We start from the raw sequence: 57,671 nt of genomic DNA, 5'->3' as shown, positions 1-57,671 counted from the left end.
GGTGCGGGTGTCGGTCGTCGCCACGGGGTTCCCCTGTCTTCAAAGGCTGTTCGCTCAGATCAGTGGCAGGCCGGGCACCGGCAGCAGCTCCGCGTAGGCCCGCACGTAGTCGTTCTCGGCGATGGGCGCGCGCAGAACCTCGTTGGTGAACCCGAAGGCCGCCACCACGGTTTCCGCCTCCGGGACCAGCAGCGCGTCGAGCCGGGTGATGGCGGCCGGGATGCCCCGCGTCTGGGCGGACGTCAGGCTGCCTTCTTCCAGGTGCCACGCCGCGTCCCTGCCCAGCTCCGCGAGCCCGAACCTCAGCAGCAGGGCGGTGAGGACCGTCCGGGCCTCGGGCGAGGTGGCTCGGAGTGAGACGGCGTGGAACTCCTCGAGTGTGCGCCGGACGCCGTGCACCCTGCCGAGCTCCGCCGAGAGCAGCGCGGCGGAGTTGGCTCGCTCGAACGGGTCGGCACCGTCGCCGCGGGCGGCCCTGGCCTTCTCGAAGATCCGCCGCTCGCGGTGTGAGAAGAGCCGCAGCAGGTGCTCGGGGTCGTCGATCGAACCGTCCCCCGTCACCGCGGGAGGCGGCGTGTAGTCACGGCCGAGCAGCATCTCGTTCGCGGCGTCGAGCAGGACGACCTGGTTGTCGCCCTCTGCCGTGACCGAACCCTGGACGAGTGCGACGTGGGGCGAGATCCGGTTGTGGGTGAACATGCCGCGCGCACCGCAGCGCTCGATGCAGGTGGTCACCACGTCCTGCGCCGTCCAGGTGACGAGCGCCTTGGTGATCGCGAGCGCGCGCTTGACCCCGACGGAGGCGAATGGGCCCTCTGCCGCCTGCCTCCTCGTGCTGTTGAGCAGCACGCTGACTGCGCACGTGCGGGCCAGCGCGTCGAGGAGCTGGGCCTGGTGGGTGCGGAACGTCATCACCGGGACCGAGCGGCCACCGGACACGGTGACGTGCCGGGCGAACGCGTGCCGCACCGCGATGAACAGGCTCGCGCGAGCGGCCGCGGCGGTGGCCGAGGTCAGACACAGCTTGCCCGTCTGCACCCGCGTCATCGCGCGGTTGAACCTGCGGCGCAACGACTTCGCCGCACCTGTCCGCGCACCGTCCTGGCCGATCACCGGCTCCTGGGCGTCGAGCAGCAGTGCGCGGGGCACCCGCACGCCGCGGAAGGTGGTGACGGCGTTGTCGAGCGCCAGGCCCGGTTTGTCGCCCAGGGACTGGATGTCCACGCCGGGCAGGGGACCGTTCTCGTCCCGGATCCGCACCACGAAGGGGAAGACACCCTCGTCCTGGCCGTCGAGCTCCAGCCTGGCCAGGACCACGGCGATCTTCGGTACGCCGTCGAGGCCGGTGTTCGGCATGAACTTGCGCGCCTCGTGGCTCGGAGTGGTGAGCACGAACTCGTCGGTGGCACGGTCGTACACCGCCCGCGTGCGCATCTCCGCGACGTTGTTGCCGTAGCCCAGCTCGGTGGCGAGGAACACGCCGACCGAGTCCATCCGGGACAGTTCGCCGACGACCGCGGCGAGCTCCGGCCGTTCGCCGCCGCCCAGCTCGAGGATCGCGCCGAGACAGAGGTTGTAGTGGATGGTGAGCACCGACACGAGAGTCGGGTCGAGCACGCCCGCCCACTCGTGCAGCACGAGGAAGCGTTCGAGGTCACCGGTGACGAGCTCGGCTGCCGGACCGAGCTCGGCGTTGACGTGCCGCAGGCGCCGGTAGGCGAGTGCCGCGTTCTCGGCGGGAGAGCGACCCTCGACGTGGTCGAACACCTCCGCGGAGAAGAGCTTGGCGAACCTGTCGTGCTGGTCGTCGGTGCCGTACCTCAACAGGTCGCGCAGCTCGGACGTCGCTGGGCTGGTCTCGTGCGGAACCACTCGCGTACTCCTGGAAGTCGTGGGGGAGAAGATCAGGGTGCGCCGATCAGCAGGGCGGCGTTCTGGCCGCCGAAGCCGAACGAGGTGCTCATCGCGACCTGGATCGACTGCCTCCTCGGCACCGCGGCGAGGTTCAGGCCGATCTCGGGGTCCACGGTGTCGAGGTTGGCGGTGGGGGGCACCAGCCCGTGCTCGATGCTGAGCGAGGCGTACACGGTCTCGGCGGCCCCGGCGGCGGCCAGGAGGTGGCCGGTGACGCCCTTGGTGGACGCGACGGGGACCTGGTCCCCGAGCACCGCGCGCACCGCTTTCGCCTCCGCCTGGTCGTTGAGCCTGGTGGACGTGCCGTGCGCGTTGAGGTGGCCGACATCGGCGGCGCTGAGCCCGGCGTCGGCGAGAGCGGCCGTCATCGCCGCTCGTGCCCCGGTTCCCTCCGGATGGGGGCTGGTGACGTGGTGGGCGTCCGAAGTCGCGCCGTAGCCGAGGATCCTGCCGCGGACGGAGGCACCGCGGGCACGGGCGTCGTCTTCGCGTTCCAGGACGACGATGGCCGCGCCTTCCGCGGCCACGAACCCGTCCCGGTCGCGGTCGAACGGGCGGGAGGCGCGCGCGGGATCGGCGGAACGCTTGGTGAGAGCGCCCATCCTGGCGAAGGCCGAGAGCACCAGCGGCACGAGCGAAGCGTCGGACGCGCCGGCGATGGCGATGTCGCAGGCGTTCGCCCGCAGCAGCTGCATGGCCGTTCCGATCGCGGTCGCACCGGACGCGCAGGCGGTCGACACGGTCAGGTTGGGACCGGTGGCCGACAGCCTGATGGCGAGCTGCCCCGCGACCATGTTGACCAGCGACATCGGCATGGTGAGCGGGGAGATCGCGGCCGGTCCGCGTTCGAGCAGGGCGACGTGTTGCGCTGTCAGCGTTTCCACACCGCCGACGGACACGCCCAGCACGATCGCGACGCGCGCACCGTCCCACTCGCCGGTTCGCAGCCCCGCGTCCGCGACGGCCTCGTCCGCGGCGACGGCACAGAGCTGGCTGTAGCGGTCGAGGCGGCGCGCCCCCGGCCCGAGGTGCAGGCTCGCGTCGAAATCCGTGACAGGACAGACGACCTGGGTGCCGAGCACCCCGAGGTCGGGGCCCAGCACGGCGGTGGGTTCCCCGGCGCTGACGCGCTTCCAGTTCTCGTCGACACCGGAACCGGCCGGTGTCACCATCCCCCTGCCGGTGATGACGATGCCGGAACGGGCGGTCATGCGGCGACCTTGCTGCCCATCAGCGCGGCCACGTCGGCGATCGTGGTGACCGTCTCGAGCTCCTCGTCGGAGATCAGGACGTTGTAGTGCTCACCGACGACGACACCGAACTCGACCACGTCGAGCGAGTCGGTGAGCACGTCCTCGAGCGCCGTGTCCTCCGCGATCGCCTGTGCCGGGACGGCGAACTTGGTCGTGAGGATCTCGGTGATGGTCTCGTACACGCTGGGCAAGGCGGTTCCTCCTGCGGTGAGTGGATTCCGGTGCGCCGCGAGGGCGGCGACGACCACTGTGCGGGAGGAGACGTGACCGGACACTGTGGAGAACCGCAGCGTCGGCCTCACGACCCGGAATTCACGTCACGTCTTCGGTTCCAGCCCCGCGAGAGCGGCCGACAACTGGGTCCTGCGACGCAGGCCGAGCTTGCGGTAGATGCTCGTGAGGTGGAACTCGATCGTGCGCCGCGACACGCTCAGCCTCTGCGCGATCTCGTTGTTGGAGTTGCCCTCCAGCACCAGTCTGGCCACCCGGTACTCGTGCGGGGTGAGGGTCTGCGGGGTCATCCGGGGACCGGCGGGAACGACCTCGGGCATCACCGGAGCCGTGGCGCGCCGGGGTGCGAGGAGGACGTTGCGCTGCTCGCCGATCTTCCGCGCCTCGGCCAGATGAGACTGCGCGGTCGCGGCACGTCCCGATTTCTCTTCCATCGCGGCGATTTCGACCATCACCTGCGCGTACAGCAACCGCGCCGGCGAATCCCTGAGCAGCGACTCCGCCTCCCGCAGCCACGGTCCCGCGTTGCCGCCGCTCACGCTCGCCACGGTCAGCAGCGCGAGACCGGCGGCGGTCGGTGCGCCCCATTCACGGGCGAGCTCCAGTTCCTGCAGCGCGAGCTCGAGAGCCTGCTGCCGCCGGCCGAGGCGGAACATCGCGCGTGCCGCGTGCGAACGCCAAGGACGGACCGCCGGGCTCCCCAAGCCCCACGACTTGAACCGTCCACCGCATTCGAGCTGGTCCGCCAACGCTCCTACGGGATCACCGAGTTCCATCCGCACGGCGCCGCGTGCGTGCAGAAGCGCCGTGTGCTGCCAGGTCCGTGGCATCGGAGCGGACAAGCCGTACGGTTCCAGGACTTCGCGCGCGGTGTCGACGTCCCCGAGGAGAAGCAGAGCGCGGACGTGCGCGTCGGCGGCGTAGATGCACCCGAAGTGGTCAGCCGGCAGCGCCGCGCTGCGTGCCGCGGACAGCGCGAGCTTGGAGTCCGCTGCCGCCTCGACGGCCGCGCCGCGGTGGTAGTGCGTGCGGGAGCGGAGCGTGTGCCCGAACAGTTCGAGCAGGACCAGTCCTTCGCGCTGGGCCTCGAGCAGGGTCTCGTCGCAGTACCGCAGCGCGAGGTCCAGCTCGTCCGCGCGGATGAGGGCGTTGAGCGAGGCGAGAAGTCGTTGCGGGTGGCCCAGGAGCTCGGCCGGGCCGCGGGACAACGCGGCGAGAGCCGCGTCCCGGCCCAGCGACAGCTCGGTCCCCGCGCTGCTCGCCGACTCCGCGATCATCGCCGCGATCAACCGGCTCCTCGCGTCGTCCCCTGTCCAGTCCTCCCTGTCGATCTGACGGAGGTCCACCCGCTCCTGCGCGGTCCTGGGCGCCGGCACGGTGAGCTGGTGCACCAAGCGCAGCACGTCGACCGCTGAGGGGATCTTCGGCTTGATCTCGTCCATGGTCCGGCGCAGCATCTTGCTCGCCCTGTCGTACTCGCCTTCGACGTAGAACACCTGGGCGAGCAGATAAGCCGCCGAGAGGATCTGCTCGGGGTCCTCGAGCTCCCTCATGGCTTCCTCGAGGTGGCCCACCGCGTCCCGCGGAGCGAAGTAGGTCTCGGCGAGCCCCAGGCGCAGCAGGAGATCACGGCGCAGGTCCGGGGTGACCTCCTCCTGGAGTGCCCTGCGCAGGAACTTGGCCGCGCTCCGGGGGTCGCCCTCGGCGATCAGGGCGTTGGCGGAGCGTTGCAGCGACTCGGCCGCCCACCGCCCGAGAGGCGCGGCCGACCGCTGCGCGTGGCGCGCCACCATGACGCTGGACGCACCGCTGCCGTGCAGCAGACGCGCGGTCGTGGCGTGCAACCGCTGCTTCTCCTCCTCGCAGGTCGCGTTCTCGACGGCGTTCTTGATGACCGAGTGGGCGAACGCGAGCTTGTCGGCGGGGGCGAGCACGCCCATGCCCCTGAGCTCTCGCACGTGACTGCGGATCGTGGCCAGGTCCACGCCGGTGATCGCGGCCAGGAGGTCGGCGTCGGCCGGTTCGACGACCGCGATCGCCGTCGCGGTCCTGACGAGGCCGGGGGACTGGCGGTTGAGCCGGGCGAGCACCGACTCGCCCAGCACCTCGGGCCCCCACTTGCCGAGGTGGTGCACGCCGGTGCGGTCCGGAGGCACCGACTGGCCCCGCATCGAGGTCAGGAGTTGGCGCACCACCAGCGGATTGCCCCCGGTGGCGGTGAGCAGCGCCGTGACGAACACCTCGTCGGGCGGCTGCCCGAGCACCTGTTCGGTGAGAGCGACCACGTCCTCGGCCGAGATCCCCGGTAGCTCCAGCCGTTCCCCGTTCATCCTGAGCTCCGCGACCAGCAGCGGATCCGTGGCGCGCAGGCCGGAGGTGCGGGTGACCAGCACCACGACCGGGAGATCGGTCATCCGGTGCAGGAAGTAGTTGAGCCAGCGCAGCGACGGCACGTCGACCCACTGGACGTCGTCGATCACGAGGCACAGCGGTCCGTGCCGCGTGAGCTCGGCCGCCACGCGGTAGACGCCCCGGATCGCCCGGTGCACGTGCAGGTCGCCGAAGTCGGTCTGCGCTTCCCCGAGGGTACCGCCGATGACGTCGCGGCCGTGCTTGGCGACCTGGTCGGCGTCGTCGGGCGGCAACCGCTCGCTCAGGTGCTCGAACAACTGCTGGACCACGGCGAACGGCATCTCGCGCTCCATCGGGGAGGCCGCGGCGCGTCCGATCAGGAACCCGCGTTCCCGTGCTGCCCCGCAGGCCGCCTTCAGCAGCGTGGTCTTCCCGATCCCGGTCGGACCCGCCAGCAGCAACGCCGACGGCGTGCCCGCACTCGCCGCCGCGAGGGCCTCCGAGATCCGCGTCAGCTCGGCGGTGCGGCCGACGAGAGTGGTTCCGGACTGGCATCGGCTCGCTTCGTCGGCCATGGAGTGCGCTCCGTGAGGTCGGACTGGTCCGTTCGGGTCGTGTTCGGCGCTCATGTGTTTGTTCTGTTGCGGCCTTTCGCTTCCAGCACGGATACCCGCGCGTCCCGATTGTGAACGATTCGGTGGCCGATACGTCGCTGCGGAGTTCCACAGGGCGGCACAACTCGGTGGTCATTAGCTTCGACCGCGTCGTGCGGGGACGAGATCGGCGGCGCGCCACGTCGTCCGGCGAGCGCCGTTCCGGTTGTCCCGAACGGAGGAGCGGAGCCGTTCCGCTCGTATGAACCGCCTGATCTTGTGAACGGACTGAGGAGACCTATGGCAGGGCATCATCGCCGCGCCGCGGTGCTGTGCGGAATCGGTACCTGGCTGCCCCCGAGGGTGGTGACGAACGCGGACCTCGCCCGGCAGCTCGACACGTCGGACGAGTGGATCAGGACGCGGACCGGGATCCGGGAACGCCGGGTGATCGACCGGGGCATGTCGACGTCGGTGCTGGCGGTGGAGGCGGGCGCCCGCGCCCTGAAGTCGTCGGGCAGCTCCGAGGTCGACCTCGTCGTGGTGGCCACGACCACACCCGACCACCCCTGCCCGTCGACGGCCCCCGAGGTGGCTCACCGTCTCGGGCTCACCGGTGTGGCCGCCTTCGACCTCAACGCCGTCTGCGCCGGCTTCGTGTACGCGCTGGCGACGGCCGCGGGGCACATCGCGGCCGGGAGCGCCGAGCGGGTGCTGGTGATCGGCGCGGACACGTTCACGACGGTGCTGAACCCGCTGGACCGCACCACGCTGGCGATCTTCGGCGATGGCGCCGGTGCCGTCGTGCTGCGCGCGGGAACACCGGACGAACCGGGTGCCCTCGGACCGTTCGACCTGGGCGCGGACGGTTCCAACGCGGACCTGCTGATCGTGCCCGCCGGAGGTTCCGAGCAACGCGGGTCGGGGGAGCCGCTCGACCCGGCCGACGTCCACTTCCGGATGGACGGCCAGCCGGTGTTCCGCAACGCCGTGACGAGGATGAGCGAGTCGGCCGTGAAGGTGCTCGACCGGGCCGGGTGGCGCGTCGAGGACGTGGACAGGTTCGCCTGCCACCAGGCGAACGCCCGCATCATCTCCGCCGTGGCCCGCGACCTGGCGGTCCCGCAGGAGCGGTTCGTCCTGAACGTCGACCGCGTCGGCAACACCGTGGCCGCCTCCATCCCGCTGGTCCTCGCGGACGCCGCGGCCGCCGGTGACATCGAGCCCGGGCACCGCGTCCTCGTCACGTCGTTCGGCGCCGGCCTCGGGTGGGGCTCGACGGTGCTGACGTGGCCGGAGCTCGACCTGGGCTGACCGGGTGTGTCGATGGCAGGACATTCGAACGAGTGGTGGGAGATGTGGTCGTGGGTGCTGGTGTGACTGTGGATCGGTTGGCGGAGTTGCTGGTGTCGCATTTCGGTGCGCCTGCTGATCGGGTGGCGGGTGGTGTGACGTTCGAGGAGCTGGAGTTCGACTCGTTGGCGTTGGTGGAGCTGGCGATGGTGGCGCAGAAGGAGTTCGGGGTGGAGGTGGACGAGCAGGAGTTCACCCCGGAGCAGTCCGTGGCCGGTGCGGCGCGGCTCATCGACAGCAGGCGGGCGGCGAGCTGATGCCGCAGGCGATGCCGGGGTTCGGGGTGGCGGTGACCGGACTCGGCCTGGTCACCCCCGCGGGTATCGGGGTGGACGAGGTGTGGCGGCGGGTTCTCTCCGGGGAACCCACGGCGGCTCCGGACCCGGCGCTCGAGGGCATGCCCGTCGACTTCTCCTGCCGGGTGCCCGGGTTCGACCCCGATCGGGAACTGGGCAGGAGAGCGGCCTGGCGGCTCGACCGGTCGTCCCAGCTCGCCGTCGTCGCTCTGAGGGAAGCGCTGCGCGACTCGGGTCTCGATCCGTCCACCTGGGACGGTGCGAGGGTGGGCGTCGTGATCGGCACCGCGCTCGGCGGTGTGCAGACCTACGAGGCGCAGCAACGGGAGCTCGACTCCTCCGGTGTCGGCGCGGTCTCGCCGCTCCTCGTGCCGATGTCCGCACCGAACATGGTCGCGGGCTACCTCGCCATGGAATGTGGTGCGAGCGGCCCGAACCTGGTGACCGCCACCGCGTGCGCCTCGGGCGCCACCGCCATCGGCACCGCGCGTGAGCTGCTCCGCGGTGGCCGGTGCGATGTCGTGATCACCGGTGGCGTGGACGCACCGATCACGCGCACGATGATCGCCGGGTTCACGAGGATGGGCGCGCTGTCCCGCCGCACCTCGGACCCGCGGGCGGCGTCACGGCCGTTCGACACCGCCCGCGACGGCTTCGTCGCGGGCGAGGGAGCCGCCGTGCTCGTGCTGGAGCGCAACCACGACGCACGTGTGCGAGGTGCGCGTGTCCACGGCCTGATCAGCGGGTACGGCGCGTCCGCGGACGCCCACCACGCCACCACGCCGGACCCGTCCGGCGCCGCGGCGGAACGAGCGGTGCGCTCTGCCTTGGAAGACGCCGGGCTGTCCGCCCACGACGTGGACCACGTCAACGCGCACGGGACCTCGACCAAGCTGAACGACGTCACCGAGGCCCGGCTGGTCCGGGGCGTGTTCGGCGACGGCGTCGCGGTGACCTCGACCAAGGGCGTCACGGGTCACGCCCTGGGCGCCGCCGGAGCGATCGAGGCCGTGTGCACCCTGCTCGCGTTGCGGGACGACGTCGTGCCGCCGACGGCCAACCTCGACTCGCTCGACCCCGAGGTGGAGGTGGACGTGGTCGCGAAGGAGCCCCGCCCGGGCCGGTTGCGCGCCGCGGTCAGCAACTCGTTCGGATTCGGCGGTCAGAACGCCGTCCTGGTGGTGACGCGGTCGTGACGGTCAGGGTGTTCGCCTCACCCGCCGCCCTGGTGGACGCGGTCGGCGAGGAGCTGGGAACCAGCGGCTGGGTCACCGTCGGTCAGTCCACAGTGGACGGATTCGCCGAGGTCACGGGTGACCACCAGTGGATCCACCAGGCGGGAAGCGCCGCCGAAGACGGGCCGTTCGGCGGCCCCGTCGCACACGGGTTCCTGACGCTGTCATTGCTCATCCCCATGCTCGACGACATCTTCCGCGTCGAGCAGGCGTCCGCGGTGATCAACAAGGGCGTCGACCGGCTGCGGTTCACCACGCCGGTGCCGGCGGGCGGGCGCGTCCGTGCCACCGCGACCCTCTCCTCGGCCAGGGCGCGCGTGCGGGGGTTCACGGAAGTCGTCCTGTCGGTCGTGGCCGAGGTCGAGGGCAAGGCCCGGCCCGCGTACACCGTGGACGTTCTGATGCTGTACCAGGGCGGGGAACAGCGGCCTCCGGTGCCCGAGCCGGAACCTGTGGAGTTCCACAGGGCGGGGCCTCGCCGAACTGCCTAGCGTGCAACCAGTTCCTCAGGTGACGGCCGCCCGGCGGGAGACCTCCGGCCGGGTTTCGCCGGTTCGATCGAGTGGTGGGAGATGTGGTCGTGGGTGCTGGTGTGACTGTGGATCGGTTGGCGGAGTTGCTGGTGTCGCATTTCGGTGCGCCTGCTGATCGGGTGGCGGGTGGTGTGACGTTCGAGGAGCTGGAGTTCGACTCGTTGGCGTTGGTGGAGCTGGCGATGGTGGCGCAGAAGGAGTTCGGGGTGGAGGTGGACGAGCAGGAGTTCACCCCGGAGCAGTCCGTGGCCGGTGCCGCGGAGCTCATCGACAGCAGGCTGCCGACCGCCTGACATGCGGCTGACTCGTCCACGGGCACCTGCGTGCAGTGGACCGACGCTCCACAGAGGACGGATGCGATGACAGCCGGAGCGACGATGCCGGATTCGTCGACGGCGGACGCGGGAGACGCGCCGCCGGGCCACGCTGTGCTGAGTGCCGAGCTGCGGGACGCGGATCGCGTCGTCTGGTGCGGTGCCGGAGCGCTGCTGCGCGGATCACTGAGCCGCCGAGGCGTGCCGGTGGTCGTGCGGAGCCGGATGGAGGTGCGCGCGGGTCCGGTCGTGGTGTTCAGTGTTCCGGTGGCGGGCTGCGAGGGGACCGAGCTGTTCGCGGGTGCCTCGCGCGACGTGTGGGAAGCGGTGCGGCAAAGCGTCATGGAGTGGGCGTCTGTCATGGGCCCCCGCACCGTGCTGCTCGCCGCGCCGCGCCCGTGCCCGGCGGGGACCAGGCGCGCGGACGAGATCACGCAGTGCGTGTCGGACGCGGTGTACGTGCACGGGGTGGCAGGACAGGAGACCTGTCTCGTGGACGAGCTCGCTCAGCGCGGCGCGTTCGTCGTGGACGGGTTCGACGCGGTACCGCGCGGTGCGACCGTCGTGTTCGCGGTGAACGGTCTGCCGGCTTACGCGCGTGGCGAGGCTTTGCGGCGCGGTCTGGTCGTCGTGGACAGCAGCATGTGTCAGGAGACGACCGGAACCGCGCCGTCACCGCGACACGACGCGGCCGTGGTGCACGGGGACAAGCCCTGCGGCGCTGGCGCGAGCCGCCGGAGGTTCCTGCGCACCGTCATCGAGGACGCGGATCTGCTCCTCGTCGTGGACCGGGTGACCTCGCCGGCGTCGGCCCGGCTGGTCGAGCTCGTCCGGCGGCGGGGCACTCCGGCGCACCTGGTCGACAGCGCGGACGGCATCCTGCCCGACTGGATCCGCGGTGCCCGCACCATCGGACTGACGGCCGGTTCGCCCGCGGCTCTGGTCGTGGTGAACGAGGTCGTCAGCGCCATCAGCGGCCTCGGTCCCACCGAGGTGCTGGAGTGCGCGGTGCCGAGCACGACGGTGTGAGCTTCCTGCGGAACGGTCACTGCGGAGTACGGCGACGACTGCGGTACTCCACAGTCATTAGCCCGGCAAACGAACTTAGCCTCGTCACGACGGCAAAAACCGGTGGTCGACGAGGTGAGGTGACGAGATGGCCGCTGAGCGCGGTCTCCCGCGAGCGGGAAACCAGGTCTCGACGGGTTCCGTGAGGCGGAACGCCTTCTTGGTCCGATTGGCGGCCGTCCATAGCCTGACTGGCGGTACGGCCCTGCCGCCGCGGCTGCGTCCAGACCTCCGAAACCCGGCTTCGGGTGACGGCCTGCTCGGACACCGCCGGCACTCCGGTGGGGCAGGCGAGGGACAGGCCGGGCCTGTCTCCGCAGAGCGAGCACCGATCGAGTGCCAGTCGAGAGCGGGGAACGAATGCGAAACGGCCGAGCGACCAGCACCAGCGGGCAGGACCCGGTGACCGGGGGACAGGCGGCTCCGGTCTTGCTCTTCCCCGGACAGGGCGGTTACCTCCCGGGAGGACTCCGGGAGCTCACGGACGACTTCGCCGGTCTTCCGGCGGTCCTGGAGCGGATCACCGCCGCCTCCTCGGCCGCGGGCGGGCCGCCCGTGGCCGACCTGCTGACCGACCGGGCCGCTCCGACGCTGCGCAGCCTCGCGGCCACCGATCCGGGCAGGCTCCACCTGGCGATCTTCGCGACCGAGATGTGCCTGCACGAGATCCACACCCGCTGCTGGGGCGTCACACCAGCCGCACTGGTGGGGCACAGCCTGGGGGAGTTCGCGGCGCTCGTCGCCGCCGGGAGCATCTCGCTGGAGACGGGCGTCCACCTGGTCGTCGCCAGGGACGAGGCCCTGCGCTCGGCCGGTCCGCCGGTGGGCGGGGGAATGGTGGCCCTGCGCACGGACCGGCGAAGTGCGGACCGCCTGCTGGAACGCCTGTCGAGCGCCGGCACCGTTCTCGCCGTCGACAACGGCGCCGACCAGGTGGTCGTCTCGGGCCCGGCCGGGCAGTTGCTGGACCTCGCCGAGCTCGCCGCGGCCGAGTCCGTCGACAGCGTCCGCCTCGACGTGTCCTACCCGTTCCACAACGCGATGCTCCGCGACGCGGCGGAACGGTTCTCCGCCGTGGTCGGCACGATCGACTGCGCAGCGCCGTCCCTCCCGCTCCTCTCGCCCGTGCTCGGGCGGTGGGTCGAGCGGCCCGCTGACGTCCGCGAGCTGCTGACCAGCCACCTCGTGCGACCTGTCGGCTTCCTCGACGCCCTCCGGACGTTGCGCGCGGAGGGTCACCGGACCTTCGTGGAGTGCACCGCGAGAGCCGTTCTCACCACCCTGGTCCGGTCCACAGAGGACGATCCCGCGCTCGTGCCGGCGGCTGCCGCCGGATGAGACCACCCGCCGCCCGCTCACTCCTGCCCGCGTTCACCGCCACACCGGAAGAAGCAATGCCCCACATGAACACACCCGGACCCGAACTCGCCGCCCACCGGAACGCGGTCGCCGTCGTCGGCCTCTCCTGCCGCCTCCCGGGCGCGGCGGACCCGGACGCCTTCTGGGACCTGCTCGTCGGCGGCGGGAACGCGGTGACCGAGACCCCGTCCGGCAGGTGGGACGCCGAGGCGCTCTTCGCAGAGGACCTGTCGCTGCCGGGCAGGGCGAACTCCCGCTGGGGCGGCTACCTCGACGAGGTGGACCGCTTCGACGCCGCCTTCTTCGGCATCTCGCCGCGCGAGGCGACGGCCATGGACCCGCAGCAGCGGCTGGCGCTGGAGCTCGCATGGGAGGCGCTGGAGCACAGCGGCCTGGTTCCGGCGACCTTCCGCGACCGCCCGGCCGGCGTGTTCATGGGCGCCTTCGGCTCGGACTATGCCACGCTGACCCAGCGTCTCGGAGCGGAGGGAATCGGTCACCACACGGTCACCGGACTCAGCAGGGGCCTGATCGCCAACCGCGTCTCGTACGCGCTGGGACTGCGCGGGCCCAGCTTCACCGTCGACTCGGCGCAGTCATCGGCACTGGTGGCGGTGCACCTCGCCGCCCAGAGCATCCGCAACGGCGAGTGCGAGATCGCGCTGGCCGGAGGTGTGCACCTCAACCTCGCGCCGGAGAGCACCGTCGGTGCCGCGAAGTTCGGCGGACTCTCACCGGACGGGCGGTGCCACACGTTCGACCTCAGGGCGAACGGGTACGTGCGGGGCGAGGGCGGTGGCGTGGTCGTGCTCAAGCCGCTCGCCAGGGCGCTGGAGGACGGCGACGACGTCCTCTGCGTGATCCGCGGCAGCGCGGTGAACAACGACGGCGCGAGCGACGGCCTGACCACGCCGGACGCTCGTGCGCAGGCGGAGGTCCTGCGCGCGGCGTACCGCGCGGCGGACATCGACCCGCGCCAGGTCCAGTACGTCGAGCTGCACGGCACCGGCACCAAGGTCGGCGACCCCGTCGAAGCGGCGGCACTGGGCGAGGTGCTGGGTGCCGGCCGAACCGCCGCGGACGCGGTGCGGGTCGGCTCGGTCAAGACCAACATCGGCCACCTGGAAGGTGCGGCAGGCATCGCGGGCCTGCTCAAGACCGTTCTCTCGATCAGCAGGGGAACCATCCCGCCCAGCCTCCACTTCGCCGAGCCGAACCCGGCGATCGCGCTGGACGAGCTGGGCATCAGGGTGCAGGTCGCGGCGACCGGCTGGACCGCCGAGCCGCGGCTGGCCGGGGTCAGCTCCTTCGGGATGGGCGGTGCGAACTGCCACGTCGTCCTGTCGGGACCGCCGCGCCGCGACGGCGACGCCACCGAGCAGGAGACGGAGAAGTCCGTCCTGCCGTTCGTGCTCAGCGCCAAGACCCCGGAGGCTCTGCGCGCCCTGGCGGCCGGGCTGCGCGGCCGGGGCCTCGACCACGCCGGGCTCGCCGCCGCCCTGATCGAGCGGCGCACCCTGTTCGACCACCGCGCCGTCGTGGTCGCCGAGACCGCCGAGGAGCTCGATTCGGCGCTCGGCCGGCTTGAACGCGCGGACGCCGGTGCCGAGATCGTCCTCGGCCACGCCGTCGCGCAGGACACCGGTCCTGTCTTCGTCTTCCCTGGCCAGGGCGCGCAGTGGGCCGGCATGGGCCGCGACCTCCTGGGCACCTCGGCGGTGTTCGCCGAAGCGGTGGCGGACTGCGAGAAGGCGCTCGCACCACACGTGGACTGGTCGCTCAGCGAGGTCTTGCGCACCGGTGAAGGGCTCGACCGGGTCGACGTGGTGCAGCCGGCGTCGTGGGCCGTGATGGTGTCGCTCGCGCGGCTCTGGGAGTCGGTGGGTGTTCGCCCCGCCGCGGTGCTGGGTCATTCGCAGGGTGAGATCGCGGCTGCGGTGGTGTCCGGCAGGCTCGGCATCGAGGACGGCGCCGCCGTCGTGGCGTTGCGGAGCAGGGTCATCGCCGGCGAACTGGCCGGGCGCGGTGCGATGGCGTCGGTCGCGCTGCCGTCCGAGCAGGTGCGACGGCGGCTGGCCGGTGTTCCCGGCGTCGTGGTCGCCGCGGTCAACAGTCCTCATGCGACGGTTGTGTCCGGTGACCGCGAAGCCGTCGAGGAACTGGTGGTGCGCTGGGAGGAGGAAGGCGTCCGGGTCCGCCGGGTCGCCGTCGACTACGCGTCCCACAGCCCGCACGTCGACTCCATCCGCGAGCGACTGCTCGAAACCTTGAAGTCGATCCGGCCACGAGAAGGCCATGTCCCGTTCTTCTCCACTGTGGACGTCGACTGGGCCGAGCGGCTGGACGCCGCGTACTGGGCGCGCAACCTGCGGGCCCCCGTCCGCTTCCGCGAGGCCGCCGATGCTCTGCTGGGGCTGGGCTTCCGGCACTTCGTCGAGGTCAGCTCGCACCCCGTCCTGGCCGGTGCCGTGGAGGAGACCGTGTCCGCCCGCGAGGCCGAGGACACCGTCGTGACCGGCACGCTCCGCCGTGACGAGGGAGACCTCCGCCGCTTCCTCACCTCCGCCGCGCAGGCGTTCGTCGGCGGCGTCGCGGTCGACTTCTCCCGGCTGGTGCCGCGCACCGGCACCCGGGTGAGCGGCGCCGACCTGCCGACGTACCCGTTCCAGCGGCAGCGCTACTGGATCGGCACCGAGACCGAGGTGGTGCAGGAGACGGGACCGGTGCTGCACGGCGCCGACCTCGTGCGCACCCACACCGCCGCCGTGCTGGGAACCACGCCGGCCGCCGTCGCGATGCGCGAGCCGTTCAAACGCCAGGGCATGGACTCCGTCATGGCCGTCGAGCTGCGCAACCGGCTCAACGCCGCCGCGTCGGTCCGGCTCCCGGCCAGCGCCGTCTTCGACCACCCGACGCCCGCCGCGCTGGCCGCCGAGATCGACCGGCTGCTCCCCGCCGGTACCCGGCCGGAACCTGTCGTGCGGGACACCGGCGCGTCCCCGGAGAAGCCGGTGGAGGACGACGACCCGGTCGTCGTCGTGGGCATGGGATGCCGCCTCCCCGGCGGTGTCCGCTCGCCGGAGGACCTGTGGCGGTTCGTCACCGAGGAAGGTGACGCGATCGGGCCGTTCCCGGCCGACCGCGGCTGGGGTGAGCACCAGGGGCAGGGCGGCTTCCTGCACGACGCGGGGGACTTCGACGCCGAGTTCTTCGGCATCTCACCCCGCGAGGCACTCGCCATGGACCCGCAGCAGCGCCTGCTGCTCGAAGTGTCGTGGGAGGCGCTGGAGGACGCGGGCATCGACCCGGAACTGCTGCGCGGCACCGACTGCGGCGTCTTCGCCGGTGCGATGGCGGGCGACTACGGCACCAGGCTGCACGAGAGCCCCGAGTCCGTCGCCGGCCACCTGCTGACCGGGGTCGCCGGCAGCGTGGTCTCCGGCCGGATCGCCTACGTCCTGGGGCTGGAAGGCCCCGCCCTGTCGATCGACACGGCGTGCTCCTCGTCGCTGGTGGCGTTGCACCTCGCCGTCGAGTCACTGCGGCGCGGCGAGTGCTCGCTCGCTCTAGCCGGCGGCGTGACCGTGATGAGCACTCCGGGCATGTTCGCGGAGTTCGGTCGTCAGCGCGGCCTCGCGAGCGACGGCCGCTGCAAGGCATTCTCCGCGGCCGCGGACGGCACCGGCTGGTCCGAGGGTGCCGGTGTGCTCGTGGTGGAACGGCTGTCCGACGCGCTGCGCCGCGGCCACACCGTTCTCGCGGTCGTCAAGGGCAGCGCGGTCAACTCCGACGGCGCCTCCAACGGGCTCACCGCTCCGAACGGGCCGTCGCAGCAGCGGGTCATCCGCAAGGCACTCGCCGGCGCGGGCATCGAACCGTCCGATGTGGACGCGGTGGAGGCGCACGGCACCGGCACGGCGCTGGGCGACCCGATCGAGGCCCAGGCGATCATCGCCACCTACGGGCAGGACCGCGACCGGCCGCTGTGGCTCGGGTCGCTCAAGTCCAACCTCGGCCACACCCAGGCCGCCGCCGGTGTCGCGGGCGTGATCAAGATGGTCATGGCGATGCGGCACGGCGTCCTGCCGAAGACCCTGCACGCCGACGAGCCGTCCCCGCACGTGGACTGGTCGGCCGGTGAGGTCGAGCTGCTGACCTGTGCGCGACCGTGGCCGGAGGGAACGCGACGGGCGGCCGTGTCGTCGTTCGGCATCAGCGGCACGAACGCACACGTCGTCCTCGAACACAGTGCGGCGCGGCCGGATGGCGCTCGCCGCGAGCAGCAGGTCCCGTTCCTGCTGAGCGGCAAGACCCCGCAGGCGCTGACCGCGCAGGCCAGGAGGTTGCGCGAGCACCTCATCGCACATCCGGACCTCGTCCGGGCCGACGTCGCGCTGACCCTGGCCACCGGGCGTGGCCACTTCGACCACCGTGGCGCGGTTCTCGCCACCGACGCGGCCGGGCTGGACGCGCTGTGCGAAGGGCGTGGGCAGCGCGACCTGGCCCGCCGGGACGAGCCGCTGGCTTTCCTGTTCACCGGCCAGGGCGCCCAGCGTCTGGGCATGGGCCGCGAGCTGCACGCCGAGTTCCCCGTCTTCGCGCAGGCCCTCGACGAGGTCTTCGCCGAGCTCGACGCGCACCTGCCGGTGCCGTTGCGCGATGTCGTGTGGGGCGACGACCAGGAGAAGCTGGACCGCACGGAGTTCGCGCAGCCGGCCCTGTTCGCGATCGAGGTCGCGCTGTACCGGCTGGTGCGGTCGTGGGGCGTCGAACCGGACTTCGTGACCGGGCACTCCATCGGCGAGATCACCGCGGCCCACGTCAGCGGTGTGCTGTCGCTGCGCGACGCCGCGGAACTGGTCGCGGCCCGCGGCCGGCTGATGCAGGCACTGCCCGCGGGCGGTGCGATGGTCTCGGTGCGGGCCACCGCCGACGAGATGCGCCCGCACCTCACGGACCGGGTGGGTCTCGCCGCGGTCAACGGCCCGGAGGCGGTCGTGATCGCCGGCGACGAGCAGGAGGTGCTGGCGCTCGCCGCACAGTGGTCCGAGCGCGGACGCAGGACGCGGCGGCTCGCCGTGAGCCACGCCTTCCACTCCCCGCTCATGGAGCCGGTGCTGGCCGACTTCCGCGCGGTCGCCGGACGGATCACCTGCTCCGCACCGCGGATCCCGCTGGTCTCCAACCTGACCGGTGCGCTCGCGACCGCCGAGGAACTGCGGTCGCCGGAGCACTGGGTGCGGCACGTGCGCGACGCGGTCCTGTTCCACGACGGTGTGCTGGAACTGCGCGAGCAGGGCGTGACCCGGTTCCTGGAGCTCGGCCCGGACGGCGTGCTCGCGGCGATGGCGCGCGACTTCCTCGGCACCGGCGAGGTCGTCCTCCCGGCCCTGCGCAAGGGCCGGCCGGAAGCCGGTACGCTGGTGGCGGCACTGGCACGACTGCACACGGTGGGTGTCGCCGTCGACTGGTCCGAGTTCTTCGCGGGCACCGGCGCCCGCCGCACCACCCTGCCCACCTACGCGTTCCAGCACGAGCGGTTCTGGCTGAACACCGCCACCAAGACCGCGGACGTCTCGTCCGCCGGGCTCGACCCGATCACGCACCCCGTGCTCAAGGCGGCGCTGTCCGTCGACGGCACCGCGGTGCTGACCGGCAGGTTCGACGTCGCGGAGCAGCCGTGGCTCACCGACCACGAGGTCGGTGGCGCGGTGGTGGTGCCGGGGACCGCGCTGCTCGAACTGGCCGCCCGTGCCGGTGAGCACGTGGCCAGGCCGACCGTCTCCGAACTGGTCCTCGTCGCGCCGATGGTCGTCCCCGCCGGTGAGGCACTGGACGTCCGGATCGCGGTGACGCCGGACGCAACGGTGCGGATCACCTCCCGCGGTACCGCCCAGGGGGAGTGGACCACCCACGTCACGGGGCGGCTGGCAGCCGCGCAGGGCACCGCGCCCGCGCCGGTGCAGTGGCCCCCGGCAGACTCCGAACCTGTTGCCCTGGAGGGGTTCTACCCGCGTCTCGCGGAGCGGAACCTGCGGTACGGGCCGGCTTTCCGGACCGTGCGAGGGCTGTGGCGCGGTGACGGCGAGCTCTTCGTCGAGGTCGGCCTCACCGGCGCGGACGACGGCCACCTCGTGCACCCGGCGTTGCTCGACGGCCTCCTGCAGCCGCTGGCGGGCGGTGAGCTGCTGCCGGACTCCGGCACGGCGCGCCTGCCGTTCTCCTGGACGGACACCCGGATCCACGCGGCCGGGGCGACGTCGCTGCGGGCCCGGTTGAGCAGGACCGGCCAGGACTCCGTCCGGGTGGCCGCCTGGGACGCGGAGGGCACCCCGGTCGTCGACGCGGCCGCGGTGGCGCTGCGCCCGGTCGGCGACGACCGGCTGCGCGACGCCGTGGCGGCCGACTCGCTGCACCGCGTCGAGTGGCGGCCGGTGGAGATCGGCGGCTCCGCCGGAGGCACGAGCAGGAGGCTGCCCGATCCCGCGGACGGACCGTTGCCGCGGCGGGTGCGTGCGGGCCTGGCCTGGGCTTTGCGCACCGTGCAGGACTGGCTGGCGGCGGAACGCACCGGCTGCCTGACCGTCGTCACGGGTCCAGGCCCGGTCGGCGCGGCGGTGCGGGGGCTCGTGCGCTCGGCGCAGACCGAGCACCCCGGCCGGTTCCAGCTGGTCGAGGTGGACGGCACCGCCGCCTCGGAGAAGCGCCTGTCCGCGGTGATCGGCGCACCGGAACCGCAGGTCGCCATCCGTGACGGTGCGGTCCTCGTGCCTCGCCTCGTGCGCCACCACCCCACGGCCGGTGGCCAGGAACACAAGTGGGACAACGGGTCCCTGCTCGTGACCGGTGCGGGCGGTGTGGTCGGCTCCGCGCTGACGCTGCACGCGGTGAGCACGTACGGGATCAAGGACGTCGTGCTGGTGAGCCGTCGCGGCGAGCAGGCGCCTGGCGTCGCGAAGCTCGCCGCGCGGCTGCGTGCGGACGGGGTCTCCGTCGCCGCCGAGGCGTGCGACGTGGCCGACCGCGGTCAGGTCGCGAGGCTGCTGGACCGGGTCCCGAACCTGCGTGGCGTCGTCCACGCCGCCGGGGCGGTCGCCGACGCGGTGGTCGAAACGCTGACCGCGGACGGGATCGACGCGGTCCTCGCGGCCAAGGTGGACGCCGTCGCGCACCTGGACGAGCTGACCAGGGAACGCGACCTCGACTGGTTCGTCGTCTGCTCCTCGGTCGCCGGCAGCTGGGGCACCGCGGGCCAGGCCAACTACGCCGCGGCGAACGCCTGCCTCGACGCGATCGTCCGCGACCGCGCGGCGGCGGGGCTTCCCGCGCTGTCGCTGGCGTGGGGCCTGTGGGCCGAACGCGGCGAGCTGTCAGGACACCTCGGCGAGGCCGACCTCCTGCGCATGGCGAAGGTGGGCATCGGCCCACTGTCCACTTCGGACGCCGTGGCCGCGTTCGGCGCGGCGCTGCGCTCGGCGGAGCCGGTGCTGGTGCCCGTCCGGCTGGACCTCCGGTCCGTCGGCCGGCCGGTGCCGCCGTTGCTCGCCGACCTCGTCCGTCCCCGGACCGCCGTGCGGCCCGTGGCCGCCACGCCGGAGCCCCGGCGGGAAGTCACCCGTCTCGCCGGTGACGAGCTCAGGGCCGGACTGACGCGGCTCGTCCGCACCGCCGCCGCGACCGCGCTGGGTCACGCCAAGCTCCGCGACGACCAGGTCGACCAGTCCTTCGCCGCACTCGGCATGGACTCGCTGACCGCCCTGGAGCTGCGCAACCAGCTCGGCGAGGCGACCGGTCTCGTGCTGCCCCCGACCCTGCTGTTCGACCGGCCCAGCCCGAGGGACGTCATCGAGCACCTGGTCGAAGAACTTTCGAACGAAGAGGAAACCACTGTGGAAGACGCGGTCGGTCAGGCGAAGCCGGTCGAGGACGACCCGGTCGTCATCGTCGGCATGTCCTGCCGGTTCCCCGGCGGGGTCAGCACGCCGCAGGAGCTGTGGGACCTCGTCTTCACCGGGGCCGACGGCATCACCACGTTCCCCGACGACCGCGGGTGGGACCTCGAGAACCTGTTCCACGACGACCCGGACCACGCGGGCACCAGCTACACCAGGCACGGCGGCTTCCTGCACGACGCGGCCGGGTTCGACGCCGGGTTCTTCGGCATCGCGCCCCGCGAGGCGCTGGCCACCGACCCGCAGCAGCGGCTGCTGCTGGAGACGTCCTGGGAGGCGCTGGAGAGCGCGGGCATCGACCCGCACTCGCTGAAGGGCTCGCCGACCGGCGTCTTCACCGGCGTCATGTTCCACGACTACGCCTCCCGCTTCCCGGTGATCCCGGAGGGCATGGAGGGCCTGCTGGGACTCGGCAGCCACGGCAGCGTCGCCTCCGGCCGGATCGCCTACGTCCTCGGCCTGAACGGACCGACGATGTCGATCGACACCGCGTGCTCCTCCTCCCTGGTGGCACTGCACCTGGCGACGCAGGCGCTGCGCAACGGCGAGTGCTCGCTGGCGATGGTCGGCGGCGTTGCGGTGATGGCCACCCCGAACACCTTCGTCGAGTTCAGCAGGCAGCGCGCCCTCGCCGTGGACGGGCGGTGCCGGTCGTTCTCGTCGGACGCGAGCGGCACCACCTGGGCAGAGGGTGCCGGAATGCTCGTGGTGGAACGGCTTTCCGACGCCCGGCGCAACGGGCACCGCGTGCTCGCCGTCGTCCGCGGCAGCGCCGTCAACTCCGACGGCGCCTCCAACGGGCTGACGGCGCCCAGCGGCACCGCGCAGCGCAGGCTCATCGAGCAGGCGCTGGCGGACGCGGGACTGACCGGCGCCGACGTGGACGTCGTGGAGGCACACGGCACCGGTACGGCACTGGGCGACCCGATCGAGGCGAAGGCGGTGCTGGAGACCTACGGGCAGAACCGCGAGCGGCCGTTGTGGCTCGGGTCGCTCAAGTCCAACACCGGTCACACCCAGGCCGCGGCGGGCGTCGGCGGCATCATCAAGATGATCATGGCGATGCGGCACGGCGTCCTGCCCAAGACCCTGCACGTCGAGCGGCCCACCCCGCACGTCGACTGGACGTCGGGCAAGGTGGAGCTGCTGACCGAAGCCCAGGCGTGGCGCGGTGAGGTCCGCAGGGCGGCGGTGTCGTCCTTCGGCATCGGTGGCACCAACGCCCACGTCATCATCGAAAGCCCCGCCGAGACCCCGGCGGACGTCACCGCGCCGCGCCAGGGCTCGGTCACGCCGTGGGTGCTGAGCGCCAGGACCGCGGCGGCGCTGCGGGCGCAGGCGGCCAAGCTCGCCGGGTTTGTGGAGCAGGAACCAGGACACGCGGACGTGCACGTCGCGGCTGCCCTCGCGGCACGGACGCGGTTCGAGCAGCGCGCGGTCGTGCTCGGCACCGACCGGGACGCCCTGGTGGCGGGCCTCGCCGCCGCGGCGCGCGGTGAAGAGGCGCCGAACCTGTTCGTGACCGGCGAACGCCACGCGGGTGAGACGGCGTTCCTGTTCGCGGGACAGGGCAGTCAGCGCGCCGGGATGGGACGCGAGCTGTACGAGGCGTTCCCCGCGTTCGCGACGGCCTTCGACCAGGTGGCGGAGGTGCTGGACCCGCTGCTGGGCACGAGTCTGCGCGAGCTGGTCTTCACCGGCGACCGCCTGGACCGGACGGAGAACGCCCAGCCCGCGCTGTTCGCGCTGGAGGTGTCGTTGTTCCGCCTGGTCGAGGCGTGGGGCCTGCGGCCGGACCGGGTCGCCGGTCACTCCATCGGTGAGATCGCCGCCGCGCACGTGGCCGGCGTCCTCTCGCTGGAGGACGCCGCGACGCTGGTCGCCGCCCGCGGCCGGTTGATGGGCGCGCTGCCCGAGGACGGCGTCATGGTCGCCGTCGAGGCGGGTGCCGACGAGGTGGCCGGTCTGATCGCGGGCCACGAGCACGAGGCCGGCATCGCCGCGGTCAACGGGCCGAGGGCGACGGTGCTGTCCGGAGCCGCCGGTGCGGTCCGGGAGATCACCGAGACCCTGCGGCTGCGCGGGCACCGGACGCGTGAGCTCAGGGTCAGCCACGCGTTCCACTCGCCGCTGATGGGGCCGATGCTGGAGGAGTTCCGCGAGGTCGTGTCCGGCCTGGCGTTCTCGGCACCGCGCATCCCGCTGGTGTCCACGCTGACCGGTGTGGCCGCGGAACCCGGCGACTTCACGACGCCGGACTACTGGGTCCGCCACGTGCGCGAGTCGGTCCGCTTCCAGGCGGCCGTGCGGACGCTGGAAGAGGCGGGCGTGACCACGTTCGTCGAGCTCGGACCGGACGGGGTGCTGTCGGCGATGGCGTCGGCGAACCTGTCCGGGTCCGCCGCGCTGCTTCCCTTGCTGCGCAAGGACCGCCTCGAACCGCGCGCCCTGCTGGACACGGTCGCGAAGCTGTTCGTCCGCGGTCTCGCCGTCGACTGGCGGGCCGTGACCGGCGAGGCGCACCCGGCGGTGGAGCTGCCGACGTACGCCTTCCAGCGCCAGCGGTACTGGCTCGACGCGCGCCCCGTCACGGGGACCGTCGCCGGGACCGGGCTCGGCCGGGTGGAGCACCCGCTGCTCACCGCGTCGATGTCGCTGGCGGGCAGTGGCGCGACCGTCCTCACCGGACAGGTCGCGGCCACCCGGCCGGGCTGGGCCGGTGACCACCGCGTCGGCGGTGCCGCCGTGGTGCCGGGCACCGCGCTGCTGGAGATGGCGGCACGGGCCGGTCGCGAGGTCGGCTGCCCGCACGTCGCGGAGCTCGTGTTCCGCAGCGCCGTGGTGCTCCCGGCCGAAGGCACGCTGGACCTCCAGCTGGAGGTCTCCGGCCCCGACCGCGACGGCGCCCGAACCCTCGCGGTGCACTCGCGGCCCTCGGCCGACGCGCCGTGGACGGCGCACGCGACCGGTCGCCTGACCACCGGAACACCCGGTGCGGGGGAGAGGCTCGCCCAGTGGCCGCCGTCCGGAGCGGAACCGCTGGACCTCGACGGGCTCCACCCCCGTCTCGCCGAGGCGGGGCTCGCGTACGGGCCCGCCTTCCAGGGCGTGCGCAAGGCGTGGCGTCGTGGCGACGAGGTCTTCGCCGAGGTGGACCTGCCGTCGTCGTTGCGGGTCGAGGCGCGGGACTACCTCGTGCACCCCGCTCTGCTCGACGCGGCACTGCACCCGATGCTGCGCGACTCGCTGCGCCTGCCGTTCTCGTGGACGGGTGTGCGGGTCCACGGCCCCGGTGCCACGTCGCTGCGGGTCTGCCTGCGGGACAACGGGCAGGACGCGTTCGCCATCACCGCCTGGGACTCCGACGGTGAGCCGGTCCTGTCGGCGGACGAGCTGGTGGCCCGCCCGGTGGTGAGCGACCAGCTGAAGGCGATCTCGTCGCCGGCCGCGGAGACCCTGTTCCGCATCGACTGGACCGCACCCGCGCGGCCGCTCGGCCCGCAGGGCTCCGGTCACCGCACGGTGGTCGTCGACGGCGACACCGCGCAGCCGCTCGCGCGGCGAGTCAGGTCCGCCGTGAAGTCGGCGCTGGCCGAGGTGCGGTCGTGGGTCGCGGACGGCCACGACGCGAGCGCACGGCTCGTGTTCGTCACGACCGGCGCGGTCGACGGCGATCCCGTGGCGGCCGCGGTGTGGGGACTGGTGCGTTCCGCGCAGACCGAACACCCCGCGACCATCCAGCTGATCGACCTCGACGGCACGCAGGCGTCCGAGAAGGTGTGGCGCGACCTGCTCGGCTCGGAAGAGCCGCAGATCGCGGTCCGCAAGGGCCAGGCGCGGGTGCCGCGGCTCGCCGGCGCGGGCAAGACCGGGCCGTCCACCCGCACCGAGTGGCGCGGCGGCACCCTGCTGGTCACCGGTGCGGGCGGCGTCGTCGGCACCGCGCTGACCAAGCACGCCGTGCGCACCCACGGGGTTCGCGACGTCTTGCTGCTGAGCCGCCGCGGGACGAACGCTCCCGGCATGGCCCAGCTCTCCGGCGACCTGCGCGAGCTGGGTGCCGAGGTCACCGTGGAGGCGTGCGACGTGGCCGACCGGGAACAGCTGGCCGCCGTGCTGGCCCGCGTCCCGGCGGACCGGCCGCTGGCCGGCGTGATCCACGCTGCGGGCGCGTCCCGGGACGCGACGGTCCAGTCGATGACCGAGGAGGCGCTGGAAGCTGTCATGCCCGCCAAGGTCGACGCCGTGGCACACCTCGACGAGCTCACCAGGGACCTGGACCTCACGTGGTTCGTCGTCTGCTCCTCCGCCGCCGGCTGGTGGGGCACCGCGGGCCAGTCGAACTACGCCGCCGCCAACGCCTGCATCGACGCCATCGCGCGGAGCAGGCACGGCGCGGGACAGCACGCGCTGTCGCTGGCGTGGGGACTGTGGGCGGAGCGCAGTGAGCTCTCCGGCCACCTCGACGAGGCGGACCTGCGCAGGCTCGGCAGGCTGGGGATCACGCCACTGTCCACTGAGGACGCCGTGGCCGCGTTCGACACCGCTCTGCGGTCGAAGGAACCGATGTTGTCCCCGATCGGCCTGGACGTCCGGCAGCTCGACGTGGACGAGCCCGCGGCGGTGAGCCCGCTGCTGCACGAACACGTCAAGCAGGCTCCGGCGCCCTCGGCCGACCCGGCTCCGTCGCTCGGGGGCCGGTTGGCAGGGCTGGACGAGGGCGAGCAGGAAGCGGTACTGCGCGACCTGGTCCGGGAGATGGTCGCCCAGGTGCTCGGCTACGCCGGAGCGGACGAGGTCGAGGCCGACAGCGGCTTCTTCGACATCGGGTTCGACTCGCTGACGGCGCTGGAGCTGCGCAACCGCATCGAGAAGGCGACCGGGCAGCCGGTGGCGCCCACGGCGATCTTCGACCACCCGACCCCCGGTGCCCTCGCGAAGTACCTGCGCGTCCAGCTCGGTGAGGAACAGCAGGCCGAGCAGCCGCTGGACGTGGAACGGCCGTCGCTGGCCGGCACCACGGTCCTGCTGACCGGCGCCACCGGCGGTCTCGGCAAGGTGTTCGCCGAGAGCTTGTCCGCCGCCGGAGCCAACGTGGTGCTGACCGGACGCGACCAGGCCGCGCTCGACGACCTCGCGGGCACCCTGGGCGGCAGCTCGCTGGCGCTGGTCGCCGACGTGACCGACAGCGCGGCGCTGGCCCGTGCGGTCGCGCGGGCGGAGGAGGAGTTCGGCGCGGTCGACGTGCTGGTCAACAACGCCGGTGTCAGCGGACCGGCGGGCCCGCTGTGGGAGGTCGACGAGTCCGAGTGGTGGCAGGCGATGGAGGTCAACGTGCGCGGCACCGTGCGCGCCTGCCAGGCCGCCCTGCCCGGCATGGTCGAGCGCGGCAGGGGACGGGTGGTCAACATCGTCAGCTCGGCGGGCAAGCACCGCTGGCCGACCGTCTCCGGCTACTCGGTGTCCAAGGCCGCGGCCATCAAGCTGGGCGAGAACCTCGGGCCGGAGCTGGCAGGGACCGGTGTGTCGGTGTTCAGCTTCCACCCCGGCCTGGTCGACGTCGGCCTGACCCGCAGGCAGCTCCAGGACGGCGACACGGGAAACCGCTACGTCGACGGGATCGCGGCCTGGGTGGCGGACCAGCGCGAGGGCGGCCGGTTCACCACGCCGGAGGAGAGCACCGCGATGCTGCTGAGGCTCGTGTCGGGTGAGGCGGACGCACTGTCCGGCAGCTACCTGACACCCGAGGACGACCTGGGCCGTCTCCTCGGCGGCTGACGCCGCCCGCAGCGTGTGATCGCACACCCCACGAACCCGGAAGAGGGAGAACATGTCGAACGTCGCCACGGGCGGCCGTTGGCTGAAGACCTTCCACCCAGCGCCGGACGACGCCCCGAGGCTGGTGTGCTTCCCGCACGCCGGTGGCTCGGCGGGGTGGTTCAGCAGGCTCGGCGCCGAGCTCGCCGGTGAGGTGCGGCTGTCCGCGGTGCAGTACCCGGGCCGCCTGGACCGCCTGCGCGACGGGCTGGTCGACGACCTGTGCGTGCTGGCCGAACTGGTGTCCGGCGCGCTGGACGTCGAGGACGGCCGCCCGGTGTCGCTGTTCGGGCACAGCATGGGCGCGGTGGTGGCGTTCGAGGTGGCCAGGCGGCTGCGGGCGGCCTCGGTCCCCGTCGCTCACCTCTTCGTGTCGGGCAGGGTGGCACCGCACCTGCGCCGGGACCGGGACGTCCACCTCCTGACCGATGACGGCCTGGTCGAGACGATGGAGCACCTGGGCGGGGTCAGGCCCGGCAGCCTCCGCGACGCGGACCTGCGCGCGCTGGTGCTTCCGGTGGTGCGCAACGACTACCGCGCGATCGAGACGTACCGGTGCGAGCAGGCGCCCCCGCTCTCCTGCCCGATCACCGCCCTGACCGGCGACGACGACCCGATCACCGGGGTGGCCGACGCCCGGGAATGGGCTGTCCACACCGATGCGGGCTTCACGCTCGAGGTCTTCCCCGGCGGGCACTTCTTCCCCTTGCAGCGGTGGGGGAGTGTCGCGGAGGTCGTGCGGCGAGGGCTTCGCGGAACTGCGTGAATACCCGGACGATCGTAGAACAGGTATTTTCACCCCTTGCGGTAGCGGTATCCAGTCCGAGTGGGCGTGATGTGATGATCCCTACACGTGTGTGCGCCATTCATGTGGGCAACGACTCCGCTGTTGTTTTCGGATTCAAATGACCGCACTTCGTGACCATTTCTCCTGAGTGATCCCGGGTTTCGAGCGAGTGATTCCAATCGCTGAAGCGAACCTCGTCGCACGGCTACCTTCGGTCTGTCTGCCGCTCCCGCACCTGCTCCATTCGGGTGAATTTTGACCGTTTCGGGCGGATTGGTTAGTCCGGATGCGGCGATCTGTGTGGACGGGCAAAGTCCTGCGTTCTGCGGATCATCATCCTTCTGGCCGCCTTGAGAACGGCCTTCCGCTATGTATCGTGGTCTCGCTGTCATCGTTGTATGGCTATTCGGATATACGGGTTGCGGGACAGGAGCGGCGGTTCTTCCGAGTCATCTGTGAAAGTTCGGGAAGTTCCGCGGTTCCGGGGTGGGGCACGGTCGGGTAAACGGCTCTGGCGGTCGCGTTGATTTGTCGTCGTGGAGAGACACGTCACCGTGCGCTGCCCGGCCGCGCCATGCTCCGCCGCATTCCGCTCCGCATGGAATGCGTGCCTGGTCATGAGGAGTGGTGTGAACCTTCGTGCAGCGGACCTGACGAGCTTCGTCGGTCGTCGTCACGAGATCGAGCAGGCGGTCGCGTTGCTGGGCGACAACCGGATGGTGACTCTCGTCGGTCCCGGGGGCGCGGGGAAGACCCGGCTGGCGCTGCGGGTGGCCGCCGCGGTGAGCTCGTCGTTCCCCGACGGTGTGTACATGGTGGCGTTGGACGAGGTACCGGATCCCAACTTCGTGGTGCACGCGATCGCCGACGAGCTGGGTCTGCGGGACGTGTCCGGAGACCCCATCCACAGCGTGCTGGCGCACCTGCGGGAGAAGACCGCGCTGCTGCTGCTCGACAACTGCGAACACGTGGTCGGCGCCTGCGGCATGTTCGTGGGCAAGGTGCTCGCGGAGGCGCCCGGAGTGCGTGTCCTGGCGACGAGCCGGCACGTTTTGGGGGGCGAGGGCGAACGCCTGCTGCCGGTGCGCCCGTTGTCCGTGCCACGTCTGCGGGACGGTGTCCAGACCGGCGAAGGCGATGCGGTGGAGCTGTTCGTCGACCGGGCGGCGGCGGCCACCTCCGGCTTCAGGCTGACGGAGGAGAACCACGAGACCGTCGTCCGGATCTGCGAGCAGCTCGACGGAATGCCGCTGGCGATCGAGCTCGCCGCCGCGTGGCTGCGCGTGCTCTCCTTACCGGAGCTGCTGGGGCGCTTGGACGACAAGTTCGGGTTGCTGTCCAGGGGAGTGGCTTCGAAGCACTACCGCCAGCGCACGTTGCGCGGCACGGTCGAATGGAGCTACGAGCTCTGCTCGCCGGAGGAGCAGGCGTTGTGGGCGAGGCTGTCGGTGTTCAACGGTGGCTTCACGCTCGCCGACGCCGAGGCGGTGTGTCCCGGCGGTGTCATCCAGGCCGAAGACGTGCTGATGATCATGATGGGGCTGGTCGAGAAGTCGGTGGTGTCGCGGGAGGGCCACCACGGCTCGGCCCGGTACCGGTTGCTGGAGATGATCTCCCAGTACGGCCGGGACAAGCTGGTGGAGTCCGGTCAGGCGGAGGAGTTCAGGGCACGGCACTGCCGCTACTTCCACGACGCCGTCGAGGCGATCGCCGAAGACTGGTACGGCCCGCGGCAACAGGAGCACATCAAGTGGTTGCGGTGTGAGCACCCCAACATCCGCGCCGCGCTCGAGTTCGGCCTCGGCTCGGCGAACGCCCGCCTCGACGGAGCCCTGCTCGCCACCCGTCTCCACTTCTTCTGGGTCAACTGCGGTTTCGTGGGGGAGGGGATGCGCTGGCTCGACCGGGTGCTGGCCGTGGACGACCTGCCCGACGAGGTGAGGGCCGACGCGCTGCGGGTGAGCGCGTACGGGGCGGCGGTGCTGGGAGACCACGACGTCGCGTTGATGATGGCGCGCCGCGGGGTGGCGCTCGCTCTCCGGATCGGCGACCCCGAACTGCTGATGATGGCCTTGTACAGCGAGGGCACCGCGTCGCTCGTCGCCGCGCGGTACGAGCACGCGGACGCTTGCTTCGGTGAGAGCTCCGCCTTGTTCCACCGGATCGAGAATCCCGGCCGACGGGTGGTCCCGCCTCATGCCGCCAGAGGGGTGCTGGCCGCGCTGTCCGGCGACTGGGGCAAAGCCGAGCAGTTCGCCGAGCGCGCGCTCGCGTACCTGTCGAAGTGCGGGAAGTGCTGGGAGAGCGGCCTGGCGCACTACGCGCTGTCATTGGCGAAGTTGCAGCAGAACGACCGCGCGGCGGCTTTCGAGCACGCGGTCAGGTGCCTGCGCATCGCCGTGGACTTCGAGGACGTTCCGCTCTTCGCGGTGCAGGCGGAGATGCTGGCCAGCACGGCGGCGTCCGATGGTGAAGCCGCTCGCGCCGCGTCCATCCTCGGGTTGGTGGAGAGGATCTGGCTGCAGGTCGGTGGTTCGTTGCTGACCGGCGGCGCGGCCTGGGTCGAGCCGCATCGCGCCCTCGAAGCCGAGCTGCGCGGATCGATGGGCGACAAGGCTTTCTCGGCGGCGGTCGCCGTCGGCACGGCGGAAGGCACCTCCCTCGAACGCGCCGGCAGGTTCCTGCTGAGGAGGTACGACCGGGAAGAGGAGGCGACAGGCCCGCTCACCAAACGCGAGATGGGCGTGGCGGTCGAGCTGGCGCGGGGGGCGACGAACAAGGAGATCGCCGCCGCACTGTCCATCTCGCCGCGGACCGTCGAGGCCCACGTCGACCGCATCCTCCGCAAGCTCGGGTTCTGCTCCAGGGTGCAGGTCGGCATCTGGGTCGCGTCCCGCGCACCGGGGCGGCTGTCCGGTCCCCGCTGATCAGACAGCCGCCGGCAGGCCGCTGTTCAGGGCTCGCCCCGCCCCGGCGGGGCGGCTCCGGACAACGAGCTCCGGCTCGGCGGTCGTGGTGCGGAACACGCTGGAGGCCGCGGCCTCGGCGACCCGCTGGAGGCCGTACACGGTTCGGCCTATGTCGACCTTGCCGGTCGCTCCTCGCACGGTGAGCACGACAGGAGGAATTCCCCGGCCGCCCAGCAGTGGAACGGCGATGCAGGTGACCCCGTCGCCCGAGCTTTTCGCCGTGTAGCACTGACGGGCGAGCCTGGTCAGTTCCTCGGTGAGTTCCGAGACCCTGTCGCGGTTGAGCGAACGAGAAGCGGCGACCTGCCGCGCGGCAGCGGGGTCGAACGCCAGGAGCATCCGTCCCGCGGCGGTCGAGTACGCGCTCGCTCGTCCCGAGTAGTCGCTTTTCGCGTGAATGCCGTCGTGGGCGAAGGCCCGGTACGGGAAAACCACGTTGGTGCCGTCGAGCGTGGCGAGGCTCGCGGTGAGACCGGTGCGCACCAGGACGTCGCAGACGAAAGGGGTGAGTCTTCGGAACAGGTTTTCGCCGACCGGCCCCGGACCGCCGCCGCGCTGCCGGAAAACGGCTTGGTAGGAGGTGCCGCTCTGCGTGACGAGACCCGTTTCCGCCAGGATCTTGAGCGTGCGGTGCGCGGTCGACTTGGGCAGGTCGAGCCGTCTGCTCAGCTCGGAGAGCCGGACGGCCTCCCCGGCGGACTGCAGCTCCGCGAGCAGGGCGAACGCCTTCTCGATCGCCCCTTTCGGACGCTGCCGTTCACACGTCACCACGGTTCCTCCTCGCCGGTCCGCCAACCCGTCGGCACCGGCCGCCGGAAACGCCGATGCTGACCCCACAAGGTTCGCGGAATTCCCGCGACGCGGTAACCGGGAGAAGCACGTAGCGGGGCTTGTACTACTTAGGTGTCACGTAGTCAGTACGTAGAGGTATCCACCGGCGGTGTGCGACTCGCCCGCTGGTACGGAGTTCACGGCACGCTTCGCCGGTAAACACCTCAAAACTTCCCCAGCAACACCTCAAGGAAACCATAAGTCCGGTCGGCCGGTGCCCGCGGGTGGTTGCCCGCCTTGCGCGATCGAGCACCCGTTCCGCGGACTCCGCCCTGGTGTTCAGGTGGGCTGAACACGAGGTGTGGAAAAGCCGTTGTCCTGCTGAATCATTCGAACAGGTGAAGAACAGAAAACCTGGCCTCTTGGCTCGCTTTGTTCCTCACATCTTCCGAGTGAACGGACGGTTGTCTCGTGCGTTCCGCGGCGTCGCGACCACGTGCTGAGAGGCAGAAAATGCTCGAATTGGCGGTGATCGGCGGGGGACCCTCCGCCGTGTGCGTGCTGGCGGCACTCACACGGCGACTCGCTCCCCTCGCCGAGGTCAGCGTGACGGTGTTCGAGCCGGGACCTCACCTGTGGCGGGGACGGGTGTTCCAGCCGGACGGTGACGAGGTGCTGGCGAACGTGCCCATGGAGGACATGTCCGCCCACGCCGGTGATGCCGAGCACGGCGTGAACTGGTTGCACCGCAACGGGTTCGCCTCGCTGGCGAGCGACACCGCCGTTCCGTCCCGGTGGCAGGTGGGCCGTTACCTGGAGGACACCGCGGAGCAGGCGGTGGCGGAGCTGTCCGAGCTGGGATCGCGCGTGCGGATCCGCCGGGAGGCCGTCACGGGGCTCGTTCTCACGGAGGGCAGGTTCTGGGCGCACGGCGACCGGTGGCACCAGGGCCCGTTCGACCAGGTCGTGCTCTGCGTCGGTGGTGCGCCTTCCTATGACCACTACGGACTTTCCGGTGCGGAAGGGTACGTCGGGAACCCCTACCCGATTCGTGACTCGCTCGCCCGCGTACCCGCCAACGCGCGGGTGGGCGTGGTGGGCTCCGGGCTGACCGCCATCGACGTCGTGATGGGGTTGCGCGCACGTGGCCATCAGGGCCCGGTCACGCTCGTGTCGCGCAACGGCAAGCTTCCCGCGGTCCGCAGACGACCCGCACACCGCGAGCTCGGCCACCTGACGGTCCGGCGGGTGGAGGAGATCACCGCGAAGAACGGCGGCCTGACCTTCGACGACGTCGTCCGGCTCGCCACCGCCGAGCTCGTCGACGCGGGGGCGTCGGTCGAAGCGGTCGCCTCCGACCTCTGCTCCACCGCTCCGGCGGTGCGGAAGCTGCGCGAGGACCTCGCGCGGGCCCGCGAGTGCGACGACCCCGGCTGGTCGTTGCTCCGCGACGGCATGGTGGCCTGCGGCCAGGACGCCTGGTACCTGCTGTCCGACGCGGACAAGGACCGCGTCCGCACGCACCACCAGACGCTGATGCGGCATTGCTGCCCGATGCCGGCGGCCAACGCCGACCGGCTGGTGGAGATGTTCGACAGCGGCCAGCTGGCCGTCACGGGCGGCGTGCGCTCCATCTCACCGCGGTCCGGCGGAGGGTTCGACATCGACGCGGACCTCGCAGGACCCGTCGACGTCGTCATCTCCGCGTCGACGCCCGCCCAGCGCGAGGTGCCGCCCACCGCACGGCCGCTGCTCGAGTCCATGCGCTCGCAGGGCCTGCTCGTGGAACACCGGTTCGGCGGAGTCCGGATCGACCGCACCACCAGCAACCTGACCACCTGGCGCGGTGGTGCCGACCGCCGGTTGCACGCGCTCGGTGACCTCACGAGCGGCGCCTACCTCTTCACGTTCGGCATGCCGGTCCTGGCCGCACGCGCCGACCTGATCGCTCACAACATCGCCACAGGGCTTCAGAAGGGAATCTCCCGTGACCACGTATCTGTCCGAAACGGACAAGGCGTTGCCGATGACCAAACCGCCGGTCTTCGATGACCCCGCAGAGGAGCGCGCGTACCTCAAGCGCCGCCTGACCGCGGCGGTGCGCCTCTTCGGGCACTACGGGTTCGACGAGGGCATCTCCGGTCACCTGTCGGTCCGCGATCCCGAACACCACGACCGCTTCTGGGTGAACCCGTTCGGCGTCGCCTTCAACCGCATCCGCGTGTCCGACCTCATCTGCGTCGACACCGAGGGTCGCGTGGTGCACGGCCACCTGCCGGTGAACCCCAGTGCGTTCGTGATCCACTCGGCGATCCACACGCAGCGCCCCGAGGCCCACGCGGCCGCGCACGCGCACACCCTGAACTCCAGGGCTCTCACCGCCCTGAAGCTCGGACTGGCGCCGGTCGACCAGGAGTCGACGGCGTTCTGGAACGACCACGTCCTCTGCGACGACTACGAGGGACCGACCGTGGACCCCGAGCAGGGCAAGGCGGTCGCCGACGCACTGGGCGACAAGCGCGCGATCCTGCTGCGCTACCACGGTCTGATCACGGTCGGCGCGACGATCGACGAGGCCGCCTTCTGGTTCATCAGCTTCGACCGGTGCGCGCAGGTGCAGCTGCTGGCGCGCGCGGCGGGGCAGCTGGTGCCGATGAGCGACGAGCAGGCGGCGTCGGCCAGGGCGGGGTTCGGCGACCCGAACCTGGCCTGGTACAGCTTCCAGGTCCTCTACGACCACATCGTGAACCTCCAGCCCGACTTCCTCGACGAGTAGAACGCCCCGGGCCCCTGCGCACACGCTGATGCGCAGGGGCCCGGGCACCCACAGGTCGTCGCCACCGAGCAGCACGCCGCGGAACGCGACTTCCTCCAGCAGGACCGCGCCGCCCTGTCCGCCGCACGGGCCGGTGGCGCCGAAGCCGCGTCCAAAGCGCCGCGCGACCACATCTCCGGCTTCACCGAGCGAGTCGTCCCGCTGCCGGCCGGAGGCGGCGCGAAGGACCGCACCACCACCGGCTGATCCTCACCAGGGCACCTTGCCGTTGTCGTCGAAGAAGCCGCCCGTCGGGCACTCGCGGCCGAGCGTGGCCAGCCGAACCACGATCGCGGCGCCGTCATCCGCTGTCCTGGTGAGCTGGAACGGCAGGCCCTTGGCGAAGTCCGTGTCGCACGCGCCGGGAGCGATCGCGTTCACCAGGATCCCGTCGCCCGCCAGCGCCTTGGCGTACTGGACGGTCAGCATGTTCAGCGCGGCCTTCGACACCGGGTAGGCCAGCGTGGCGGGCATCCGGCTCAGGTAGTGGGTGGCGTCGGTCGTCCAGGTCATCGACGAGGTGCCGCTGGAGACGTTCACGATCCGCGCCGCGGGCGAGCGGCGCAGCAGCGGGAGCATCGCCTCGGTCACCGCGACGACGCCGAGGAGGTTCGTCTCGAACACCTCCCGCATCCCGTCCAGTCGTGCCGAACCCGGTGCCTGCGCCCCGAGGTCGCCGGAGATTCCGGCGTTGTTGACCAGGACGTCCAGATGGCCGAACCGCCCGGCGATCTCCTCGGCCGCCGCGCTCACACCGCGCTCGTCGGTCACGTCGAGGGCGATCGGATGCGCCGTGCCGCCCGCCGCGCGGATCCCGGCCGCCGCCTCGGCGCCCTTCTCCAGGTCCCTGGCGCCGACGAGCACCGTCACCCCGAGGTCGGCGAGCCGGCCGGCGACCGCCCGCCCGATCCCCTTGTTCCCCCCGGTCACCAACGCGATCGTCGCTTCATCACTCATGTCCCCACCGCACCACCTCCCGGCTCCGCGGGCCAGGACCGGCCTGGTCTCGCGCGATACCCTGAGGGTATGGACGTCCAGAGCCGCGAGCTGCGCTACTTCGTCGCGGTCGCCGAGGAGCTGCACTTCGGGCGGGCCGCGCACCGGCTCGGCATGGCCCAGCCTCCGCTGTCCAGAGCGATCCGCCAGCTGGAGCAGCGGATGGACGTGGCCCTGCTGGAACGCACCAGCCGCGGCGTGCGCCTCACGGCGGCCGGTGAGGTGCTCCTGGCAGAGGGACGCCTGGCGCTGGACGCGATGGCCGCGGCGGTCCGCCGGGCGCGCAGAGCGGCGGCGACCAGCCCGCGCCTGGTCCTGGCGCTCAAGCCCGGCGGCGACGCGGGCCTGCTGATGTCCATCCTGGACCGCTACGCCGCCGTGCCCGGCGCCGTTCCGGTCGACCTCGCCTTCAGCGTCGGCGAACGCGCCGCGATGGTCCGCGACGGGCGCGCCGACCTCGCGCTGCTGCACCGGCCGCAGAACGACCTGACCGGCCTGGACAGCGACGACCTCCACGTCGAGAACCAGGTCGTGGTGCTCCCGGAAGGCCACCCGCTGGCCGGCGGGACCTCGGTGTCGATGGCCGACCTGCGCGACCAGCCCCAGCCCCGCTGGCCGGAGGCCCGTCCCGGGGTGACCGGTCACCCCGTCACCGGAACCGACCAGCTGCTGCAGCTCGTCCGCCTCGGCAGGATGGTCGCGGTGCTCCCGGAGTCGGTCCGCGACCGGCTGCCACCGGGCACGGTGAGCCTCCCGGTCACCGACGCCGAGCCGTCCACCCTCGTGATCGCCTGGCCCAGGGACTCCACCTCCCGCCAGGTCGCCGACTTCGTCCGCGCGGCGACCTCGGTCGCGACCGTCCCCCAGTTCAGCCCGGTGGGTCCCACCGCCCGGCAGACCTTGCCGGGCTGACCGTGTGGAACGTGTCGGCCGACTTCACGGTCAGGCCGGCGTGTGGTCGTGGCCACCGGAACAGTGACTCGCGCGGCTGTGGTCACACGGCGCCCCGCCAGTGCCGGGCACGGGCTCGGGGTGGATGGGCTCACCGCGGACCCTGTCGCGGTAGACCAGATCGGCGGCGACTTGAACCGTCCTGAGTGGACGACGATCTCACCTGCAGTTTGAGGAGGAAGTCGCGCTCGGCCACGCGGGCGAGGAGTGCGACGCAACGTTCGGCGGTGATCGGACCCGGCGACGATCCACTGAGGACGCTCGCGACCCGGTTCGCCACCTTCCACGACCAGTTCTGCACACCGCGGTGGTCCAGTGAGTGGTACGTGATGGAAGCCAAGTTCCACCGCGTCAACGGGTTGGTGCATCTGGTCTCCGACGACGCGCGTGGCAGCTACAGGAGGTCCTACGCCGGTGAGGACGAGGTGCCGAGGCGCCGCAACGCGGCCAGGTAGTCCGCGCTGCACGTGAGTCTTCCCCTTTGGCTGCCCCGACGGAGGATCCCCTTGTGCTGAATGATCCAGCGTTTTCCTGGACATCCGCCGGATAGACAACTGTCGCGTTCCGCTGACACTGTAGTTTCCTCACGCAGATTTATCGGGGGGCCGATGGGTCAGGTGCGCAAACCGGTGGTGCCGCGAGGTGCCGTCCGAACGTTCTTCGACCGCCTGCACGCACTGCATTCCGCCGCCGGGCATCCGAGCATGCGGGAGCTGCAACGGAGCACTCGCAGCCGTCAGCGGCCGAACGGGATCAATCCGACGACGATCCACCAAGCGCTGTCCGGGCCGCGGATGGCCCGGTGGGACACGGTGCACGCGCTGGTCAGTCAGCTCGGCGGGAACGTGGAGGAGTTCGCCGCGCTGTGGCAGGACGGCCGGCGGGCGGAATTCGAGCCAGAGCAGCCAGTGGGCGATGCGGGTCACTGCGTGGGACGGCCGACCCCGAAGGCTCTGCCGCCGGACGTGCCGTTCTTCGTCGGCCGGACCCGGCAGCAGGCGGAGTTGTGCGGACTGCTGGCGCCACTCGGCCAGGCCGCCAGGACCGCGGCCATCTCCGGCACGGCAGGGGTCGGCAAGACCGCGCTGGCGGTGCACTGGGCACACCGCGTGGCCGACCGGTTCCCGGACGGGAACCTGTACATCGACCTGCGTGGCTACGACCCGGCCTCGGTGATGCCGGCGGCCGAAGCGCTCGCGTCGCTGTTGCGCGGGCTGGGCGTGCGGGCCGCGAACGTTCCGACGGAGGTGTCGGAGTGCGCGGCCTGGTACCGGTCGTTGCTGGCTGACCGGAAAATGCTGATCGTGCTGGACAACGCTCGCGACACCGATCACGTGCGGCCGTTGTTGCCCGGCACCCCGTCGTGCCTCGTCGTCGTCACGAGCCGGGACAGCCTGGCCGGGCTGGTCGCCCGGCACGGAGCCCGGCGCGTGCGGCTGGACGTCCTCGAGCTCGCCGAGGCGACCGAGTTGATGCGAGAACTGCTGCTGCCGGGGTTCGACCGCGAACGGGCGGCGATCGAGGCGTTGGCTGAGCGGTGCGCACGACTGCCGCTGGCGTTGCGGATCGCGGCCGAGCTGGCCAACTCCTCCACTGTGGACAATCTGGCCGACCTGGTTCGTGAGTTCACGGACGACGAACGCCGGTTGGACCTCCTGAACGCGGGGGACGACCCGCGAACGGCGATCCGGTCGGTGTTCTCGTGGTCGTACCGACGCCTGCCCGAGGACGCGGCCGGACTCTTCCGGTCGCTCGGGGAGTGCCAGGACCGGCTGCTGGACCTGGCGAGGGTGGCCGCGCTCGCCAGGACGACCGCGGATCAGGCAGGGAGGTTGACGGAAGTGCTCGTGCGCAAGAGCGTGCTCGAACGGGTGGGGCCGGGTGAGTTCACGATGAACAGTTTGCTGTGGGCCTACGCGGCCGACTGTCAGCGACGTTTCTGACGGCCAAGGGCCCTACCAGCCGGGGCGTCCGCCTCCCATGCTGTGCGTCGCTGGCTTTTCCAGCACCGAAATGGGGAGGGTTCATGAGCACGAAGCGAAAGTTGTTCGCCGGCATCGCGGGGGCGGTACTGGCCGTCACGGCGATTGCCACCTCGAGTTCCGCCGCGCCGGCGCCGCAGCCGACGGCCGCCGCACCCGGCATCGGCATCCAGGCGGTCGCCCCCGGCACGGCGACCCTGCGCTTCGACTGGGGCTGCACGGGCAGCTACTCCAGCACGTCGATCACGTTCAACGGCAACGGCACCTTCACGGCCGGGACGCTGTCCGGCGTCTGGGCGCAGACGGGGAGCATCCTGCAGTTCCAGTTCAACGGCGTGAAGACGACGTACGCATCGCTGGTGGCGAGCAACTCCGGAACCGGGACCCAGAGCACCTTCACCGGCACCAACGGCTGTCACCTCCTGCTCGGCCCGGGAGCGGCGGCCCTCGCGGGTACGGACTCCAGCCGAGGCGTGGGAACCCTCGGAGCTGACGGCCGCTGATCGGCGGCACGAACAGGGTGCCGCACTCTGTGCGGCACCCTGTTCTGGTGGAGACCCGGGTGCCGGTCCTGGCCTGGACCCACCGCAGCGCAGAATTCGATGGAAAAACTGGACGAGCTCATTCGGGAGCGAGTCGTGAATGTTCTGTGCTGCTCGCAACAGATATTCCTGCACCTGTTGCGAGCAGCAGTACCTCCGGCACACGCTGCGCGATCACAAGCGGCACCACAACCAGCACCGCACCCACCGGTCACTCGCCGCCGCAGCACCCTTGCGAGCCCCGACCCCAACCCCTCGAACCCGACCAGATCGAACGCTTCGAGGTACTCCGACCAGACCGACTCGGCGGAGTCCTCCACGAGTATCGTCGAGCTGCATCACCTGCGCGGACGTAACTTTCGGCACGCACAGGTCTCCGAGCCGCCGGGAAACCTCAGTCGGCGGCGGTGGTGAGGACAGCTCTTGGTTCGGCGTGCCGTGAACGTCCGCTCCTGCCGACGTGCGGGTGATGAAGGGAGCGGGAAAGGGTTCGCGATGGACGTGAAAGCCTTGGCCAGTGATCGGCTCGCAGGGCAAGCGCGCCGACTGTCACCTGCGGGCCCGAGGGTCAGCGGGTCGGCCTCTGCAGGTTCTTCATCTGTTCCACCGCTGCCCTGGGGTTCGACTCGGCCTGGGAGTTGACCTCGTGCGCTGCGGCACGTTGTTCTACGACCATGAAGTAGCTCCGGCCGCCCGTCGTGATCGGCACCCGGTTGCTGGGGCGGGGGTGGACGTGAGTGACCTCGCCGACCTCCTGGGCGTTGCCGAAGACCGGGGACGTGCGGTTCTGGTCATCGGCCGCCGCCAGGAGCTGCTGACCGGCGAGCAGCCGGGCGACCAGCACGTCGACCAGGTACCGGTAGATGGCGCCGGCATCCACGGCCACGGTCGTGCGTGGGCTGTTGAAGGCCCCGAAGGTGGTCATCACGGAGTCGGCCAGCGGCCCGGCGTGGGTGTCGACCAGCCAGGCGAGCAGGAGCTTGGCGTCGTCGTCGGTGAGGATCGTCATCACCGCGTCCTGCGGACTGAGCTTCAGCAGCACATGAAAGAAGTGCTTGTCGTCGTGGCCCACCTGCTCCCGACTCAGCTCGTGGTTGACGTACATCGCCTCCTGGTACAGCAGGTGGGTGAGCATCGAGGCCAGGTTGATGCCGGGGTTCAGCGGACCCCCGGCCGCGTGGTTCGTGGTCCAGTTCGCGGTGATCGCGGTGACCAGGGCCGCTGCCTGCGTCCTGGCCCTGGCGTGCACAGCCCGGTGCGTCGGGCGCTCGAAGAACGCGCCGAAGTCGCTCGCCGGCTGGGCATTCGTTCGCCCGAGCTTGGAGTACGGAGTCGAGACGTTGGTCTGAGTGTTGAACTTCGGCGTGCCCGTCTGCTTCTTGGACCGCGGCGGCCGGCTCGCCACCAATCGGTACCGCTGCTCATCTCCCTGTTGCAGTGAGCGGTTGTAGTCGCGGAGGAGCTGCGAAATGGTGCCCGCTTTGCGGATGGCGGTCTTGAGCTTGTTCCTGGCGCTGGTGAGCGCGGGGCTCCGGTAGTCGTCCGGCGGGAGGGGACCGTAGACGAGTTCGATCGCGGGGTCGCCGGGCTCCATTCCCTCGATCACGAGCTTCAGCACCGGCGGCCCGGCCTCGGTCACGGCGGTGGTGTGCGCGAGCTCCTGGCCATTGGCCATCCCGTCCTCGAATTGGAGCACCGCGTTGCGCATTTCCATCTCCAGGCCGACGACCATGGGCTGGTTCAGGTTCGCCGGCTGGCGCCGCGTGCCCGTGGCGCCCTGTTGGTAGTCGGTCATGTACTGGGTCACCAGGGCTGTCGTCACGTCCGGGTGTTGTACGAACTGCTGGAGTCTGTTCTGGGAGCCGGGCGTGGAGTCGTTGACGACTGCGGCCGGGTCCTCCCGTCCGCGCCGAATCTCGAAGAAGGTGATGAAGTCCGGATCGTTCGCCAGCGCGCCGACCTGCTGCTGGAACTGGGTGAGCGGCATCCGCTGCACGGGGTGACGCGCGTGCCTCACGTGCCCGTCGCCGGCATGGTCGTGCACCTGTGGCGCGCCACCCGCCATGACGCGCCGCGCGTTGGCCTCTGCCGCGCGTTCACAGGTGTCAGACGGATCCGACATCGTGAGGCCGTCACCTGTCGGCGTGCCGGCGACCGGACCGCTGCGCTGCTGGATGACGTGGGTGAGCTCGTGCGCGAGGGTGTGCCGGTCGCCACCGCCGGAACCGATGACAACGTGCTCACCCGAAGTGTAGGCCCGCGCACCGACTTCGGCCGCCGAAGACCGCGCGGCGGTATCGGTGTGCAGCCGGACATCGGAGAAGTCCGCCCCGAGCCTGGCCTCCATCTCGCTTCGGATCGGACCATCCAGCGGCTGTCCGGGGGAGCGGAGCACTTCGTGCACCGCTGAACGCTGGAGGTGGTGTTGATCGGCATCGGCGGGAGGCTCGTGGCCGCGCCGGGCGGCCACGAGGCCGGCCACCGCATCGTTGCCTATGCTGCGTTGCAGCGTCAGCAACATGTCCGGTGACAGGTGTTCCGGACAAGAGGCAGCCGACCCCGCCGCGCGGGTGTTACCCGCCGACCCGCCAGCACGGCGCCAGCGGCTCACGTCCGTGGAGTGCTGCCGCTCCGGCTGATCCTGTACATGCACAACTGTCTCCGTTCCGAGCAGGACCGCATGCGCACCAGCACCTGTTTACGCGCGCCCCGGTAACGCGGAAAAGGTCCCGAAAGGCAATCCTCGGACACCCTGATTGCCCTCACGCGCTCGACGGAGATCTCACCAACGCGGACCGCCACGAACTCCTCGCCGTCCACCGGATCCGGCTCCAGACCGCGCCCGCCTGCTGGCTGGGCACTCGACTTCCTGCGGCGGCCGCCGCCGAACCCCGCCGGTGAGGACATGAACCCGCTCGACGCCGAGATCGCCAGACGCGTCATCCACTCCTCGACCGAGAGAAACGGGCAGGCCCGTACAACATGACGAGCGTTCGAGCGCGAGTTCGTGCCGATGCGCCAGCACCTCGGTTCTGCCTCGCACTGAACCTGCCGAGCAGTGCACCAGGCCGTGCTGCCGCACCCCGCTTTGTTTGGCAACATTTTCTGCACTGCAGGCATGGCTGCGCTGCCGACCTGGATGACTGTACCGATCACCAGACCGCTCATAGGTGCTGAGCCTTCTACATCCCGCGGTGATCTCGTACTTCTGTAGCACCTGGAGGGCCTTGGCCAGTCGGCCAGCGCGGCGTGGACAGCAGCGGAGCCTGCGCAGGATCACGTGGCGGCGAGGATGTTCCAGATCCGGGCTGCGGCGGTGTCGTGAATGCTGCCGGGCAGGTCGCCGGAGACCCATAGGATCGAACCGTCCGGGGACGCGATCACTTGCAGGCTCACGTCGTGACCCTGTGTTCACCCACGAGAGAAACTCGCTCGCGTAGCCCATGACGCAGCTGCAACGCTTTGCTCGTGAATGACCAGAGGCCAGAGAAATGCATCTTCTGCGCCATCGTCGCCGGAGAGGCCGAGGCGAGCGTGGCGTATGCCGATGATCGCGTCGTTGCGTTCATGGACCTCGGAGCGGTGACGCCGGGGCACGTCCTCGTAGTGCCACGGTTGCATGCCACCGGCCTGGAAGACTTGGACGAGGAGACGAGCACACACGTCTGGAGGATCGGCCACCGCGTCGGCCGCGCCCTTCGACGCTCTGGCCTGCGTTGCGAGGGCGTCAACTTGTTCCTCGCCGATGGAGAAGCCGCCTTCCAGGAGGTCTTCCACTTCCATCTGCACGTCTTTCCGCGCTTCCGCGGCGACGGCTTCCGCATCGACGCAGACTGGGCCACCCGTGCTCGCCATTTGCTCGACGAAGAAGCTGGCGCCGTCCGCCAGGGGCTGGACATCATCGACGCCGACGCACCACCAGCAGCGCCCGCTGACACAGAGAACTAACGCACTGCGCTTGACTCGATCACCCGGATAGGTGGGCTTGTGCATCGGAGCAGGGCAAATGTTCCACGCGCACTGGACAGTTACACGTGCACCTGAACGCTGATTGATCGCCCGATCATCTGCTGCGAACAGCTCGCTCTCACATCGAGGGCAACCGCACGCTCGTGCCGACAGAGGTCGAGGGGGTGACCTCCGGCTGGTGCTCGCACGCCACCACTCGACGACGGCAACAACACGTCCCAGGTCAGACCACCAGGAATAGCTTTGGCACCCAGTAGGACTGCCGGAATGTGCCGGAATCAGTAGGGCCAGCCGGGAACGTTCAAACGAATGCTGTACAGGCCGAAGTTTCCGGTGTTGCCGCCGGTGGATGCGGTACCCGACGTGATGTAGAGGGTTTTCCGGTCGGGGCCGCCGAAGGCGACGTTGGTCGCGTTGCGGCCGGCGGAGATCGTGCCGAGGAGCTCGCCGGCCGGGGAGTACACGTGGACCTTTCCGCTGTTGTAGGTGGCTTGGTACAGGTTTCCCGCGCAGTCGACGGTGCCGCCGTCGGTGCCGTCGAGCGACGCGAAGTCGCTGCGCTGCCCGGTGCTCCCGTCCGCGTCGACGGGGTAGCGGTAGATCTTGCCGGTCGCGTTGCCGCCGACGTAGAGGGTTTTACCGTCCGGGGAGAGCTCGATGCCGTTCGGCTGGCGGATCGTGTCGTCGATCAGGGTGACGACACCGTTGGTGACGCGGAAGACGCCGGTCCTGCCCGACATCTCGTCCGGGCGGTTCGCGCGCTGGAAGTTCGGGTCGGTGAAGTAGACCGTTCCGTTCGCGGCCACGGTGACATCGTTGGGAGAGTTGAACAGTCGTCCCTGGTAGGTCGCCGCGATCGTCGTCCGCTGCCCGGTGGTCAGGTCGTACGAGGACAGGCTGCGCTGGTCGTGGGTCGCCGCGAGGACGGACGTGCCGTCACGGCTGATCGCCAGACCGTTGCTGCCCGCGTTCTTGACGAAAGTGGTGAACGTGCCCGTCGAAGGGCTGTAGCGCAGGATGTCCGAAGGCTGGACGTTCTGCGGGCCGGTGCCGTCGTACATGTTGGACAGCAACAGGGTTTGCGTCGCCGCGTCCCAGGTCGGACCCTCCAGGAAGTTGAACCCGTCCTTGATCTTGGCCGCGGTCAGGTTCGGTGAGGGCAGCGGAGTGCCGAACGGCCCGTCGGGGCATGGTCCTTCGGCTGCCGCGGCCGAGGTGCCGGTGACGCTCGCGGAGACGATGCCCAGGATGATCGTGGCCATCGCGATCTTTCGCTGCCGTGCTCGGATGCTCATGCCGGTGACATCCTCGCTTCCGGTTGGAGGACTGTGCCTTGAACTGTGGAGGATGATTTCGGTGCGGTCAAGTCGCGACGAAAAGGTTTCTTCCGGCCAAGAGGTGGATCGTCGGAGTGTTTGGGATCGCTAAATTTCGGGTGAGTTTTTAGCTTGTGGGGTGGCTGTGCGCGGGCGCCATCAGGTCCTCGCTTCACGTGCGCTGCGGTTCGACAGTCAAATCGAGCGGTGGTTCGATGAATTCGACGAGCGGGCCGTGCATGAAAGCGATGGACGTGGGTATGTGTCGAGTGCGAATTGTTCGTGCTTCATTCGCGCGTGACGGTCGCGTGGCAGCCGGAACGCCGTGCGTCACATCGCCTACCTCGCTGTCTTCCACGCTTCGTCGAGCGGGGCGTCTCGCTGTCCCGGTGGGATCAGGCCGAACAGCCAAGCACTTTGTTGCAGCGCTACCTGACCGAAGTGGAGCCGGACCTCCGCTCGACCGGCCACTACCGCAGGCGGAGGCGTACGCGGTGGCGAGCCGGTTGTACTACGAGCTGATCAACCACACCGACGCCACCACCTGAAGCAAGCCGCGCAGCGGTACGAGGTGGTGAGCGCCCTTTGGAGGGCGCCGCTCGCCGTAGGCCAGCACACCGACGTCCTCGGCCGGGGCTGGGAGCGCCGGGTTCTGAGGAAGTCGTCCAGCCGTGCGTGTTGTTCATGGAGCCGAGGATGTGTCCTCGCCGGGCGGTGTACCTGCCCCGCGAGGGATACCGTCACACCCACCGGCACGGCACGCCGTTCAGGACGAAGGACGCCGGCCGGTCGTTCGCACCGCTCCAGTCCGCCAGGAAGCCGAACGATCGGGACTCGCCGGGCGGGATCGCCGAGTTCCACGGCGCACCGTGCACCGTCACCACCGGACCGTCCTGGGTGAAGGAACCGTTCCAGAGCTGGGTCACGCGCTGGTCGTTGGCGTACGACCAGGCGAGGGTCCACGAGTCGAGCGGTGCGGTGGCGGAGTTGGTGATCCGCACCGAGCCGAGGAACCCGCTCTGCCACTGCGTCGTTGTCTCGTAAGCGATTTCGCAGGTGGCAGTGGGGAGAACGGTTCCGATCCGGCTGGGATCGGCCACGGCCCAGAAGGCGTCCTTGGCCCGCAGCCGGGTGTCGAACAGCAGCGGGTGGTCCTTGCGGGTCACCGGGAACGTGTCGAGCCACGTGCTGTCGTCGGCCAGGCCCCAGAAGGTCACCGAGCTGATCGCGTGCGCGTACCTGGTGAACACGGCGAACAGGTCGCGGTAGCGCTGTGCCTGTGCCAGCAGGGAAGCGGCGGGCGGGCTCGGGTACGACTGGTTGCTGTCGGTGTAGATCGAGACGTCCATCTCGGTGATCTGCTGGTCCACGCCCAGGGGCAGGAACTTGGTGATCATCGCTTCCGTCTCGGCGGCCGAGGGCCAGTCGACGTTGACGTGCATCTGGTGTCCGACGGCGTCGACGGGAACGCCTTCCGCGCGCAGCTGGGACACGAGGTTGTACAACTGGTCCCGTTTCGCGGGCACGTTGGTGTTGTAGTCGTTGATGACCAGCTTGGCGTTCGGTGCGACCTCGTGCGCCACGCGGAACGCCGTGCGGATGTAGTCCAGTCCCGCGATCTCGAACCACTTGCTGCGACGCAGGCCGTCCGGTTGCGCCTCGTCGACGACCTCGTTCACCACGTCCCACGCCGTGATGTCGTCGCGGTACCGGCCCACCACGGCGCGGATGTGCGTCTCGATGCGCTGCAGCAGCAGCGCTTTGTTCTCCGCGGTGGGTGTCATGTCGGCGCCGGAGGAGTCCTTGAAGACCCAGTCAGGAGTCTGCTGGTGCCAGACGAGGGTGTGACCGCGGATCGCCTTCCCCCGCGCCTTGGCCCAGTCGACGAGTGTGTCCGCGTCCGTGAACCGGAACGCGCCCTCGGCGGGTTCGGTCGCGTCCCACTTCAGCTGGCTGCCCGGTGTGATCGAGCTGAAGTGCCGGTCGAGCAGCCTGCCGTGCTCCCCGTACAGCAGGGCGGGCTCGGCGGCGACCCCGAAGTGCCGGAACGGCACCACGTCCCGCAACGCGGGGATGTCGGTCTGGATCGGGGGAAGCGGTGTGTACGACAGGACGAAGTCGTCGAGGTGGAACGACGCCGCAGGACTGGAGCTCTCCACGTAGGTGGTGAGGAAGTCGGCATCGGACGTCAGCGTGTAGCCACCGGTGAGGTTGACCCAGCCGTCGGCGGTGACGAGCGTGTCACCGGCGACCCCTTCGTAGGACGTGACGCCGTCGGCATGGCGTTCGACGGACATCCGGAGCCGCGCGGGCTCCTCACCGCCCGCGAGCCGCACCCACACCGAGAGGTTGTACCGCACGCCCTTCTCGACGTCGTCGAGCAGAGCGAGCACTGGCCCTTCCCAGGACTGGGTCCGACCGGAGACGAGGAGGCTGCGGGCACCTCCGTGCGCGACGGCCGAGCTCACCGCGGTGGTTTCTCCTCCGCGCGAGGTCCAGCCCTGCAAGGTGTCGTCCTCGAACGTGCTGGACACCACCGTCACCGGAGTTTCGGCGGCGAGCGCGGCGGGACCGTGCGTCAGCAGCCCTGCCGCGACCGAGGTGACCAGCAGACCGGCCAGAACTCTCCTCATCGAGAATCCTCCAAGTTCTGGGAGCGCTCCCAGAACCATAGAGCGACCTGCTCCCGGCACCCAGGCACCATTCGGCCCAAACACGGCAGCCCGCTGCCAGAGCATCGGCGCGAGTCCAGCCCGCTCGCGGGTTGACAGCGGGAGGAGGTCATCGCGGAGTCGGCGGACATCCGCCACACCGTCGGTCCGTCGACGAGCGCCGCGGCGCCGGCGCGACCATCAAGGCCGAGTTCGACGGCATGAACGGCAACGAGGTCATCCTTCGGCGCGAAAGGGTCCACCGCGACGCCGTCGTCACTGCTCCTCCGGCCCCCACACCATGAACGGCAGCTTCCGGACGTACGCGGCGTAGGCGGGACTGTCGGCCGAGGCCACCGCGATCGCTTCCACGGTCTCCTCGAACTCCCGCCGGTCCGCATCACTCATCTTGAGCAGCTCGTGGACGATGTGCTCCGCCGCCTTCACGGCCGCGTCGGGGTCGACCTCGTCGTCCTCCGCCTCGTCCAGGAACGCCAGTGCGGACACGATCGCGCGGACCAAGGGCTCGTTGTTCATCGGGGTGTCAACCTCACGAGGATGCCGGTGACGCTGTTGTGCGCCTTCCACCGGTTCGCCGAGCCTACTGAGTCCCAACGGACTTCCGGCGTGCGCTCGAGGGCGGACCTCCGCGCTGTGGTGGGCGGTTGTCCGTCGCGGTCGCCCCGGCAGGCCGCGGAGGCATCGGAGAGCCATGAGGCGGCGTGTCGCGCCGTCGGCGGACCCGTCGGCCGATCTGCCCCAACGGGCAGCAACTAACACGGATTGTCCCTGTGCCGCAAGGATTGCGGGTTGGTCGACCAAGACTGTGCCGTCCCCGGCAGGCATCGCGGCGATTGCGGTGGTCCTCATTGACCCCCGGACGTCCTCCCCGGCAGTTTCGGCGAAGCCCGTGCGAGTCCGATGGGCGACGAGCACGAGCCGAGGCAGTCAGGAGGAAGGCGGACCCATGGCGGACCAGGACCGGCTGCAGGAGTACCTGCGTCGCGCGACCAGTGAGCTGATGCAAGCGAGGACTCGCCTGAAGGAATGGGAGAGCGCCCGGAGCGAGCCCATCGCCATCGTCGGCATCGGATGCCGCTATCCCGGGGAGATCGGCTCCCCGGAAGAGCTGTGGGACCTGGTGGAGCGCGGGGGAGAAGGACGCTGCCTCCTTCCGGAGGACCGTTTTCCGGCGGCGCTCTACGATCCGGATCCCGGCAACCCGGGCACGTACCACACCCGCTACGGCGGAATCCTGTCCAGCGCGCTCGACTTCGACGCGGGTTTCTTCGGCATGGGCCCGGACGAGGCCCGCGCCGTGGACCCGCAGCAGCGGTTGTTGCTCGAAGTCGCCTGGGAGGCGCTGGAGCACGCGGCGATCGAGCCCTCTCGCCTGCGCGGCTCCCGTACCGGCGTCTTCACCGGCGTGATGTACAGCGACTACGGCAGCCGCCTCGTTCCCGCCCCGCCGGAGCTGGAGGGATACCTCGTCGTCGGCAGTGCGGGCAGTGTCGCTTCAGGACGGTTGTCGTACCACTTCGGTTTCACGGGGCCGACTCTCACGGTGGACACCGCCTGCTCTTCCTCGCTCGTCGCGCTGCACCTGGCGATGCGCTCGTTGCGCGGCGGCGAGTGTGACCTCGCGCTGGCGGGGGGAGCCACCGTCATGTCCACTCCCGCGGTGTTCATCGACTTCTCCCGGCAGCGCGGGCTCGCCCCGGACGGCAGGTGCAAGGCGTTCTCCGACGACGCGGACGGCACCGGCTGGGGCGAGGGCGCGGGCCTGCTCGTGCTCGAACGGCTGTCCGACGCCCAGCGCAACGGCAGGCGCATCCTGGGAGTGCTGCGCGGGTCGGCCACCAACTCCGATGGCGCCTCCAACGGCTTGACCGCTCCGAACGGTCCCGCGCAGGAGCAGGTCATCCGGGCGGCGCTCGCCGACGCCGGGCTCTCGGCCTCGGACATCCAGGCGGTCGAGGCGCATGGCACCGGCACCCGCCTGGGAGACCCGATCGAGGCTCAGGCGCTGCTGGACACCTACGGGCGGGCGCGGCCGGCCGACGCCCCGCTCAGGCTGGGGTCGGTCAAGTCGAACCTGGGGCACACGCAGGCGGCGGCCGGGGTCGCCGGGGTGATCAAGATGGTCATGGCGATGCGGCACCGCACGCTTCCCGCCACCCTGCACGTGTCCGGGCCGACGTCCCATGTGGACTGGTCGTCCGGCGCCGTCTCGGTGCTGACCGAACAGGTGCTCTGGTCGGCGGACGGCCCGCTGAGGGCCGGGATCTCCGCTTTCGGCGTCAGCGGAGCGAACGCGCACGTCATCCTGGAGGAGGCACCGGCGACGCCGGAGCCCTCCGCCGTCCGGGTGGTGCCCGAGGACAGGGCGCTGCCGCTCGTGTTCAGCGCGCGTTCGGTCACCGCGTCGCGGGCGCGGGCGGAAGCGCTGGCGGAACTGCTGGCGGACTCCGCCGACGCGGACATGCTCGACATCGCGTATTCGCTCGCCACCACACGTGCCGTCTTCGAGCATCGTGCCGTGGTCGTCGCCGAGCGCAGGAGGGACGCCGTCACGGCGCTGCGAGCCTTCGCCACCGGCAGTGCTCCCGCCCTTGTCGTCTCGGGCAGCGCCGATCACGTCTCGCAGCGCGGCGGTAGGGACACGGCGGGTGCGCCGGAGCCCACGTGGCTCATCGGAACCGAGGGGTGCGTGGAGGCGGCGCAGCGGTTCGACGGTGGGCGGTCCGCACCACGAGCGGGAGATGGGCACCGTCGGCATGCTGCCGATGGACCCCGCGCGCGCGGTCGAGTGGCTGGGCAAGGTGGGCGCGGGTGGTCCGGTGCACCTCGTCGTCGGCGCCGCCGACTGGAAGCTGACGGCGGCGGGTCGCCCCGGTGAGCTGCTGTCGGAACTGCCGGGGGTGAAGGAGCGCGTCACCACGGCGACGCCGGTGGCCGTGGACGACATCGACCAGTCCGGCCGTGCGCGTGACGCGTTGGCCCCGGCGGCCCGCGCCCGTGCTCTGCTCGACCTCGTCCGCGACGCGGCGGCCCGCGCCCAGGGCAGGGAGTCCCGGGCCGACGTCGACCCGGCACGGGGCTTCCACGACCAGGGGTTCGACTCGCTCGCCGTCATGCGGCTGCGCAACAGCCTCGTCGTGACGACGGGTCTGCGGATCGCCCCGTCCGCGGTGTTCGACCACCCGACCCCGGCCGAGCTCGCGGTCCACCTGGACGGGCTGCTGGCCGAGTTCACCGAGTCCGAACGGAACTTCCTTCCACCGCAGGGAGAACGCTCAGCGCGTATCGCTCGCCCAGCTGCACCACCGGCTCGCCGACCGGCGCGACCACGAACTCCAGTCCCGCCGCGCGCAGCATCGCGGACCGCAAGCCGGTGAGAGCGGTGGAAGCGGTGGGACCGCAGTGCGGTTTGCCGGTCAGGTCGGCCACCGTCGCGAACCACCGCGTACCGTCCAGCGCTGTCACGTGCCGGTGGTGATCGCCGAACCCGATCGCCGCGTAGGTGAGTCCGGTCGCGCTCGTGTCCGGAGCCTGCGACCGGCTCAGCGGCCGGTGCGTGGCGCTCAAGGACGACCTGGACGACCTCGTGAACCGGATCGGCGGTGACGCCAGGGTGCTGCGGATGCAGCCGCCCAGCGGCTGATCCCGTTCAGCTCGCCAGCCGCAGCCCGCTGTGGTCCAGGAGGCGCTCCAGTGCCCGGCGGCTGTGGCTGACCGGCTCGTCGACACCGAGCCGTTCGGTGGCGAAGGCCCGCACCAGCCCGTGGAAGTGGTAGCGGCCATGTCCCGCGTACTCCAGCAGGTGTGCGGTGAGGAGTACGTCGAGCAGCCGCTGCACGGTCCGGGGGGACAGGTTGGCCAGCGCCGACGCGGCGTGCACGTCGAACACGCCAGAGGGGTGCAGCGTGAGCAGCCGCAGCAGCCGCCGTGCCTCGGGCGGCAGTGCGCGGTCGGACAGCGCGAGCGCGTCGCGCAGCCCGCCCTCGAGTGCGAGCGCGGCCATCGGCTCCACGTAGTCGTCCAGCGTCCAGCCGGGATGCTCGCGCAGGTGCCGGGCGATGATGGACAACGACTGCGGGTGCCCCTCCGATGCCTCGGCCACCCGGATCGCGGACGATGCGTCGAACAGTCGCGGCCCGCCGTCGTGGCGGAGGAGCTCGAGCGCCTCGATGGGCGTGAGCGGCGGCAGTGACGCCGACGGCAGGTTCTGCAACCGGGCGCGGCTCGTGACGATCGCGTGGCACCCGGCGGGCGGCAGCAACGGGCGGACTTGAGCGGCGTTCGAGACGTTGTCGAGCACGACCAGCGCGCGGGAACCCGCGAGCCTGCGCTGGAAGAGCCTCGCGCGTGCCGGCAGGTCCGGGGGGATCTGGTCGCAGGGGACGTTCAGCAGCCGCAGGAACGACTCCAGCACCGCTTCCGGGCAGGCAGGCGGGCAGGCCGCGTCGATCCCGTGCAGGTCGGCGAACAGCACGGGGCCGGTGACCCGGCCGGACCGTGTCCACCTGTGTCCCAGATGCACGGCGAGTGCCGTCTTCCCCAGGCCGGCCATGCCGTCGAGAGCGACGATGCCGCCGGTCGCAAACCTCGTGAGGAACTCGGTCCTGCCGAGGAACTTCGGGAGGTCGGCGGGCAGTTCGTCGCGCACGCTGGTGAAGCTGGTGCCGCCGGTCTCCCCGAGCACCCGCCTCAGCGCCTGACGCCACTGGACCACGAGCGCGACGTCGCCGTTCACCAGCGCCTCCACGACCGCGAGCATCAGGTCGATGCTGGGGCGCCGCCTGCCGGGCTGGAAGCAGTTCCCGACGGTGGAACGCGCCGGCCACTCGCTGCACGGCCTCCCCGCCTTCCCCCACGACGCGTGGATGTGCCGGGTGATGTCGGTGATCGACGGATTTCCCGCCTCCACCTTCAACCTGCGTAACGCCGCGACGTACTCGTCGAGTGTGCGCGGCCGTCCTGGTGTGAGCACAGAACGCCCCCTCTGCGAACTTGGAACGCTCGTTTCAAGATAGCGGGGATGTCAACCCTGTGTGAGCAAGCCGGGCTTCTCGTCCAGGATCGTCCACGTCTGCCCACTCACCGAAGGCCGTCGGACAGGCTGCTCACATGCCAGAGATCATCGTTTCACTCCAGCACATCGGCGGAACTGTCACCGAAGGCCAGGCGCGTTCGCACTCGGTCGTCATCGACCGCCCTGCCGACAAGGGCGGCGACGACAAAGGCCCGATGGGCGGGGAACTGCTGCTGCTCGCGCTCGGCGGCTGTTTTCTCAGCACCTTCCTCGGGTTCGCGCGCGGCGAGGGCCACCCGCTCGAAGAGGAACTGGTCAGCCTGGAGGTCACCGGCGTGCTCACGCCTGCGCCGACCCGGTTCACCGAGGTGACCGTCCAGGTGACGGCACCGGCAGAGCTCGAAGGCGAGTTCTCCAAGCAGTTCTTGAAGGCCGAACGCGGCTGCATCGTGCACAACTCGATCAAGGACGCGATCCAGGTCGTGTTCGAGTACAGGTGGGTGTCGAGAGGATGAGAAGCGCCATGACGGAGAGCAAGAAGGTCGTCATCGTGGGTGCGGGCTTCTCCGGCACGCTGACGGCGACGAGGTTGCTGCAGTTCGCGGAGTCGCCGCTGGACATCACGATCATCGAGCGCAACGAGGGTGTGCGCGGCGGTGGGATCGCGTTCGGCGAGGCATCGACGACCTGGGACCACATGCTCAACATCCAGGCCGGGCGCGTCACCCTGTACCGGGAGCGCGCCGAGGACTTCCTGGAGTGGGCAAACCACGAGGCTGATCGCACGATGTGGCCGAGCCGGTGGCGCTACCACCACTTCGGCTTGAGCTGCGTCGTGCCGCGGCGCGTCTTCGGCCAGTACCTGACCGAGCGGCTGCACGGTGTCGCCGCCGAGGCGGGACACCAGGCGACGCTGACCGAGCGCGGCGGCACGGTCGTGGACGTCCGGCCCGACGGCGAGGGACACCTCGTGCAGTACGTGTCCGGTGACGAGGGACACGTGCACATGCTGCACGCCGACTACGTCGTGTTCGCGACCGGCCACCTCGACCCGGTGCGCAAGTCCTTCTACGACGACGTCGAGCGGTCCCCGCGGTTCGTGTTCAACCCGTACGCCAACGGTTCTCGGGCCGTGTTCGAGTCGATCGCGCCCGACGAGAAGGTCCTGCTCGTCGGGTCGGGGCTCACGGCGTTCGACGCGGTGGTCTCGCTGGTCAACGCCGGCCACAGCGGTGAGGTCCTCATCTGCTCACGGGCCGGGTACATGCACGGCACGTACCCGGCCGACCACCAGCACGACATCTGGCAGGCACGGCGACCGCCGTTCCTCGACGCCGACACCCTGACCCCGGCGGCGGTGGTCGAGGGTGTGCGGGCCGAATACGAGCACCTGCGCGCCCAGCTGCACGACACGAATCCGGACGTCGTCGCCGAACGGATCATGAAGGCATGGGAGCCCTACGTCGCCGAGGTGGCGGCCCGCCTCGCGCCGGAGGACGTGCGGATGCTGCTCGACCGGTACAAGAGCCTGATCGTGGCGCACCGCACCAGCACCGTGCCCGACATCGGCAACGTGGTGCGCAACCGGATGCGCAGCTACACCGGCGCTCCCAGCACGATCTCGCAGCTGCCCGCCGAGATCACCGGGATGGTCACGGAGGGGCAGCAGATCCGCGTCTCGTTCAGCGACCGGCCGGACCTCCTCGTCGACCGTGTGGTGAACTGCCTCGGCAACACCACCGACTACGGCTCGGTCGCCCACCCGCTGTGGCGCGGCCTCGTCCAAGACCGTGGTCAGGCACGCCCGCACGACCGGACCGGCAGGGGCATCGAGGTCCGCGGCCACGGTCAGCTCGTCGGCGCGAACGGGCAGGTCAGCCCCACGCTCTACAGCGTCGGCCCGATGCGCCAAGGCGACGAGACGTGCCGCCGCGGCCGGCTCGGCGCGTTTGTGTTCAGCATCGGCACCCTGCGCAACCAGTGCTTCGACACCGCGATGGAAGTGCTGCGCCACATGCGCGCCCCGGAGGTCTCGGTGATCCCCGAGGACGTGCAGCACTGCCTCGTCCGCGGTACCGAGTGGCTCGTCGGCCACGTCGGTGCCCCGGGACTCAAGGAGAAGGTCCTGGCGCACGCGCGGGCGTCGGTTCTGCCCGCCACCCAGGCGTACCTCCAGGCCCGCGAACGCGACCAGCGGGAGAAGCTGCGTGCCGCCATCGCCGACGACCTCGCCGAGTTCGCCGCGACACTCGACGCCGAACCCGGTGTCCCGCAACGGCTGACGTCGTTGCTGGCGCTGCTCGTGGAGAAGCACGCGGTCTTCACGATGTGCGACATCGCCCGGTTGTCGGAGTGGCAGTCACCCCAGCACACCGAGCTGGTCCGCACCGCGCCGGTGGAGCTGAAGTGACGATCTTCGACCGGCTGTTCATGGTGCGGCACGGCGAGTCGACCTGCAACGTCGTGCACCGCATCGCAGGCAATCTGGACGCCCCGCTGACCTTCCTCGGGCGGGTCCAGGCCGAGAAGGTGGCGAGCAAGCACCGCGGCCAGCGATTCGACCGCGTGTTCGTGTCCCCGCTGTCCCGGGCGCACAACACGGCGCGCACGATCCTCGGTGATCGGCCGGACATGGTCATCGACGTCAGGCTGGCGGAACGCGACTTCGGCGACTACACGCTCAAGAGCAAATCGTTGTTGCAGAGGGAACACGGCATCGCCGAGTACGAAAAGGCGATGAACGGCGACAGCGACACGATGTCGGGTGGCGAGACCTTCGAGCAGTTCCGCTCACGGGTGCATGACTTCTTCGTCCACGAGCTGGTGCCCGCACTGGAACGCGGCGAGACCGTGTGCGTGGTGTCGCACAAGTACGTCGTGGAACTCATCTGCCGGTTCATCCTCGACCGGCCGGTGGGAGAGTCCTACGACCTCCGGCTGCCGAACTCGGAGATGCTGCATGGCGGCCGGATCGCGAGCTACGTCGGCCGGGAGAACAAGCACCGAAACATGCTCTACGACCGGATAGTCGTGCATCACCCGGTCGTGTTCTGCCTCGGCATGATCGCGGGTCTGCTCGGCAACCTCGCCGGTGTCCGGCTGCCCGCCTCACCGTACGTCCTGCTGGGCCTGCTCGTGGCGGCCAGCGTGATCACCATGTGCCGCATCGAGATCGAGAGCGCCGGCCGGTACGTCCGCGACCGCGGGATCATCCGCGCGGTGCTGCTGAGATACGTGGCGATACCCATCCTGCTGGCGCTCGTGCTGCACTGGGTCCCGCTTGGCGACGCCGGGTACGCCGCCGTGCTGATCGCGGCGCCGAGCTCGGTGGTCGCCATGACCGTCAGCCGGTGCCTGGGGGGCATGATCGTGCCCGCGTTCGCGCACGTGATGCTGTCCTCGCTGGCGGCGGCCGTGTCCTTCTCCGCGGTGCTGTCGGTGGTGCTCGACCGCAATGTCGTGCTCGCGGTCGCGCTCAGCGTGCTCGCCTCCACCGGGACCGTCCTGTTCTCCTACGCGGTGGTGAAACAGCTGCGCCGCCGCAGTCCCATCCGGACGGCGAAGTTCGGTGAGCGCAACGCCTATGTCGCCGTGCTGCTGCTGACGGCGTTCATCGTGCTCGTCTCGCTGTCGCTGGACCTGTCGACGTTCCCCACCTACGGGCTCGCGGCCGTCGGTGTCGCCGTCGCGCTGCGTCTGATCTCGCTGGCGCTGACGCGCCGCCGGGACCTGCAAGGGCTCGACGACTACGTGGCGATGACGTATCCGAACGTCTTCGTCGTGGTGATCATCGCTGTGCTCACCGGGCACGCCGATCTCGCCACCCTCGCGATCTGGTCACTGCTGCCCACGTTCGCCTTGTCCTTTTTCGACAGCTGGTACGCGCGCCGCGTCGTGGTCGACGCCACCGACGAGCGCTGGCTGACCGAGCTGCGCATCCCGGCGAGCCGTGCCGCCGTGAAGAAGGGGGGAGTCGGTGCTTGAGCATACCGATCCGAATCTGTTGCTGGTGCTCAAGGTCCTGCCCGCGATCGCCGTGATCCTGGCGGCGTCGTGGGGCTGCGGCAGGCTGGCCTTGCTGGTCGGCCAGCCGCGGGTGCTCGGCGAGATGGTCGCCGGCGTCCTGCTCGGCCCGACGATGTTCGGGGCCTTGTTCCCCGGCGTGCAGCAAGCGCTGTTCCCCGCCGAGGTCAAACCCGTTCTGTACGTGCTGAGCACGATCGGACTGACCCTGTTCATGTTCCTCGTGGGCGCAGGACTGGACCACGGGTCGAAGGAGAAGGGCGAGAACGGCAAAGCCGCCGCTCTCGCCGTCTCCGGGATCGTGCCGTCACTCGTGCTCGGCGGAGGTGTCGGTGTGCTCCTGCACAGCCAGCTCTCCGTGCCCGGCGTCAGCATGTTCCAGTTCGCGCTGTTCATCGGTGGCGCGCTGTCGATCACCGCGTTCCCGATGCTCGCCCGCATCCTGTACGAGCGGAACCTCCAGAACTCACGTCTCGGCAGACTCACGCTCTACGCCGCGTCCATCGACGACGCCGCGGCCTGGTGCTTCCTGGCCGTGCTCAGCGCGCTGCACGCCACGTCCGGCATCGGCAGCGCGCTGGTGACCATCGGCCTGGCGACGGCGTTCGTCCTGCTCATGCTGTTCGGCGTCCGGCCACTGCTGCGGCCCCTCGGCAGACAGGTCGAGCGCAGCGGCAAGTTCGGCTTCGATCAGATGTACGTCGTCGTCGGCGTGGCGCTGCTCGCCGGCTTCTGCACCGACTACATCGGCATCTACTCGGTGTTCGGTGGCTTCATCGCCGGACTCGCGATGCCGCGCAACAAGGTGTTCCGGGAAGCGGTGCAGGCCAAGATGATGGACGTCGTCTGCGTCCTGCTGCTGCCGATGTTCTTCACGCTGTCCGGGCTCAACACCCAGCTGAACGGCCTGGCCAGCCTGGCGCTGCTCGGCCCGTTCGCGCTGATCCTCGCCGCCGGGTTCGTGGGCAAGTACTTCGGCTGCGCGGTGTCCATGCGGGCGGTCGGCTTCGGCTGGCGTCAGTCGTTCGCGGTCGGCGGCCTCATGAACGCCCGTGGCTTGATGATCCTCATCTTCATCAACATCGGCCTGGCCCAGCAGATGATCAGCCAGGAAGTCTTCTCGATGCTGGTGCTCGTCGCGGTCATCACCACCGCGGCGGCCGTGCCGCTTTACAGGTGGGCGCTGCCACCGCGCTTCGAGAACGAGGTCGCCTTCCCCTCACCGGATAGGGAAAAGGTCCTTGTCTAGCCGTGGCTAGACCAAGACGCTGAGCGCGGCCTTCACCGTCGCGTTCAGCGTCTTCTGGTCGGCGCCCGCGCGGGAACGCAGGTTCACGCCGTAGGCGAGCATCGCCAGCATGTCCGCGGCCCGTGCGGCCGGGACACGCAGCTTCGGCTCGTGTCGGAGCGCGGTCCGCAACGCGGCGCTGAGCTGATCATGGTGTCGCAGCAGGACCGCGTTGACGTCCGGGTCGTCGTTCTCCCCGTTCGCGTGCGCGTTCGCGATCATGCACCCCCAGCGCGCGTGCTCACCCGAGCAGCGAGTCCTGATGAGACCGGTGAAGAAGTCCGCGACGGCGGGCAGGCCGCGGTCGTCCTCCGCGAGCCGTGCGAAGACCGGCTGCGAGCGCAGGTCGACGTACCGTCGCAGCGCCGCCAAGTAGAGTTCCCGCTTGCCGCCGAACGTCGAGTACAGGCTCGACCGGTTCAGGCCGGTGGTCGTCACGATGTCCTGGATGCCGGTCGAGGCGGCACCCTGCCGCCAGAACAACCCCATCACGGAGTCGAGCACGGCGTCCGGGTCGAAGTGCTTGACGTCGGGCATCATCGCCCTCCAAACTAACATGAACCGACCGTTTCAAGTTAGCGCCTTCGTCACGCCCGCGCAACAACCGTCCAGATTCATCCATGAAATCTCGTGGCGGCACCACGGCGGCGCACGCTCGACCCATGTTCCCGCCACTCTGGACCTCGGCCTACGGGCGCAGGGGCAACACCATCACCCGGTTCTTCGCCAAGCTCGCGGTCCGCGTGGGAGAGTTCCTCCGCGAATTGTCGCGCTACGACAGGGACACCTTCATGACGCTCTGACCACTCGCGCGTCCACTCCGCCCCGCGCGGCGCGGCCGGGTGAGAAGCAGTCCGGTCCAGTCGAACCGGACTGCACCGGGTTCGCCCGCGGCCGGGTTCCCGCTGGCCGGTCGAACTGGCACACCGTTGCCGCGCACCAGTTTCTCCCCCGTGCGCCGCCGATCTTGCCGGTGTCACCGGCCACCAGCCCGCCGGTCATCGGACGGGCTCCGGCCGTAGGGAGGTGTGCGGCGTGGTCAGTCCGTCCCGGACGGTGTGTCCGTCCGCGGTGGACCCGGCGACGCCGGCCCGCCCGCCGAGGTCGGCCGGAGCAGTCCCACGCGCGCGGACCGAGTTTCCCGGACCGTCGCCGCGGGCCGGGCGGGGACCGGTCAGGCGGGCCGCCGGCCCAGCTCCGGTCCGAGCTTCGTCGCCAGGTCGGTGAGGATCTGGACGTAGTCCTCGTGCTCGAAGCTGAACGGCAGCGCGAACGCCACCTCGTCGACCTCCCGGAACGCGAGCTG

Annotated in this window: 39 protein-coding genes and 2 pseudogenes (1 of these 41 running past the window's edge); 25 read left to right on the top strand and 16 right to left on the bottom strand. The window is 70.6% G+C overall.

All coding sequences use genetic code 11. From position 1 onward, the window contains the following. The 5 genes in view from BLT23_RS37425 to BLT23_RS37405 are tightly spaced (at most 32 nt apart) and all read right to left on the bottom strand, a layout consistent with a single transcriptional unit that may run on beyond the window. On the bottom strand, positions 1-24 hold the start of the coding sequence (locus tag BLT23_RS37425) for an acyl-CoA carboxylase subunit beta (RefSeq protein WP_090059679.1). 1,431 nt of this gene lie to the left of the window's left edge; only the first 24 of its 1,455 coding nucleotides appear in the window; its start codon is at positions 22-24; its stop codon lies beyond the left edge, outside the window. Positions 25-54: 30 nt separating this feature from the next. Further along, positions 55-1,872, bottom strand: coding sequence for an acyl-CoA dehydrogenase family protein (locus BLT23_RS37420; protein WP_090059678.1), 1,818 nt, complete (start codon positions 1,870-1,872; stop codon positions 55-57). A 32-nt stretch (positions 1,873-1,904) separates the two neighbouring features. After that, positions 1,905-3,125 carry a beta-ketoacyl-[acyl-carrier-protein] synthase family protein gene (locus BLT23_RS37415; RefSeq protein WP_090059676.1) on the bottom strand — a complete coding sequence of 407 codons (1,221 nt, stop codon included), beginning with the start codon at positions 3,123-3,125 and terminating at the stop codon, positions 1,905-1,907. After that, a complete protein-coding gene (locus BLT23_RS37410; RefSeq protein WP_090059674.1) occupies positions 3,122-3,469 on the bottom strand; it encodes an acyl carrier protein in 348 nt (115 codons plus the stop codon). Before BLT23_RS37410 ends, BLT23_RS37415 begins: the two co-directional genes overlap by 4 nt. Before the next feature lie 15 nt (positions 3,470-3,484). After that, on the bottom strand, positions 3,485-6,325 hold the full coding sequence (locus BLT23_RS37405) for an AAA family ATPase (protein ID WP_176947118.1): 2,841 nt from the start codon (positions 6,323-6,325) through the stop codon (positions 3,485-3,487). Positions 6,326-6,643: 318 nt separating this feature from the next. Between BLT23_RS37405 and BLT23_RS37400 the strand changes: the two genes are divergently transcribed. From BLT23_RS37400 to BLT23_RS37355, 10 genes are all read left to right on the top strand, one after another. Beyond that, on the top strand, positions 6,644-7,657 hold the full coding sequence (locus BLT23_RS37400) for a beta-ketoacyl-ACP synthase III (protein ID WP_090059671.1): 1,014 nt from the start codon (positions 6,644-6,646) through the stop codon (positions 7,655-7,657). Between the two features lie 77 nt (positions 7,658-7,734). Next, complete coding sequence (locus tag BLT23_RS41180; protein ID WP_176947117.1) at positions 7,735-7,953, top strand: acyl carrier protein; 219 nt, start codon at positions 7,735-7,737, stop codon at positions 7,951-7,953. After that, positions 7,953-9,188 (top strand): beta-ketoacyl-[acyl-carrier-protein] synthase family protein, encoded by a 1,236-nt coding sequence (locus tag BLT23_RS37390; RefSeq protein ID WP_245744565.1) that lies wholly within the window; start codon positions 7,953-7,955, stop codon positions 9,186-9,188. Before BLT23_RS41180 ends, BLT23_RS37390 begins: the two co-directional genes overlap by 1 nt. Next, on the top strand, positions 9,185-9,718 hold the full coding sequence (locus BLT23_RS37385; protein ID WP_090059666.1) for a MaoC family dehydratase: 534 nt from the start codon (positions 9,185-9,187) through the stop codon (positions 9,716-9,718). Before BLT23_RS37390 ends, BLT23_RS37385 begins: the two co-directional genes overlap by 4 nt. Positions 9,719-9,834: 116 nt before the next feature. Further along, positions 9,835-10,053 carry an acyl carrier protein gene (locus BLT23_RS37380; protein WP_176947116.1) on the top strand — a complete coding sequence of 73 codons (219 nt, stop codon included), beginning with the start codon at positions 9,835-9,837 and terminating at the stop codon, positions 10,051-10,053. 66 nt (positions 10,054-10,119) lie between these two features. Continuing rightward, a complete protein-coding gene (locus BLT23_RS37375; protein ID WP_090059662.1) occupies positions 10,120-11,103 on the top strand; it encodes a hypothetical protein in 984 nt (327 codons plus the stop codon). Between the two features lie 399 nt (positions 11,104-11,502). Next, positions 11,503-12,480 (top strand): ACP S-malonyltransferase, encoded by a 978-nt coding sequence (locus BLT23_RS37370; protein ID WP_090059660.1) that lies wholly within the window; start codon positions 11,503-11,505, stop codon positions 12,478-12,480. Positions 12,481-12,545: 65 nt separating this feature from the next. After that, the gene (locus BLT23_RS37365; protein ID WP_176947115.1) at positions 12,546-26,231 is read left to right on the top strand and encodes a type I polyketide synthase; all 13,686 of its coding nucleotides are present in this window, start codon (positions 12,546-12,548) and stop codon (positions 26,229-26,231) included. A 52-nt stretch (positions 26,232-26,283) separates the two neighbouring features. Then, positions 26,284-27,036, top strand: a complete 753-nt coding sequence (locus BLT23_RS37360) for a thioesterase II family protein (protein WP_090059655.1) — start codon at positions 26,284-26,286, stop codon at positions 27,034-27,036. A gap of 650 nt (positions 27,037-27,686) precedes the next feature. Next, positions 27,687-29,984 carry an ATP-binding protein gene (locus BLT23_RS37355; RefSeq protein ID WP_090059654.1) on the top strand — a complete coding sequence of 766 codons (2,298 nt, stop codon included), beginning with the start codon at positions 27,687-27,689 and terminating at the stop codon, positions 29,982-29,984. Here BLT23_RS37355 and BLT23_RS37350 read toward each other — a convergent pair whose 3' ends face one another. Next, complete coding sequence (locus tag BLT23_RS37350) at positions 29,985-30,797, bottom strand: IclR family transcriptional regulator (protein ID WP_176947114.1); 813 nt, start codon at positions 30,795-30,797, stop codon at positions 29,985-29,987. 513 nt (positions 30,798-31,310) lie between these two features. Here BLT23_RS37350 and BLT23_RS37345 point away from each other — a divergent pair. After that, the gene (locus tag BLT23_RS37345) at positions 31,311-32,849 is read left to right on the top strand and encodes an FAD/NAD(P)-binding protein (RefSeq protein ID WP_090059650.1); all 1,539 of its coding nucleotides are present in this window, start codon (positions 31,311-31,313) and stop codon (positions 32,847-32,849) included. After that, positions 32,785-33,573 (top strand): class II aldolase/adducin family protein, encoded by a 789-nt coding sequence (locus tag BLT23_RS37340; RefSeq protein ID WP_218133993.1) that lies wholly within the window; start codon positions 32,785-32,787, stop codon positions 33,571-33,573. The genes BLT23_RS37345 and BLT23_RS37340 overlap by 65 nt, the downstream gene beginning before the upstream one ends. Positions 33,574-33,822: 249 nt before the next feature. Here the strand turns inward: BLT23_RS37340 and BLT23_RS37335 are convergent, their stop codons facing one another. Further along, a complete protein-coding gene (locus tag BLT23_RS37335; protein ID WP_090059646.1) occupies positions 33,823-34,569 on the bottom strand; it encodes an SDR family NAD(P)-dependent oxidoreductase in 747 nt (248 codons plus the stop codon). Between the two features lie 69 nt (positions 34,570-34,638). Here BLT23_RS37335 and BLT23_RS37330 point away from each other — a divergent pair, with 69 nt between their 5' ends. From BLT23_RS37330 to BLT23_RS37315, 4 genes are all read left to right on the top strand, one after another. Continuing rightward, positions 34,639-35,520, top strand: coding sequence for a LysR family transcriptional regulator (locus BLT23_RS37330; RefSeq protein WP_090059644.1), 882 nt, complete (start codon positions 34,639-34,641; stop codon positions 35,518-35,520). A gap of 266 nt (positions 35,521-35,786) precedes the next feature. Next, positions 35,787-36,014 carry a hypothetical protein gene (locus BLT23_RS37325; RefSeq protein ID WP_090059642.1) on the top strand — a complete coding sequence of 76 codons (228 nt, stop codon included), beginning with the start codon at positions 35,787-35,789 and terminating at the stop codon, positions 36,012-36,014. A gap of 153 nt (positions 36,015-36,167) precedes the next feature. Further along, a complete protein-coding gene (locus tag BLT23_RS37320) occupies positions 36,168-37,502 on the top strand; it encodes an NB-ARC domain-containing protein (RefSeq protein WP_176947113.1) in 1,335 nt (444 codons plus the stop codon). Between the two features lie 83 nt (positions 37,503-37,585). Beyond that, positions 37,586-38,044 (top strand): hypothetical protein, encoded by a 459-nt coding sequence (locus BLT23_RS37315; RefSeq protein ID WP_090059639.1) that lies wholly within the window; start codon positions 37,586-37,588, stop codon positions 38,042-38,044. Between the two features lie 607 nt (positions 38,045-38,651). Here the strand turns inward: BLT23_RS37315 and BLT23_RS37305 are convergent. The 3 genes and pseudogenes from BLT23_RS37305 to BLT23_RS37300 all read right to left on the bottom strand — a co-directional run. Further along, entirely contained in the window at positions 38,652-40,604 is a 1,953-nt protein-coding gene (locus tag BLT23_RS37305; protein ID WP_090059637.1) for an eCIS core domain-containing protein, read from the bottom strand. 86 nt (positions 40,605-40,690) lie between these two features. Further along, a complete protein-coding gene (locus tag BLT23_RS40380; RefSeq protein WP_143036178.1) occupies positions 40,691-41,251 on the bottom strand; it encodes a hypothetical protein in 561 nt (186 codons plus the stop codon). Positions 41,252-41,270: 19 nt separating this feature from the next. Continuing rightward, a pseudogene (locus BLT23_RS37300) lies at positions 41,271-41,485 on the bottom strand (IS5/IS1182 family transposase); the annotation flags it as partial. A gap of 66 nt (positions 41,486-41,551) precedes the next feature. Here BLT23_RS37300 and BLT23_RS37295 point away from each other — a divergent pair. Then, positions 41,552-42,031, top strand: coding sequence for an HIT family protein (locus tag BLT23_RS37295; RefSeq protein WP_090059635.1), 480 nt, complete (start codon positions 41,552-41,554; stop codon positions 42,029-42,031). 299 nt (positions 42,032-42,330) lie between these two features. Here BLT23_RS37295 and BLT23_RS37290 read toward each other — a convergent pair whose 3' ends face one another. The 3 genes from BLT23_RS37290 to BLT23_RS37280 form a co-directional block, all read right to left on the bottom strand. Further along, entirely contained in the window at positions 42,331-43,347 is a 1,017-nt protein-coding gene (locus BLT23_RS37290) for an SMP-30/gluconolactonase/LRE family protein (RefSeq protein WP_090059634.1), read from the bottom strand. A 761-nt stretch (positions 43,348-44,108) separates the two neighbouring features. Continuing rightward, positions 44,109-46,001, bottom strand: a complete 1,893-nt coding sequence (locus BLT23_RS37285) for an endo-1,4-beta-xylanase (protein ID WP_090059632.1) — start codon at positions 45,999-46,001, stop codon at positions 44,109-44,111. Positions 46,002-46,295: 294 nt separating this feature from the next. Continuing rightward, positions 46,296-46,556, bottom strand: coding sequence for a hypothetical protein (locus BLT23_RS37280; protein WP_090059630.1), 261 nt, complete (start codon positions 46,554-46,556; stop codon positions 46,296-46,298). Positions 46,557-46,986: 430 nt separating this feature from the next. Between BLT23_RS37280 and BLT23_RS37275 the strand changes: the two genes are divergently transcribed. The 3 genes from BLT23_RS37275 (at position 46,987) to BLT23_RS41175 (ending at position 49,683) form a co-directional block, all read left to right on the top strand. Then, positions 46,987-48,918, top strand: a complete 1,932-nt coding sequence (locus BLT23_RS37275) for a type I polyketide synthase (protein WP_090059628.1) — start codon at positions 46,987-46,989, stop codon at positions 48,916-48,918. After that, complete coding sequence (locus BLT23_RS37270) at positions 48,860-49,417, top strand: acyl carrier protein (protein WP_176947112.1); 558 nt, start codon at positions 48,860-48,862, stop codon at positions 49,415-49,417. The genes BLT23_RS37275 and BLT23_RS37270 overlap by 59 nt, the downstream gene beginning before the upstream one ends. A gap of 125 nt (positions 49,418-49,542) precedes the next feature. After that, positions 49,543-49,683, top strand: a complete 141-nt coding sequence (locus BLT23_RS41175; RefSeq protein WP_176947111.1) for a hypothetical protein — start codon at positions 49,543-49,545, stop codon at positions 49,681-49,683. A gap of 6 nt (positions 49,684-49,689) precedes the next feature. Here BLT23_RS41175 and BLT23_RS37265 read toward each other — a convergent pair whose 3' ends face one another. Then, the gene (locus BLT23_RS37265) at positions 49,690-51,012 is read right to left on the bottom strand and encodes a hypothetical protein (RefSeq protein WP_143036177.1); all 1,323 of its coding nucleotides are present in this window, start codon (positions 51,010-51,012) and stop codon (positions 49,690-49,692) included. A gap of 137 nt (positions 51,013-51,149) precedes the next feature. Between BLT23_RS37265 and BLT23_RS37260 the strand changes: the two genes are divergently transcribed. The 4 genes from BLT23_RS37260 to BLT23_RS37245 are packed head-to-tail and all read left to right on the top strand — an operon-like array spanning position 51,150 to position 56,326. Continuing rightward, a complete protein-coding gene (locus BLT23_RS37260; protein WP_090059619.1) occupies positions 51,150-51,569 on the top strand; it encodes an OsmC family protein in 420 nt (139 codons plus the stop codon). 8 nt (positions 51,570-51,577) lie between these two features. Further along, positions 51,578-53,464 (top strand): FAD/NAD(P)-binding protein, encoded by a 1,887-nt coding sequence (locus BLT23_RS37255; protein WP_176947110.1) that lies wholly within the window; start codon positions 51,578-51,580, stop codon positions 53,462-53,464. Next, complete coding sequence (locus BLT23_RS41170; RefSeq protein ID WP_176947109.1) at positions 53,461-55,038, top strand: histidine phosphatase family protein; 1,578 nt, start codon at positions 53,461-53,463, stop codon at positions 55,036-55,038. Before BLT23_RS37255 ends, BLT23_RS41170 begins: the two co-directional genes overlap by 4 nt. Before the next feature lie 25 nt (positions 55,039-55,063). Continuing rightward, positions 55,064-56,326, top strand: a complete 1,263-nt coding sequence (locus tag BLT23_RS37245; RefSeq protein WP_176947108.1) for a cation:proton antiporter — start codon at positions 55,064-55,066, stop codon at positions 56,324-56,326. A gap of 6 nt (positions 56,327-56,332) precedes the next feature. Here the strand turns inward: BLT23_RS37245 and BLT23_RS37240 are convergent, their stop codons facing one another. After that, complete coding sequence (locus BLT23_RS37240; RefSeq protein ID WP_245744564.1) at positions 56,333-56,923, bottom strand: TetR/AcrR family transcriptional regulator; 591 nt, start codon at positions 56,921-56,923, stop codon at positions 56,333-56,335. Positions 56,924-57,027: 104 nt separating this feature from the next. Between BLT23_RS37240 and BLT23_RS41165 the strand changes: the two genes are divergently transcribed. Then, positions 57,028-57,168, top strand: a complete 141-nt coding sequence (locus BLT23_RS41165; RefSeq protein ID WP_176947107.1) for a hypothetical protein — start codon at positions 57,028-57,030, stop codon at positions 57,166-57,168. A 371-nt stretch (positions 57,169-57,539) separates the two neighbouring features. Here the strand turns inward: BLT23_RS41165 and BLT23_RS41940 are convergent. Beyond that, positions 57,540-57,671, bottom strand: a pseudogene (locus BLT23_RS41940) (LLM class flavin-dependent oxidoreductase); the annotation flags it as partial.

Source organism: Lentzea fradiae (assembly GCF_900100955.1).
GTDB classification, from domain to species: domain Bacteria; phylum Actinomycetota; class Actinomycetes; order Mycobacteriales; family Pseudonocardiaceae; genus Lentzea; species Lentzea fradiae.
Note: the sequence above shows the minus strand (reverse complement) of the source record. Positions and strands in the feature narration are given on the sequence as shown.

What these genes read in the sequence shown, in the direction of transcription:
- BLT23_RS37375 (WP_090059662.1), top strand. Translation starts at nt 10,120, where the DNA reads ATGACAGCCGGAGCGACGATGCCGGATTCGTCGACGGCGGACGCGGGA.
- BLT23_RS37390 (WP_245744565.1), top strand. Translation starts at nt 7,953, where the DNA reads ATGCCGCAGGCGATGCCGGGGTTCGGGGTGGCGGTGACCGGACTCGGC.
- BLT23_RS37320 (WP_176947113.1), top strand. Translation starts at nt 36,168, where the DNA reads ATGGGTCAGGTGCGCAAACCGGTGGTGCCGCGAGGTGCCGTCCGAACG.
- BLT23_RS37290 (WP_090059634.1), bottom strand. Translation starts at nt 43,347, where the DNA reads ATGAGCATCCGAGCACGGCAGCGAAAGATCGCGATGGCCACGATCATC.
- BLT23_RS37365 (WP_176947115.1), top strand. Translation starts at nt 12,546, where the DNA reads ATGAACACACCCGGACCCGAACTCGCCGCCCACCGGAACGCGGTCGCC.
- BLT23_RS37305 (WP_090059637.1), bottom strand. Translation starts at nt 40,604, where the DNA reads ATGTTGCTGACGCTGCAACGCAGCATAGGCAACGATGCGGTGGCCGGC.
- BLT23_RS37405 (WP_176947118.1), bottom strand. Translation starts at nt 6,325, where the DNA reads ATGGCCGACGAAGCGAGCCGATGCCAGTCCGGAACCACTCTCGTCGGC.
- BLT23_RS37275 (WP_090059628.1), top strand. Translation starts at nt 46,987, where the DNA reads ATGGCGGACCAGGACCGGCTGCAGGAGTACCTGCGTCGCGCGACCAGT.
- BLT23_RS37255 (WP_176947110.1), top strand. Translation starts at nt 51,578, where the DNA reads ATGACGGAGAGCAAGAAGGTCGTCATCGTGGGTGCGGGCTTCTCCGGC.
- BLT23_RS37240 (WP_245744564.1), bottom strand. Translation starts at nt 56,923, where the DNA reads ATGTTAGTTTGGAGGGCGATGATGCCCGACGTCAAGCACTTCGACCCG.
- BLT23_RS37345 (WP_090059650.1), top strand. Translation starts at nt 31,311, where the DNA reads ATGCTCGAATTGGCGGTGATCGGCGGGGGACCCTCCGCCGTGTGCGTG.
- BLT23_RS37335 (WP_090059646.1), bottom strand. Translation starts at nt 34,569, where the DNA reads ATGAGTGATGAAGCGACGATCGCGTTGGTGACCGGGGGGAACAAGGGG.
- BLT23_RS37400 (WP_090059671.1), top strand. Translation starts at nt 6,644, where the DNA reads ATGGCAGGGCATCATCGCCGCGCCGCGGTGCTGTGCGGAATCGGTACC.
- BLT23_RS40380 (WP_143036178.1), bottom strand. Translation starts at nt 41,251, where the DNA reads ATGAGCGGTCTGGTGATCGGTACAGTCATCCAGGTCGGCAGCGCAGCC.
- BLT23_RS37260 (WP_090059619.1), top strand. Translation starts at nt 51,150, where the DNA reads ATGCCAGAGATCATCGTTTCACTCCAGCACATCGGCGGAACTGTCACC.
- BLT23_RS37370 (WP_090059660.1), top strand. Translation starts at nt 11,503, where the DNA reads ATGCGAAACGGCCGAGCGACCAGCACCAGCGGGCAGGACCCGGTGACC.
- BLT23_RS37285 (WP_090059632.1), bottom strand. Translation starts at nt 46,001, where the DNA reads ATGAGGAGAGTTCTGGCCGGTCTGCTGGTCACCTCGGTCGCGGCAGGG.
- BLT23_RS37360 (WP_090059655.1), top strand. Translation starts at nt 26,284, where the DNA reads ATGTCGAACGTCGCCACGGGCGGCCGTTGGCTGAAGACCTTCCACCCA.
- BLT23_RS37280 (WP_090059630.1), bottom strand. Translation starts at nt 46,556, where the DNA reads ATGAACAACGAGCCCTTGGTCCGCGCGATCGTGTCCGCACTGGCGTTC.
- BLT23_RS37315 (WP_090059639.1), top strand. Translation starts at nt 37,586, where the DNA reads ATGAGCACGAAGCGAAAGTTGTTCGCCGGCATCGCGGGGGCGGTACTG.
- BLT23_RS37330 (WP_090059644.1), top strand. Translation starts at nt 34,639, where the DNA reads ATGGACGTCCAGAGCCGCGAGCTGCGCTACTTCGTCGCGGTCGCCGAG.
- BLT23_RS37415 (WP_090059676.1), bottom strand. Translation starts at nt 3,125, where the DNA reads ATGACCGCCCGTTCCGGCATCGTCATCACCGGCAGGGGGATGGTGACA.
- BLT23_RS41165 (WP_176947107.1), top strand. Translation starts at nt 57,028, where the DNA reads ATGTTCCCGCCACTCTGGACCTCGGCCTACGGGCGCAGGGGCAACACC.